Source organism: Streptomyces sp. NPDC044704 (assembly GCF_056433525.1).
In genome coordinates, this window is the sequence record NZ_JBWKGY010000013.1 from 1 (window position 1) to 56,106 (window position 56,106).

The following is a 56,106-nucleotide window of genomic DNA, read 5'->3' on the forward strand; positions in this document are numbered from 1 at the left end:
TCCGCACCGCCGAGCCCCTCGCGCTCGACGCCTACGCCGACTCCCGCCGCACCGGGTCCTTCCTGCTGATCGACCCCGCCGACGGAACCACCCTGGCGGCCGGCATGGCGGGCGAGTCCTTCGCCTCCCAGGCCGAGACCACCGTCCAGGCGGATGAAGAAGGGTGGGACTTCTAACCCGTGAAGACCGACGTCTACTCCACTTTCGCGAAGGAGGGCGGCCGCGTGGGCAGCGGCGCCCTCGGCAGCGGCCAGGGAGGGGTTGCGCGATGTGCGCGATGACGTACGCGCACCGCATGCGCGCCCTCACCCCCCTCCAGCCGTACCCGCCCTTGTTCCACAGACGAAGACGTGCGTCATGAGATGACGCTACGAGAGGAAGTCCTCCCGTGCCTGCCACCGGAACCACCCGTACCACCCTGCGCCGCAGCATCGTGGCCGCTGCCGCCCTGCCCCTCCTGATCGGTGCCCTCGCGTCCTGCGGCTACGGCTCCGAGGCCAAGAAGGACGAGCCCAAGGACACGGCCGCCAACGTCGCCGACGGCGCCAAGAAGCTCTCCGCATCCGAGGTCCGCATCGGCTACTTCCCGAACCTGACGCACGCCACCGCCCTCGTCGGCCTCCAGGAAGGCCTGATCGAGAAGGAACTGAACGGCACCAAGATCAAGCCGCAGTCCTTCAACGCCGGCCCGTCCGAGATCGAAGCCCTCAACGGCGGCTCTCTCGACATCGGCTTCATCGGCCCCTCCCCCTCGATCAACGGCTACGTCAAGTCCAAGGGCTCCAACCTCCGCATCATCTCCGGCTCGGCCTCCGGCGGCGTCAAGCTCGTCGTGAACCCGGACAAGATCAAGACCCTGGACGACCTCAAGGGCAAGAAGATCGCCACCCCCCAGAAGGGGAACACCCAGGACGTCGCGTTCCTCAACTGGATCTCCGAGAAGGGCTGGAAGGTCGACCCCGAGTCCGGCAAGGGCGACGTCTCCGTCGTCCGCACCGACAACAAGGTCACCCCGGACGCCTTCAAGCAGGGCTCCATCGACGGCGCCTGGGTCCCGGAGCCCACGGCCTCCAAGCTCGTCTCCGACGGCGCCTCCGTCCTCCTCGACGAGACCGACCTGTGGCCCGACAAGAAGTTCGTGATCACGAACATCATCGTGTCGCAGAAGTTCCTCAACGAGCACCCGGACGTGGTCGAGGCCGTGCTGAAGGGCACGGTGAAGACCAACGAGTGGATCAACGCCAACCCGGACAAGGCCAAGGCCTCCGCGAACGCCAGGCTGGAAGCCGAGGGCGGCAAGCCGCTCGAAGCCAAGGTCATCGACCCGGCGTGGAAGAGCATCCTCGTCACCGACGACCCGCTGGCCACCACCCTGAAGACCGAGTCCGACTGGGCGGTCAAGGCCAAGCTCATCGAGCAGCCCGACCTCGCCGGCATCTACGACCTGAGGCTCCTGAACAAGGTCCTCAAGGCCGCCGGCAAGCCCGAGGTCTCCGACGCCGGTCTCGGCACCAAGTAACTCCGTAGTTCAGCAACCCCCAGGAGGTGACGACCATGGCCACCACGCTTGCCAAGGCTGCCGAGGGCACCGCAGCGGAGCTGACGCACGCCGCGCGCATCGAGCACGTTTCGAAGTCTTTCTCCGGCCCGGCCGGATCGCAGCTCGTCCTGGACGACATCAGCCTCGATGTCGCTCCCGGCGAGTTCGTCACCATCCTGGGGGCCTCGGGGTGTGGCAAGTCCACGCTCCTGAACCTGGTCGCGGGGCTGGACAAGCCGACCGTGGGGTCCATCGAGACCCCCGGCGGCCGTCCCGCGCTGATGTTCCAGGAGCACGCCCTCTTCCCGTGGCTGACCGCGGGCAAGAACATCGAACTCGCCCTGCGTCTGCGCGGGGTCGCCAAGGCCGACCGCAAGCCCGAGGCAGAGCGGCTGCTGGAACTGGTCCGGCTCGGCGGCTCGTACGGCAAGCGCGTCCACGAACTCTCCGGCGGCATGCGCCAGCGCGTCGCCCTCGCCCGCGCCCTCGCCCAGGACAGCCAACTGCTCCTGATGGACGAGCCGTTCGCCGCCCTCGACGCCATCACCCGCGACGTGCTCCACGGCGAACTCACCCGCATCTGGGCCGAGACGAACCTCTCCGTCCTCTTCGTCACCCACAACGTCCGCGAAGCCGTCCGCCTCGCCCAGCGCGTGGTCCTCCTCTCCTCCCGGCCCGGACGCGTCGCGAAGGAATGGACCGTGGACATCCCGCAGCCGCGCCGCATCGAGGACGCCGACGTCGCGGAACTGTCCCTTGAGATCACCGAACACCTGCGTGGGGAGATCCGCCGCCATGGCCAGCACTGACACCACCCCCGAGGTCTCCACCCGCAAGGGCGACGACCTGGCCGGCCTGGAAGCGGGCCTCGACGCCCTCGACGCGGTCGAGACCCACCGCACCCCGGTCCGCGAGGTCCTCGTCAAGAAGGTCCTGCCCCCGCTGCTGGCCGTCGGCCTCGTGCTGCTGGTGTGGCAGATCCTCGTCGCGGCGAAGGTCACCGACGAGACCAAGCTCCCGGCCCTGTCCGCCGTGTGGGACAGCCTGTCCGACATGTGGGTCAAGGGCACGCTGCTGGAGGTCATCTGGACCAGCGTGTCGCGCGGTCTGCTCGGCTTCCTGCTGGCCCTGGCCATCGGTACGCCGCTCGGCCTGCTCGTGGCCCGGGTGAAGTTCGTCCGCGCCGCGATCGGACCGATCCTCCAGGGCCTGCAGTCCCTGCCGTCGGTGGCCTGGGTGCCGCCGGCCGTGCTCTGGTTCGGCCTGAACGACGCCATGATGTACACGGTGATCCTGCTGGGCGCCGTCCCGTCCATCGCCAACGGCCTCGTCTCCGGCATCGACCAGGTCCCGCCGCTGTTCCTGCGGGCCGGCCGCACCCTGGGCGCCACCGGCCTGCGCGGCGCCCGGCACATCGTGATGCCCGCCGCGCTGCCCGGCTACCTGGCCGGGCTGAAGCAGGGCTGGGCCTTCTCGTGGCGTTCCCTGATGGCCGCCGAGATCATCGCCAGCTCCCCCGACCTGGGCCTCGGCCTCGGCCAGCTGCTGGAGAACGGCCGCAACAACATCGACCTTCCGGGCGTGTTCCTCGCGATCATCCTGATCCTCGTGGTCGGCATCGCCATCGACCTGCTGATCTTCAGCCCGGTCGAGCGGTGGGTGCTCCGCTCGCGCGGCCTGCTGGTCAAGAGCTGAGTCCCGTGTCCCGCGCACTTCTGGTCATCGCCCACGGCAGCCGCGACCCGCGGCACGCGGCGACCGTGCACGCCCTCGTCGGGCGGGCCCGGGAGCTGCGGCCGGGGCTGCGGGTGGAGACGTCCTTCCTGGACTTCAACGGCCCGACCGTCTCGCAGGCCCTGGCCTCGCTGTACCTGTCCGGGGTCCGGGAGGTCGTGGCCCTGCCGCTGCTCCTGACGCGGGCCTTCCACGCGAAGGCCGACATCCCGGCCGTGCTGTCCGAGGCGACCACCCGCCTCCCGGGCCTCGCGGTCCGGGTCGCGGACGTCCTCGGGCCGTCCCCGCTCCTGGTGGCGGCCCTGGAACGCCGCCTCGCCGAGGCCGGTCTCGGCCTCACCCCGGCGGAACGCGCCGGCACCGGTGTGGTGCTCGCGTCCGCCGGATCCTCCGACCCGGAGGCGATCGCAGTGATCGCTGAAATCGCGCGGGAGTGGCGGCACACCGGTTGGTGCGCCGTGCGGCCTGCGTTCGCCTCCGCTGCTCTTCCCCGTACGGAGGACGCCGTACGGGCCCTGCGCGCCGAAGGGGTCCGCCGGATCGCGGTGGCCCCGTACGTCATCGCGCCCGGGCGTCTGCCCGACCGCATCGCGGCGGGCGCGGCCGAGTCCGGCGCGGACGTGGTGGCCGACGTGCTGGGCGCCGCACCGGAACTGGCCCGCCTGCTGCTGCGCCGCTTCGACGCGGCCGGGCCGGCCCGGACCGTGCCGGACGCCCGCGAGGCGCTGACGGCCTGACGTACCGCGGGGGGAGAGCCGGGACCCGTCCGTTGCGGGTCCCGGCTCTGCCGTGCCGGGTCGGTCAGGCGCGGGCCGCGGCCTCGTCGGCCAGGGCGGTCAGGTCTTCGACGGACATGGCGCCGGGCGGCAGGGACTCGCGGGCGAAGATGTTCGCCGCGTGCCGCAGCACGTCGTTGACGGGGGTCGCCACCCCGTGGAGGCGGCCCAGGAGCGAGATCTCCCCGTTGAGGTAGTCGGCCTCCACCGAGCCGGTGCCCCGGGCCAGGCTCTGCCAGGAGGAACCGCCGCGGACGCCGGCCGGCTGGTCGACCTTGCCGTCGCGGGCGGCCGACTGCTCGGCTTCGGTGGCGCAGTCGATGCCCGCCGCCTCGAAGGCCGCCTTCGCCTCGCGGACGGCCCGCAGCATCAGCGCCGCCTTCGCCGGGTCGGGTTCGGGGCCGGTGGTCGCCTGGATGGCGTTGCCCAGGTTCCCGAGGAGTTTCGCGTACTTCCACCGCATCACGTCCTCGACGACCGGCGCCCCGAAGCCCGCGCCGGCGAGGTCGGCGGCGATGTCGCGGATCTTGCGGTCCGTGCCGCCGGCCGCGCGGCCGAGGTGCAGGATCCCGGTGAGCGGGGCGCACAGCGCGGAGACCGTACCGGGCTCCAGGAAGGTCGCGGGCAGCCACACGCAGACGCCGTACACGCGCGCGAAGCGGCGCAGGGCGAGGCGTTCGCTCTCGACGCCGTTCTGCGCGCACAGCAGCGGCAGCCGCTGGGCCGCGGTGCCGCCGCCCTCGACCTCGGCGTCGCCCCACGCGTCGAGCGCGGCGATGGCGTCCTGGGTCTTCACCGTCAGCAGCAGCACGTCGTCCGGGCGCAGCGCCCCCAGTTCCGCGGGCGCGGTGACCACGGGCAGCCGGTGGACGTGCGTCCCGTCGGCGGTGGTGAGCCGCAGTCCGTCGGCGCGCAGCGCCTCGGCGTGCGCCCCGCGCGCGACGAGGACGGTGTCGAGGCCGGCTCCGGCGAGGCGTCCGCCGATGGTCGCGCCGATCGCCCCGGCGCCGATGATGATGTAACGCATGCCCAGAGCCTGGCACACCGGCCGTGCCGCGATACCGTCGGGCCATGGTGGACACGGTGTTCGAGATGGGCGGGGACCTGCCGGTACGGCGTCTGGGGCTCGGTACGGGCGGTCTGGTCGGGGCCGGCTACTGGGGCGCCCGGGGCGGCCGCGCCGAGGCGCACGCGCTGCTGCGCGCGGCCGTGGAGGCGGGGGTCACCCTGATCGACACGGCCGACAACTACGGTCCGGCGCTGGCCGAGGAGCTGATCGCCGAGGCGCTGTACCCGTACGGGGAGCGGCTGGTGATCGCCACGAAGGGCGGGGTGGTCCGCACGGGGCCCGACCGGTGGCACGTGGCGGGGCGTCCGGAGCAGCTGCGGGAGATGTGCGAGGCGAGCCTGCGGCGGTTGCGGGTGGAGCGGATCGACCTGTACCAGCTGCACCGTCTGGACCCGGCGGTGCCGATGGCCGAACAGCTGGGTGCGCTGGCGCAGTTGTGGGCGGAGGGCAAGATCCGGCACATCGGGCTGAACACCGTCTCTCCCGAACAGCTGCGGCTGGCCTTGGAGTTGCTGCCGATCGCGGCGGTGCAGAACCCGTACAACCTGCTGGACCGTTCCTCGGCCGAGGTGCTGGCGTTGTGCGAGGCGCACGGCATCGCCTTCCTGCCGTACTACCCGCTGGGCAGCGGGGCCCTGACCCGGGAGAGCGCGGCGGCGGTCACCGCGGTGGCGGCCGCGCACGGCGCGGGCCCGGGGCAGGTCGCCCTGGCGTGGCTGCTGCACCACTCGCCGGTGCTGTGCCCGACCCCGGGCACGGGCTCTCCCGTCCACCTCGCGGAGAACCTGGCGGCGGGGGCGATCCGGTTCGAGCCGCGGGAGCTGGCGCTGCTGGACGGGCTCACCTCGTAGGGGCCGGTGGTCGGAGCCGGCCGTCGGGGCCCGCCGTCAGGGCCGGGTCAGTTCGACGAGTTTGACGACGGTGTTCCAGTTGCGGGTGGTCACGTCGAGGCCCTTGACGACGGCGGGCCGGGCGAGGGCCTCGGCCAGCTTGGAGCGGCCCAGGCCGTCGGGGGCGTACAGGTACAGGACCCGGTCCCCGAGGCGGTACTCCTCGGGGAGGTACGCCGCCGGGTCCACGGACCGGAAGCGGTCCTCGGCGGGCTGCTCGGAGAAGAAGGTGGCGTGGAGCTGCTTGCCCTCCAGTTCGGCGGCGGGGAAGGGGCAGGCGTCGGCGACGGCCTGGAGGTGGTCGCCGTCGACGACGAGGCAGGCGACCCGGAAGCCGAAGTGGGCTTCGATGGCGTCCTCCAGCTCCCGGGCGAGCGCGTCGGGGTCTTGCCGGGTGCTGCCGAAGACGGCGTTGCCGCTCTGCAGGTAGGTCCGCACGTCGTCGTGGCCGAGCGCCTCGATGAGGGGGCGCAGTTGCGCCATGGGGACCTTCTTCGCCCCGCCGACGTTGATGCCGCGCAGCAGTGCCGCGTACTTCTTGGGGGTGGCCCGGGTGCTCGTCTTGTTCGTCATGGCGGCACCTTAGGCGGTGGCTGGCGCCGTGGCCGAAAGGGTTTGCCGGGTCGCGGCCCGGTGGACCTTTCCGGCCACGGCACTAGGGCCTGTCGTCAAACTCCCGTCGTCGCCCGGAGGGCGGCCCTGCGGCGTCTGGTGCGTGCTCTCGGTGCGCCGGGCGGAAGCCCGCGTACTGGACGTACTTGGCTTTCGCCCGGTGCGGCGAGAGCGCGTGCCAGGCGTCGCGGGGCAGACGGGAGTTTGACGACAGGGCCTAGGGAAGTTCGGCCTCGATGAGGTCGGCGGCCTGGGGGGTGCCGCCTTCGGTGGCCATCCGGGCACGGATCTCTGCGGCGCGGGCGGCGACCTGGGGGTCGGCGGTGAGCTCCAGGACGGCGGTGCGCAGGGCCTCGGCGGTGGCCTCGGCCATGGGGAGGTGGCGGGCGACTCCGAGTCCGACGAGCATGTCGGCGTTGCCGAACTGGTCGACGGCCTGGGGGACGGCGACCATCGGGGTGCCGGTGGCGAGGCCCTCCTGGCAGCCGCCGGTTCCGGCGTGGGTGATGAAGGCGTCGGCCCGGCGCAGGATGTCCAGTTGGGGCACCCAGCGGTGGACCTCGGCGTTGGCGGGGATCTCGCCGAGTTCGCTCTCGTCGGTGAACTTGCCGATCTGGAGGACGAGGTGCCAGTCCGGGAGGGCGGCGAAGGCGTCGAGGCAGGCCCGGTAGAAGGCGGGCTGCTTGGTGAAGGTGGAGCCGAAGGAGACCAGGACGGTCTTCTTGCCCTCGGCGGCCGGCGGGCGCTGCCAGTGGCCCTGGTCGGCGCGGTCGCCCTGGCAGGAGCCGACGAAGGTGTACACGTTCGCGTCGACCCGGTCGGCGTGCGGCTGGAGGGCCTTCGGCATGAGGACGATGCTGCGGCGCGGGCGGCCGACGAACCGGTCGGGGTCGTCGGGGATGCCGTTCTCGTCGAGCCAGGCGCGGAAGCGGGCGTAGTAGGCCCGCCCGCGTTCGGAGGCCTTCAGCGGGGCGGTCATGGGTTCGGCGATCTCCTCCTCGTACCCGTCCCAGGCGACCAGGGTCGGGGAGAGGGAGACGGCGGGGACGCCCCAGCGGCGGGCGAGGACGATCGCCGGGTAGGAGGTGATGTCGTGGATGACGAGGTCGGGTTCGTCCCCTTCGAAGGCGGCGGCGAGCTGCGGGAGGGCTTGGACGGCGTCGTTCAGGAAGGGTTCGATGTTGTCGATGAGCTCGGTGCCCCAGGCGTCGGGGTCGTCGTCGGTGGGGAGGGTGGAGTTCCAGAGAACCGGGGTGGCGCCGGTCACCGCGACCGTGTCCGCGTAGGCGGCGGGGATGGCGTAGCTGACGCGGTGGCCCCGGGCGACGAGTTCGCGGATGACTTCGAGGCTGGGGTTCACATGGCCTGCGGCGGCGATGGAGAACATGGCGATGTGTGCGGGCTTGGCTGCGGTCATGGAACGAGCCTAAACGAGACGAGACGTCTCGTGCAATTGATTTGCCATCCGGACCGCCCGCGTCCACAAGCCGGTCCCCGCCCGCACCGGACCCCACCCCCTGGCCTAGGATTTCGACCTCCGGTCCGATCGTGTCCGGGAGACTGCGGGGAGGTGCCGAAAGGTGCCGGGAGGAACGTTCATGCGCCGGTCGGGCCGGACGGGCAGCGACACCCCGGGCCCCGTCAGCCATCGGGCCGTCCGCAAGGAGGCCCGCCGCGCGGTCCGCTCCATGCCGCTGCCCCGCCCCTTCAGCACGGCCTCGCTCGTCGCCGCCATCGAGGCGGAACGCGGACGCCGCATCGAGCTGGTGTCCGCTCCGGACCGGCTGCTCGGACGGAGCGACGTCTGCGGGCTGTGGATCCACCACGAACGGCTGCTCCTCGACCTGATCTTCATCCCGGAGAGCATCTCCGGGTACCACCGGCAGCGGGTCGTCTTCCACGAGCTCGCCCACCTGTGGTGCGACGACCCGACGACGCAGGGCGGGCAGACGGCGTCCCTCCTGCCCGAGCTCTCACCGGAACTGACGGCCCGCCTGGCCGGCACGGGCCCGTTCATGGCCCGGCACCGCTACGACTCCCACGTGGAGCTGCGCGCCGAGATGATCGCCGACCTGCTGCACGAGGAGGCCTTCGCCTCCGACCGGATCGAGGACGGCACCCTGCGGGGCCTCGACGACACCCTCTCGCGCCCTTTCTCCCGACCGGCCAGGAGCGGCCTTGTCTGACGTCCTGACCTACGCGATCGTGTTCCTCCTCCTCGCCCAGGCGCTCTGGAGGATCCCCTCGGCCCTGCGCGGACGCACCAGCGAACGCTCCCTGTGGGGCGCCTTCGCCGTGCTCGCCTGCGCCTGGCTGATGCGCACCGACCTGGGGCGCCGACTCGTGGACGGCCTCGGCGTGTTCGACCTGTCGACGCTGCTCAAGCACTGCTTCGTGGTCGCGGGCATGTGCGTGCTCCTGCGGTACGTCGCGGCCGTCTACCGCGGCGCCGCCGGCGACGGCTCCTCCTCCCGGCGGGCGCGCGTGACCGTGGCCGTCCAGCGGCACGCCGTGACGGCGGCCGTGCTCGTCGTCGCCGCCATGGCCGCGGTCTTCCTGCTGGTCCTGGACCGGGGACCGGTACCGGAGGACTCGCAGTTCATGGCCCGGCACGCGGGTGAGGCGGGCCTGGCCGTCTACATGCCCCCCTTCTACGGCTACTGCGGCGCCGTCATCGGACTGTGCGGCTACCAGTGGGCGGGCGCCGCCCGCGGGGCCGCCCGCCGGACGCTGCGGACCGGGCTGGCCGTGATGGCCGTCGGCATGGCGGCGGGCGCCCTGTACGCGGCGGTCCGGGCCGCGTACGCCGTCGTCGTGGCCTTCCTCCCGGTCCCGGAGGACGCCGCCAACGCCCAGGAGACCGCCACCGACGTCCTGCTCTACACCTCCTTCCTGTGCTGGACCCTGGGCGTCATCGCACCGGCCAGCCAGGCGGCGGTGAACCGCGTGCGGGCGTACCGGATGCTGGCGCGGCTCCACCCGCTGTGGCGGGACCTGGCACTGACCGCCCCGGACCTGGTGCGCCGGGCGCCGGGCCGGCCGCTGCCCGGACGGTCCCGGGCCGGGCGCCTCGTCACCGCGCGCGACCTGTTCGCGCACGACGCCTCGCCCCAGGTACGGCTGGGCCGCTGGGTCACGGAGATCCGCGACGTCATCCACGCCATGCGCCGACGGGCCCCGGACGACCTCTACCAGGTGTCCCTCGAACTCGCCGAGAGCGAGGGGCACACGGGCCAGGACGCCGAGGCCGTCGCCCAGGCGTACTGGATCCTCTCCGCCCGCCTGAACATGCGCGACCCGGCCCGCGAACCCGGCGTTCCGGCCGAGTTCCCCGATGCGGGCGAGGACTTCTACGCGGACGAGGTGCCGTGGCTGCTGCGCGTCTGCGAGGCGTACGCGCGGGCCGATCCCGCGGTCGCGGAGGAGGTCCTGGAGGACTCCCGGGCCTAGGGACTGCCGTGACCGGAAAAGGTCCACCGGGTCACGGCACTAGCGAGTGCCGTGAAGGTCCCGCCCGGCACGATCCGGAAGGGGCGGCCCGGGGCGCATCCCGTCGACGACGCCGCCGATGAAGTCCAGCAGTTCGGGCGGGAGGCCGTCGTCCCCGCCCCGGGCGGCGATGCCCGCCAGGCCGCCGCGCACCAGCCGCATGCCGCTGATGATCCGGTGCACCTCGGCGTCGTCGCTCCTGAAGAAGAGGGGCGGCACGGCCAGCGCCGCGGCGAGCGCGTCGAGGACCTCCTCGGACGCCGCCTCCACCTCGCCCGTGCGCAGGCCGCGGACGAGGTCCTCGCTGAGCACCCCCGCCCCGGCCTTCGCGTTGCCGCGTTCGGCGATCTGGGCGTCGGTGGGGTGCGGGGCGGTGTAGGTCTCCGCCAGGAGGTGGGCGAGCTTCTCCGCCAGGGTGCCGGGCAGCCCGGCCGGCGGGTCCGCCGGTCCGGCGCCGGACTCGGGCGCGGGGGCGGGCACGGCGGCCCGTACGGGGCCGTCCGCGGCGGCCGGCCCGCCGGGGCTGAAGGAGCGTTCCTCCGCGGCCAGCAGTTCCGCGACGCCCACGCCGTACGCCTGCGCGAGGAGCGGCAGGAACTTCTCCGACAGGCGGCGCCTGCCGCGTTCGGCGTTGGCGACCGGGCCCGCGCTGCGCGTCCCGGTGATGGCGGCCGTCTGGTACTGGGAGTACCCGGCGTCGCAGCGCAGGTCGGCGAGGTCCGGCGGCAGGTGACGGGGGAACAGTTCGTCGAGGTCCGCGCCGAGCGCCTGCGCGAGGGCCGGCAGCTTCTCCCCGTCCGGCACCGACTTGCCGCTCTCCCAGCCGACCACCGCCGGTACGGAGACGCCGAGCCGGTCCGCGATCTCCCCCTGGGTCAGGTCGGCGGCGCGGCGTACTTTGCGAAGCAGGTGTCCGTCGACGTGACGAACCGGCATGGGCTCTCCTGGGCTGGCTCGGCGGGTGCACCAACTCTAACGACAGGACCACTTGATCGGTTTTCCAAATTTAGATAACTTCATTTCAGCGAACGGGGGTCGCTCCTCCGGGCCCCGCGCCGCCTTTGCGGTGCGGAGCCTTGCCGTGGGCCTGACGCGTGGGGGGACGCGTCAGGCCCACGGGGCCGGGGACCGCGCGCGGATGCGAGACTGGGCGGATTCACGACGGTCCGGACCCGGAGAACGAGATGGACGAGGCACAGGCCAGGGACGTGCTGGACGCCGCGGGCCTCGGCGGCGCCGCCGCCACCCTGCTGGCCCTGGGCGAGAACGCGGTCTTCGCCGCCGGGGACCTGGTGGTGAAGGTGGGCCGCGCGGACGCCGCGCTCGCCGAGCGGGCCGCACACGAACTGGCCGTGGCCCACTGGCTGGAGCAGGCCGGGATCCCGGCCGTCACCGCCGCCGAGCCGAAGGCCCGGCTCGTCGCCGGCCACCCCGTGACCCTGTGGAACCGGCTCCCGGACGCGGTCCGTCCGGCCGGGCCGGAGGACCTGGCCGGGCTGCTCCGCCTGTTCCACGCCCTGCCCGCGCCGCCCTTCGCCCTGCCTCCCCGGAACCTCCTGGACGGCGTCGAGCGCTGGCTGCGGCTGGCCGGCGACTCCGTCGACCCGGCGGACGCCGCCTACCTGAGGGCCCGGCGCGACGCCTACGCGGGCGAGGTGGCCGCCCTCACCCCGCACCTGACGCCCGGTCCGATCCACGGCGACGCCCTGACCCGCAACGTCCACGTGGGCCCGGACGGGCCGGTCCTGGTGGACCTGGAGACCGTCTCGGCCGATCTGCGGGAGCACGACCTGGTGGTGATGGCCCTGGCCCGCGACCGGTACGGACTGCCCGCCGACTCCTACGGGGCGTTCGTCTCCGCGTACGGATGGGACGTGCGCGAGTGGGACGGCTGCGCGGTGCTGCGCGGCGCCCGGGAGACGGCCAGCTGTGCCTGGGTCTCCCAGCACGCGCCGGCCAACCCGAAGGCCCTGGCCGAGTTCCGCCGCCGCGTCGCCTCCCTGCGCGAAGGCGACACGGAGCTGCGCTGGCACCCGTTCTGACGCGTCCCCGCCTGGGGCCCGCACGGCTGCCGGCCGGCTTCAGGCCGGGACGAGACCGCGCAGCGGCCAGGCCGTGTCGATCACCGCGTCCGGGGTGCCCTGCTTGCGGAGGTAGGACTGGAAGTCGCGGGCCCAGCGGGCGTGCCAGGTGCCCTGCCGGTCGTGCAGGGCCGCCGGGGTGAGCGACGCCACCTCGGGATGCCGGGCCGCTATCGCCCGGGCCACCTGCACCGCCGCCAGCGCGTCGGCCCCCGCGTCGTGCGCCGCGTCGAGGGTGACCCCGTACACCCCGCACACCGCCTCCAGCGTCCGCTTGCCGCGCCGGTAGCGGTCCACGGCCCGGTCGATGGTCAGCGGGTCCACCACCGGCCCCGTCTCCGCCCCGCCCAGCCGGTCCGCGAGCGACGGCAGTCCGTGCCGGGCCAGCTCGGCGGAGAGCAGCGTCAGGTCGAAGGCCGCGTTGTACGCGACCACCACCGCGCCCCGCAGCCAGTGCCCGGCCAGCGCCTCCGCGACCTCGTCCGCGACCTCCCGGACGGGCCGGCCCTCGGCGACGGCCCGTTCCGTGCTGATGCCGTGGATCGCCGAGGCCTGCTCCGGGATGGGTATCCCCGGATCCGCGAGCCAGCCGCGCCGCGCGTGCACCTCGCCGCCCCGCACCTCGATCACCGCGGCCGTCACGATCCTGGACTCCCCCGGCTCCGTACCGGTCGTCTCCAGGTCGAATCCGACCAGCGCTCCCCCGTGCCACGCCGCCATGACGTGCCCTCCCCCGTGTATCCGGTCAACGGCTTTCAGCCTGACACGGGGCACTGACACCGGGACCGCCGGGGGGCCGCGGCCCCCCGGGATCACGACCGGGCGGGGGCCCCGTCACGACACCGGCCGGGAGTCCTCCCACACCGATTCGAACTCTTCCCGGTAGGTCGCGAAGAGGCCGTGGTCGGCGTCCTTGGGGACGCCCCGTCCGCCGCCGCGCAGCACCAGCACCGGGGCCTCCATGCCCCGGGCCCGGCGCAGGTACGACTGGACGACCGCGATGCCCGAGTTCTCCCCCTCCACCAGGTACGCGGTGAAGCGCGGGGTCTCGTCGAAGACGTGGATGTCGAAGCGCGAGGGGTCCCGCAGCCCCGCCCGGACCCGGCGCACGTGCAGGATGTTCATCTCCACCGCGCGGCTCAGTTCGCCCTTGCGCAGCCCCAGCTCCCGTTCCCGGCGCTTGACCGCGCTGCTGGCCGGGTTCAGGAACAGCAGCCGTACCCGGCAGCCCGCCTCGGTGAGCCGCACGAGTCTTCGGCCGGAGAAGTTCTGGACCAGCAGGTTCAGCCCTATGCCGATGGCGTCGAGGCGCCGCGCGCCGCCGAAGAGGTCCTCCGCCGGGAGCTGCCGCTGGAGCCGGACCCGGTCGGGGTGGACCGAGATGACGTCCGCGTACCGGTCGCCGACGAGGTCCTCGACCGCGTCGATCGGCAGCCGGTCCGCCGCCGGGCTGCCGGCGCCGGCGCCGAGCACCTCCAGCAGCCGCGCCGAGGCCCGTTCGGCCTGCTCCAGCACCGGCCGCGACAGGGCCCGGTTGCGGGAGACCACGTTCCGGGTGACCTCCAGCTCGTCGAGCGCCAGCTCGATCTCGCGCCGGTCGTCGAAGTAGGGCTCGAAGCAGGGCCAGTGCTGGACCATCAGCTCCCGCAGCTGCGGGAGGGTCAGGAAGCTCAGCACGTTGTCGTCGGCGGGGTCGAGGAGGTAGCCCTTGCGGCGGCTGACCTCGCGCACGGCCACGGCCCGCTGCACCCACTCCTGACCGGCCGGTCCGGCGGCCGCGACCACCCAGTCGTCCCCGCCGTGCACCGGTTCGTAGACGGGCCGCAGGACGGCGCCGACGACGGACCGCAGCCGCTGCTCGATCAGGTTCAGCCAGATGTACGCGCGGCCCGCCCGCTGAGCACGCGTACGGACCTCGCTCCACGCGTCGGCTCCCCAGTCCAGCTCGGCGCCCGCCCGTACGCTCCCGGCCGCCGGCGGGGCCAGCGACACCGCCCCGGCCGTCACCCCGGCGGGGGCGCCTCCTGGGGCATCCGCCGGGCCACCCTCGTGACCGCCGTCACCAGGGGGCAGCTCCAGACCTCCCGAGCTCACCCGTGCACCGCCTTCTGCGTCTGGACGCCCGTCTCCAGTGATCACGGAAGGGTACTCCGCGCGCACGGCCCGACGCAGCCCGAAGCGGCCGCCGGGTGACCCCATACACCCTGCTCCGGCCGTCCGTTGACTCATTATGTGATGCGCAGACAGTCCGTTGACCCGACCGTCAGCTCTCCGGGTCACCCGGTAGGAGCATCCCAAGTCCACGCGTGGAGACCCTCTTTCGGGGAAGATCTGGCAGTGACGTGGTCCACGCCGGATCAGCCGGGACATCCTCCGACACCGAGGGAAGAGTCGTTATCTATGCAGGTCTGGCCGGGACAGGCGTATCCGCTCGGCGCCACGTACGACGGCGCCGGCACCAATTTCGCGGTCTACTCCGAGGCCGCCCGCCGCATCGAACTGTGCCTTCTGGCCGACGACGGTTCGGAGACCGCCGTCGAGCTGCGCGAGACGGACGCCTTCGTCCGTCACGCCTACCTGCCCGGGATCATGCCGGGCCAGCGCTACGGCTTCCGGGTCCACGGCCCGTACGAGCCCGAACGCGGGCAGCGCTGCAACGCGGCGAAGCTGCTGCTGGACCCGTACGCGCGCGCCATCAGCGGGACCGTCGACTGGGGCGAGGAGGTGTACGGCTACCACTTCGGCCGGCCCGACTCCCGCAACGACCTGGACTCGGCCCCGCACACGATGAGTTCGGTCGTGGTGAACCCGTACTTCGACTGGGCCAACGACCGGCCGCCGCGCCACGAGTACCACCACACGGTGCTCTACGAGGCGCACGTCAAGGGGCTGACCATGCGCCATCCCGACCTGCCCGAGGAGCTGCGGGGCACGTACGGGGCGCTCGCGCACCCGGCGGTCATCGGGCACCTGACGAAGCTCGGGGTGACGGCGCTGGAGCTGATGCCGGTGCACCAGTACGTCAACGACCACCGGCTCGCGAACGACGGGCTGAGCAACTACTGGGGCTACAACACCATCGGCTTCTTCGCCCCGCACAACGGCTACGCGTCGGGTGACCGCGGCCAGCAGGTGCTGGAGTTCAAGTCGGCGGTGCGGGCGCTGCACGAGGCGGGGATCGAGGTGATCCTGGACGTGGTCTACAACCACACCGCCGAGGGGAACCACCTGGGTCCGACGCTGTCCTTCCGCGGACTGGACAACGCCTCCTACTACCGGCTCGGGGAGGACGCCCGGCACTACACCGACACCACGGGCACCGGGAACTCGCTGCTCATGCGCTCCCCGCACGTGCTCCAGCTGATCATGGACTCGCTGCGGTACTGGGTGACCGAGATGCACGTGGACGGCTTCCGCTTCGACCTGGCGGCCACCTTGGCCCGGCAGTTCCACGAGGTGGACCGGCTGTCGTCGTTCTTCGACCTGGTGCAGCAGGATCCGGTGGTGAGCCAGGTCAAGCTGATCGCCGAGCCCTGGGACCTGGGCGAGGGGGGCTACCAGGTGGGGAACTTCCCGCCGCTGTGGACCGAGTGGAACGGCAAGTACCGGGACACGGTACGGGATTTGTGGCGGGGGCAGCCGCGCACGCTCGCGGAGTTCGCGGGCAGGCTCACCGGTTCCTCGGACCTCTACCAGGACGACGGGCGGCGGCCGCTGGCGTCCATCAACTTCACGACCTGCCACGACGGTTTCACCCTGCACGACCTGGTCTCGTACGACGAGAAGCACAACGAGGGGAACCGGGAGGGCAACCGGGACGGGGAGACCCACAACCGGTCGTGGAACTGCGGGGTGGAGGGGCCGACCGAGGACCCGGAGGTCCTGGAGCTGCGCGAGCGCCAGATGCGGAACTTCACGGCGACCCTGATGCTGTCCCAGGGGGTGCCGATGCTCAGCCACGGCGACGAGTTCGCCCGGACGCAGGGCGGCAACAACAACGCCTACTGCCAGGACAACGAGCTGTCGTGGGTGGCCTGGCCGGAGCCGGGCAAGGAGCCGCCCGCCCTGCTGGAGTTCACCCGGCGGATGGTGTGGCTGCGCCGGGACCACCCGGTGTTCCGGCGGCGCCGGTTCTTCCACGGCCGGCCGGTGGAGGGCACGCACGACGAGCTCTCCGACATCGCGTGGTTCACCCCGCACGGGGAGGAGATGCGGGCCCGGGACTGGCAGGCGCAGCACGCGCGGGCGCTGGCCGTGTTCCTCAACGGGGAGGCGATCTCCGAGCCCGGCACGCGCGGTGAGCGGATCACCGACGACTCGTTCCTGCTCATGTTCAACGCGGGTGCGGAATCGCAGGACTTCACGATCCCGGCCGGGCACGGCGCGCGCTGGCACCTGGTGGTGAACACCGCGCGGGCGGACGTCCTGCCACCCGGCACCGGGCCGCAGTACGCGGCCGGGGACCGGGTGGCGCTGACGGGGCGGTCCCTGGTGGTGCTTCAGCGTCCGGCGTAGGTGGCGCTGCCCTCCCCGACGGCCGGGGAGCCGGTCCGCTGGGCGGGGACGAAGGACTGGCCGGGGGTACGGGCGGACGGGACGCGGGTGACGAGCGCGAGGGTCAGGCAGAGGGCGGCCGCTCCCACGGCCACCGCGAAGGCCCCGGCGGGCCCGTACCCCTCGGCCAGCCGCCCGGAGACGGCGAGGGCGACGGCCTGCCCCGCGACCAGCGAGCTAGCGGCGAAGGCCATGGCCTCGGCGAGCCGGGCGGGTTCCACGACCCGCTCGGTGAGCGCGAACGCGGTGATCAGGTGGGGGGCGTAGGCGGCGCCGAGGACGGTGACCACCGCGTACAGCGGCCAGAGGGCGTCGGTGAACAGCAGGGGCACCGACAGGACCAGCGCGGCCGCGGTGGCCACCCGCCAGCGCAGCCGCAGTCCGAAGCGGGCGGGCAGCGCGCCGAGCGCGAGTCCGACGGCGGCGCTGACGACGCCCATGGCTGCGTACACGATCCCGGCCTGGCCGGGGACGCCCAACCGGTCGGTCAGCGAGGCGATTCCGGCCTGGCAGGCGCCGAACATGGCGCCCTGGAGGGCGAGGGAGCCGCGGACGGCGTGGACCACGCGGGGGTGACGCGCCCGGCCCGGCTCCTCCTTCGCCCGCGCGGGCGACCCGGCCGTGACGGCGGCGGTCGGGTGCAGGGCGTAGGCGGTGCCGAAGACGGCCACGAGTCCGGCCGCGCCGCCGAGGGCGACGGCGGGGTGCGCGACGAGGGCGGCGAGACCGACGAGGGCCGGACCGAAGACGAAGGAGACCTCGTCGAGCGTGCCTTCGAGGGAGTGGACGGCGCCGACGACGCCCTCGTCGGCCCCGGCCCGGTGGGCGAGGGCGACGGAGCGGGTCCGGGCGAGCGGGCCGATCAGCGGTACGGAGGCGCCGGTGACGGCGCCGATCGCGGCGAGCGGGACGGTCGCGAGGCCGCTGAGGGCTCCCGTGACGAGGGCGGCGGTGGCGACGGCGTTGACGGCCGCCGCGGTCAGGACGACGGGCCGCTGCCCGTGGCGGTCGGCGAGCCGGCCGAGGACGGGTCCGAAGACCACCTGGCCGGCGGAGAGGGTGCCGCCGACGATGCCGGCGGTGGCGAGGGAGCCGCTGGTCTGGGCGACCAGCAGGACGCTCCCGAACTGGGACATCGCGACGGGCAGTCGGGCGAAGAAGGAGACGAGGGGGAGTAGGGGCCCGGTCAGGGCGATGACTTTTCGATAGGTGTTGACGGTTCCAACCACTTGATCAACGCTAACCCGGTGGAGTCACCCGGATGCATTGGGTAATGGCACGGAATCCGGCAGGCTGGGTACGTACGTTCTCATGAGCCTGCCGCAGCCCAGCCCCCATACGGAATCTGGTCTTCCGAATCCTGTCACCCCGGCGTCGACCTACCGCCTCCAGCTGTGCCCGGAGTTCCCGTTCGCGGCGGCCGGGGCGGCCGTACCGTACCTCGCGTCCCTCGGCGTGTCGCACCTGCACCTCTCCCCCGTCCTGGAGGCGGTGCCCGGCTCCTCGCACGGGTACGACGTCACCGACCACTCCCGGGTGCGGGAGGAGCTCGGCGGCGAGGACGGCCTGCGGGCCCTGGCGGCGACGGCCCGCGCGCACGGGCTCGGCCTGGTCCTGGACATCGTCCCGAACCACATGGCGGTGCCGTCGCCCCTGCACCTCAACCGGCCGCTGTGGGAAGTGCTGCGGGAGGGGCCGCACTCCCCGTACGCGCGCTGGTTCGACATCGACTGGGAGGCGGGCGGCGGACAGCTGCTGCTGCCCGTGCTCGGCGAACCGGCCGCCTCGTACGCCGTGGAGGCGCGCGGGGACGTACTGCGGTACGGGGAACAGGAGTTCCCGCTGCGGGCCGGCACGGCCGGCCTGCCGCTGCCGGAGCTGCTGGCGGCCCAGTGGTACCGGCCGGCGTACTGGCGCGAGGCCCGCACGGGGCTCAACTACCGGCGCTTCTTCACCATTTCGGACCTCATCGGGGTCCGCGTGGAGGATCCCGGCGTCTTCGCCGCCACCCACGCGAAGGTACTGGAGCTGGTCCGGGACGGGGTGGTGGCCGGTCTGCGGATCGACCACGTGGACGGACTCGCGGACCCCGGCGGGTACCTGCGACGGCTGCGGGCAGCGGTCGGCGAGGGCTGCTGGGTGGTGGTCGAGAAGATCCTGGCCCGCGACGAACGGCTGCTGCCCGCCTGGCCGGTGGCGGGCACCACCGGGTACGACGCGCTGCACCGGATCGACGGGCTGTTCACCGACCCGGCGGGCGCGGCGTCGCTGGCCCGCGCCTACGGGCGCGCCGCCGGTCTGCCCTCCTGGGAGGAGACCGCCGCGGCCTCGGCGCGGGAGGTGCTGACCGTGGACCTGGCCGCCGAACTGGCCACCCTGGAACGCCGCGCCGGACCCGAACTGGCGCCCGCCGTGCGGGAACTGCTCATCGCCTACCCGGTCTACCGGCCCTACCCGGACGGCCCCGGCCCCGCCCCGGACGCCCTGGAGGAGGCGGCCCTGCGGGCCGGGAAGGCCGCAGCGGACGGCGTACGGGACCTCCTGGCCCGGGATCCGGCCTTCGCGGCGCGGTTCGCCCAGACCTCGGCGGCGCTGCGCGCCAAGTCCCTGGAAGACCGGGCCTTCTACCGCTGGGCCCCGCTGCTGTCGGCCACCGAGGTCGGCGGTGAGCCGGGCGCGCCGGCGGTGGAGGTCGCGGAGTTCCACGCGTACTGCGCCGCCCTGGAGCGGGACTGGCCCGCCTCGGGGACCGTGCTGTCCACGCACGACACGAAGCGCAGCGCGGACGTCCGGGCCCGCATCGCGGTCCTGTCCCAGGCCCCGGAGCTCATGGACGCCCCGGCGCCGGAGGCGGCGGATCCGCAGCTGGCCTGGGTCGCCCGGCAGAGCGCGCTGGGGCTCGGCGAGGCCCCCGAGCGGGCGGAGCGGCTGGCGGCGGCCCTGCTGAAGGCCGCACGGGAGGCGGGGCTGCGGACCTCGTGGACCGACCCCGACGGGGCGTACGAGGAGGGCGTCCCGGGGCTGGTCCCGGACGCGGCGGTGGGCCTCCCGCCGGAGCTGGACCGGGCGGCCCGGGCGGGGGTGCTCGGCATGACCCTGCTGCACCTGGCGATGCCCGGGGTCCCCGAGGTGTACCAGGGCGCGGAGGGCGAGTACCGGGCCCTGGTCGACCCGGACAACCGCCGCCCGGCCCGCTTCGCCCGGCGGGAGCTGGCCGAACTGGACGCGGGGGCGGAGCCGGAGGGCGTCGCGCGGGAGAAGCTCGCCCTGACCGCGGCCCTGCTGCGGCTGCGCCGCGACCGGCCCGCCCTGTTCACCGGGTACGTCCCGCTGACCGCCCGGGGCCCGGCGGCGGAGCACTGCGTCGCCTTCGCCCGCCCCGGCGGAATCGTCGCGGTGGCCACCCGCCTCTCGCACCGGCTGGCGGAGGCCGGCGGCTGGCGCGGCACCACGCTGGCCCTTCCCCCGGGCCGCTGGACCCCCCTCCCCGGCTCCGGCCCGCGGCCCCCGGCCGTCCCGTACGAGGGCCACGCCGACCTGGCCGCCCTCCTGACCCCCCACCCGGCCCTGGCCCTGATCCGGACCGACTGACCGCGGCCGGGCCGGGGACGGGGGCGCCGCCGGGGGGTGGGGGTGGGGCCGGGGCCCGGGCAGGCCCCGGGGAGGGCACGGAGCAGGGCCCGGGGCAGGCACCGGCTCAGGGCCGCCCGCAGGCTCCCGGGCCCGGGGCAGGGCCAGGCGCGGGGCCCGGCGCGGGGCCAGCCGCTGGGCCCGGCGCGGGGCCCGGCGCGGGGCCAGGCGTGGGGCCCAGCGTGGGGCCAGGCGCTGGGCCCGGGGCAGGCACCGGAGGCAGGGCCGCCCGCAGGCCCAGGGCCCGGGCCCGGGCGGGGCGCCGCCCGGGTGCGGGGGCGGGATCGGGCCCCGGCGGGTCCGGCCCGGCCCCCGGTCGGGGCGGGTCCGGAGGCGGGGCACGGGCCCCCGCGATGGCTCGCCGCAAGGCGTTGGCCAGGGGTTTTCCTCGGACATTCGGCGAAGTGCGGGGCGCGGGGAGCAGTAGGGGGCGTGCGCGGCGGGCATGGCATCACATGTGACCCTCCTCCGTGACATGCGCTACCCCACGCCCCGTGAACTCGCCCTGGCCGCCCGCGCGCTGGCGGACGAGCACCCCGCCCGGGTCGGGCTCCGCCAGGCCGGAACCTCCCGGGCGGGAGCGCCGCTCTGGCTGCTCTCCGTCGGCGCCGGCGGCGGCCCCCGCGACGTGCCCGTCGTCTCCGGCGCCGGCCCCCGTGACGTGCTCGTCGTCGCCGGCGCCCACGCCAACGAGCCCGTCGGCGGCGCCACCGCCCTCTCGCTCGCCCGGCGGATCATCCGGGACCCCGCCGTCGGGGCCGGGGCCGGCTGGCACTTCCTGCTCTGCGCCGACCCGGACGGCGCGGACCTGCACCGCACGCCCCGCCCGTACTCCCTCCTCGACTACCACCGGAACTTCTTCCGGCCGCCCGGGCCCGAACAGCCCGAGTGGGCGCCCTCTTTACTCACCCCGGACCGGCTGCCGCCCGAAACCCTCGCGCTGAACTCCCTCATCGACGAACTGCGGCCCGTCCTCCAGGTCTCCCTCCACGGCACGGACCTCGGCGGTTCCTGGGTCCAGCTCACCCGGGACATACCGGGGCTGGCCGAACCGTTCGGGAAGTCGGCGGCCGAACTGCGGATCCCGGTGGAGACCGGCGCGTCCGACGCGGCCGGGTGGCCCTCCCCCGGGCCGGGGATCTTCGTGATGCCGGATCCGGGCAGCGGCCCCGCCGGGGCCTTCCATCCCGAGGACACCCGGCTCAGCACCTGGTACCGCGTCCACCGCCACCACGGGACCACGGCGATCGTCGAGGTCCCGATGTGGGCGTCGGACCTGGTGGACGACCCGGCCCCGCACCCGGACCCCCGGCACGCCCTGCGCGTCCTCGCGGGCAGGCTCACCGAGGACGCCGGGCGCGTGGCCGGCCTGCGGGACACCACCCGGGGCGCCGACCCGGCCGCCGCCGCACTGCTGCGCGCCGTGGACTGGACCCTGGCGCTGATCCCCCGGATCGCCGCCGAGTGGACGGGGCCCGGCGCTCCCGTCGAGGCCACGGCGGCCGCCATCGGCAGCATCGACGCCTTCGGGCGGCGGCTGTCGCTGCGGGCCGCCGCGATGCTCCTGCGCGTCCTGCGGGCCCAGGCCCATCCGGCGGCCCCGGGCCTGGACCGGCTGGTGACGGGCTGGTGCGAGGAGTTCTCGGCCCGCTTCCAGGGCCGCTGGGTCCCGGTGGCCACCCAGGTGGAACACCAGTGCCGGACGGTCCTGGCCGCCTACGAACGCCTCACGGCCCCCGGCCACTAGGACCCCTGGACCGGCCAGGCGTAGCGGCGCTTGGGGCGGCCGGTCGCGCCGAGGCGGTCGTAGAAGCGGATCGCGCCCTCGTTCCAGTCGGGGGTCTGCCATTCGACGTGGTCCAGGCCCAGGTCGCGGGCGAGGGCGGCGACGGCCTCCATGAGGGCCCGGCCGAGGCCGTGGCCCCGGGCGCCCTCGGACAGGTACAGGCAGTCCATGTGGAGGTGGTGGCGGGCGTCCCAGAAGGCGAACTCGGCCGAGCAGGCGGCGTATCCGGCCACGGCGCCCTCCGGGGTCTCGGCCAGCAGCACCCACAGCCGGGGCTCGTCGGCGAAGAGCTGCGGGCCGAGCCGGGCGGCGAGGCCGGGCGGGCGCGGCGCGGAGCGCTCGTAGGCGATGTGCTCGTGGATCAGTTCGACGAGGCGCGGCAGGTCTTCGGGGCGCGCCGGGCGCACCGCGGGCGTGGGTTCTTCCATGCCGTCATCCTGCGCCCGGCCGGGGTCCGCCGCCCGGCCGGGGCCGGTCCGAGGAGCCGTCAGTTCGCGGAGAGCCGGAACGTCATCTGTCCGAAGCCGATCTGGTCGCCGTCGCGGACCACGGCGGAGCCGGAGACGCGGGTGCCGTTGACGGTGGTGCCGTTGGTCGAACCGAGGTCCTTGATCACCCACAGACCGTCGCGCATGCTCAGTTCGGCGTGCGCCCGCGAGACGGTGTCGTGGCTGAGCCGCAGGCCGTTGCCCGGATCGCGGCCGATCCGCAGCGGTCCGGCGCCCGGGTGCGGGAGCAGGAGGCGGGGCAGCCGCTCGGCCTGCCAGGCCCGCCGCACGCCGACCGACACGGCCGAGGCGCGGCCCACCCAGCCGAACAGCCGACGGCTCCACGGGGTTTCGGCGGCCTCGCGGGTCTGGAGGTCCGCGGTGAGGACGGCGAGGTCCTCGGCGCGGCGGGCGGCGAGCGCGAGTTCCATCCGCCGGAGGAAGGTGTCGTGCGAAAGCCTGCCGAGGGCCGCACCCTCCCTGAGCTGGCCCAGCGCCCGGTCGCGCTCGGCGTCGGAGAGCCGCGGAGCGGGGTAGGCGGGGAACTCGAAACTCGACGTCACAGGGTGATTGTCGGCCCGTCGGGTGCGGAGTGTCCAGAACTCCTCCGGCGGGCCCGGAATGATGGGCACGATACGCATGCTGGACACCGCCGGAGACGAGGGGACCGTCCGTGCAGTTCGAGGTATGGGCACCGCTGACAGGTCGGGTCGCCATGCGACTGAACGACACCGCCTACGAGATGACGCCCGACCGGGATCCCGGCCGCGCCGGCTGGTGGGTCCTGGACGCCCCGGCCGCCGACGGCGACCGGTACGGGTTCCTGCTGGGGGACGACCCGGTGGTCCGCCCGGACCCGCGCGGGCGGCGGCTGCCGGACGGGCCCGACGGGCTCTCCGCGGTCGTGGACTTCGAGCCGCTCACCCCGCGCGGCCCGGCGCCGCGGACCCCGCTCCAGGACGCGGTCCTGTACGAGCTGCACGTCGGGACGTTCACCCCCGAGGGCACCTTCGACGCGGCCGCGGCGCGGCTGGTGCACCTCACCGCGCTGGGGGTGACGCACGTCGAGCTGATGCCGGTCTGCTCCTTCCCGGGCCGGCACGGCTGGGGGTACGACGGGGTGGCGCCCTGGGCGGTGCACGAGCCGTACGGCGGCCCGGCGGGGCTGGCCCGCTTCGTGGAGGCCGCGCACGCCGCGGGGCTGGGGGTGGTGCTGGACGTGGTCCACAACCACCTGGGCCCCTCCGGCAACCACCTCCCCGCCTTCGGGCCGTACTTCACCGACACCCACCACACGCCGTGGGGCGCGGCGGTGAACCTGGACGCGGCGGGCTCCGACGAGGTGCGGGCGTACTTCCTGGACAGTGCGCTGGCCTGGCTGCGGGACTACCGGATCGACGGGCTGCGGCTGGACGCGGTGCACGCGCTCGCGGACGACCGGGCGCTGACGTTCCTGGAGGAACTGGCGGCGGCCGTGGACGCGCTGGCGGCCGAGACCGCCCGGCCGCTGTTCCTGATCGCCGAGTCCGACCGGTGCGACCCGCGCACCACGACCCCCCGCGCCACGGGCGGACTGGGCCTGCACGCGCAGTGGAACGACGACTTCCACCACGCCCTGCACTGCGCGCTGACCGGGGAGTCCCAGGGCTACTACGCGGATTTCGCCGCGGCCCCGCTCGGCGCCCTCACCAAGACCCTGACCCGGGCCTTCTTCCACGACGGGACCTGGTCCTCCTTCCGGGGCCGTACGCACGGCCGCCCGGTGGACCGGCGCCGCACCCCCGCGCACCGGTTCCTCGGCTACACGCAGACCCACGACCAGATCGGCAACCGGGCGCTCGGTGACCGGCTGTCGGCCTCCCTCTCCCCCGGGCTGCTGGCCTGCGCGGCGACGGTGGCGCTGACCGGGCCCTTCGTGCCGATGCTGTTCATGGGCGAGGAGTGGGGGGCGGGCACCCCCTGGCAGTACTTCACCGACCATCCCGACCCGGAGCTCGCGGAGGCGGTGCGCGCCGGGCGGCGGCGGGAGTTCACGGCGCACGGCTGGAAGGCGGAGGAGGTCCCGGACCCGCAGGACGCGGCGACCCGCGACCGCTCCTGCCTGGACTGGGCGGAGCCCGAACGGGCCGCGCACGCCCGGCTGCTGGACTGGTACCGGACCCTGGTCTCGCTGCGCCGCACCCAGCCGGACCTGCGCGACCCGGACCTCGCGGCGGTGCGGGTCGCGCACGACGAGGAGCGCCGCTGGCTGACCTTCCGGCGGGGCGACGTCCGGGTGGCGGTGAACCTGGCTCCGGAGCCGGTGACGATCGCGCTGGGCCGCAACGGGGTGCGGGTGCTGGCCTCGTGGGAGCCGGCGGAGCATCCGGGGCCGGACGGGCGGATCCACGTACCGGGCGAGTCGGCGGTGATCCTCGGGCACTGACCGGCGGGGGCGGTGGCCCGCGGGGGCCTGCCGTCCCGCCCGGGGTGCCGTCCCGCCCGGGCTACTCGACGACGGCCATCTCGCGCGGGGCGTTGTTCAGGCGGCGGCAGCCGTCCGCGGTCACGGTGACGATGTCCTCGATGCGGACGCCGAAGCGGCCCGGCAGGTAGATGCCGGGCTCGACGGAGAAGCACATGCCGGGGACGAGGGGCTGTTCCTCGCCCTCGACCATGTACGGCGGTTCGTGGGTGGTGACGCCGATGCCGTGGCCGGTGCGGTGGACGAACCGGTCTCCGTAGCCGAACTCGGTGATCACCGCACGGGCGGCCCGGTCGACCTCCTGGCAGGCGACGCCGGGGCGGACGGCCGCCACGCCGGCCTGCTGGGCCTCGCGGACCACGTCGTGGACGCGCTGTTCCTCGGGGGTCGGCTCACCGACGTGCACGGTGCGGGAGATGTCGGATCCGTAGCCGTGCTTGAGGCCGCCGAAGTCGAGGACGACCATGTCGCCGCGGGCGATGACGCGTTCGCCGGCCTCGTGGTGCGGGTTGGCGCCGTTGGGGCCGGAGCCGACGACGGTGAAGTCGACCTGGGAGTGGCCGTGCACGCGCAGCAGTCCGGCCAGGTCCTCGGCCACCTCGCTCTCGCGGCGGCCCTCGAAGGGGACGTGCAGGATCTGCGCGTAGGCGGCGTCGGCGGCGGCCCCGGCGGCTTCGAGCCGCGCCAGTTCCCGTTCGTCCTTGACGGCGCGGAGCATGGGCAGGGCGTCGGTGAGGGGGGCGTAGGAGGTGGCGGGCAACTCCCTTTGCAGGCCCAGCAGGTGCAGCGCCCAGGTGTTGTCGCTGACCCCGAAGCGGCCGCCGCTGTCGAGGAGCGGCGCGGTGGTGCCGTACGGGTTCCCGCCGTCGGTCCAGTCGCGCAGGGTCAGCGCGCCCGCGCCGGGCGCCTTCTCGGCGTCGGGTGCCTCCAGGGCGGGGACGACCAGGACCGGGTCGCGGTCGGCGGCGAGGACGAGCAGGGTGAGCCGTTCGGTCTCGGCGGTCGGGCGGTAGCCGGTGAGGTGGACCAGGTCGGGCCCGGGGGCGATCAGCAGGCCGGCCAGTCCCGCGTCGGCGGCGGTCCGCGCGGCGGCCGCCATCCGGGCCGCGTAGTCGGCGGTCGTGAAGGGGGCGGGGGCGGTGGGTTCAGAGGTCATACGGGGATCCTGCCGCGAGCCGTGCGGCGAGGGCCGCGGCCGCGCCGGTCACGCTCCCGGGCGTGAGCAGTTCCGTACGGTGCACCAGGCGCGGCGCGGACAGCGGTACGCACACACCGGCGCCGGCGGCCCCGGCGACGCGCGGCGGCAGCAGGACGAGGCCGTGCCCGGCGGCGGCGAGGGCGCACAGGGCGTACAGGTCGGTGCCTTCGTAGCGGACGGAGCCGCGGGCGGCGGTGAGCGGGCGGCCCACGCCGGGGGCGTCCAGCCAGCGCGCGTCGGCGAGGTCGTCGAGGCGGACGGCGGCCCGTCCGGCGAGGGGGTGTCCGGCGGGCAGCAGCAGGGCCAGCGCCTCCTCGCCGACGCCGGTGACGGTGAGGGGGGCCACGTCGGGCAGCCGCAGCGGGTCGCTGGGCGCGGCCAGGCCGTCGACGAGCCCGAGGTCGCAGCCGCCGGTGGCGACGGCGGCGGGCACCTCGTCCGGGGGCAGGACGCGCAGGGTGACCCCGGTGGCGGGCAGCGCGGCGAGCAGGGCCGGCCCGACGGCCAGCGGGGAGGCGGCGAGGGTGACCCGGCCGGGCGGCGCGGCGGCCAGGCGCAGGACGTCGGCGCGGGCCGCGTCGAGGCGCAGCAGCAGCGGCCCGGCGTGCTCCAGCAGCCGCTCCCCGGCCGCGGTGGGCGCGACGGGCCTGCGGGTGAGCAGCTCGGTGCGCAGGTCCGCCTCCAGCGCGGCGATGTGCTGGGAGACGGCCGACTGGGTGTAGCCGAGCTCGCGGGCGGCCGCCGAGAAGGAGGCGAGGCGGGTCACGGTGACGAAGGTGCGGAGCAGGTGCGGGTCCATCCCTCCAGCATGTCATCAGCGCTGCTTATCGAAGGTGCAGGAACAATCGTTGGCGCTGAACGGCGTGGGGGTCGCAGGATGATCGTCATGAAGACCGCTCCGATCGCCCGGATCGCCCTCGTCGGCGACCGCTCCCCGCACGTGACCTCCCACACCCGCGTCCCGGTCCTGCTGGACTCCCTGGCCTCCCGCGACGGGCTCGTCCTCGACGCGTACTGGATCCCCACGGCCGGCGCGGAGGCCGAGGCGGCCGCGGGCACCCTGGCCCGCTTCGACGCGGTGTGGGTGCTGCCCGGCAGCCCGTATGCCAGCGAGGCCGGGGCGGTCGCCGCGATCCGGGTGGCCCGCGAGGAGGGCGTCCCGTTCCTCGGCACCTGCGGCGGCTTCCAGCACGCGCTGCTGGAGTACGCCCGCAACGTGTGCGGGCTGACGGGCGCGGCGCACGCCGAGAACGACCCCGGGGCGGGCGACCCGCTGATCGCGCCGCTCGCCTGTTCGCTCGTCGGGCACGAGGGCCTCGTACGGGCCGAGCCGGGCTCGCTCGCCGAGTCCGCGCTGGGCGCCGAGCGGTCGATGGAGCGCTACCACTGCGACTACGGACCGGCGCCCCGGCACCTGCCCGCGCTCACCGCGCACGGGCTGCGGCTTTCGGGGCACGACGAGGACGGGCAGGTGCGCGTGGCCGAGCTGCCGGGGCACCCCTTCTTCCTCGCGACGCTCTTCCAGCCGGAGCTGTCCGGCGACGGCACCCGGCCGCACCCGATCGTGCGGGCCCTCGCCGCGGCGGCCGTGGAGCGGGCCGCGCGCCGCGAGGAGGGCTTCGCCGGGCGGCTCGCGGCCACCCTGTCCGGGAGCCGGTCCGCCGGATAAGGCGTCGCGGGACCACCCTTCTGATCGGCTATGCTGTGCTTGCACGTCGAACGGGTGGTCCGCCGCCCTTCGTGGTGGGTGTAGCTCAGTTGGTAGAGCACCTGGTTGTGGTCCAGGTGGCCGCGGGTTCAAGTCCCGTCACTCACCCTTTTGATCCCCGTGGGGTACGAGGTCCGCCTCGTACCCCACGGGTTTTTTCGTGTCCCGGCTAGCCGCGGAGGAAGGCCTCCACCTCGGTGGCGAAGGCGACCGGGGTCTCGTGCGGCGGGTAGTGGCCGGAGCCCGGGAGCGTGACGACGCGGCAGTTCGGATACCAGGCCTGCCACGTGGCGCGCATCACGTCGGCCGTCAGCGCGAGGTCGTACTCCCCCACCAGGACCAGCACCGGCACCGTGCTGCCCTTGACGGCCGACGACAGGTCCAGCGGCTGCCAGCTCGCGAGGTAGCCGGTGACGGCCTCGGGGCGGGAGACCGCGACCGAGTGGGCGACCATCCCCTCCAGCCAGTGGCGGCTCACCCGGTGGCCGGTCACCAGGTCGATGATGGCGCGGCGCTTGTCCGGGTCGGCGGCGGCGCCGTGGAAGAGGGCGTGGGTCTGGTCGTCCATCGCGTAGGGCGCGGCCGGGACCGGCGCCAGCCCGATCAGCTTCTCGATCCGCTCGGGGGCCCGTACGAGGACCTGCTGGACGGCCTTGCCGCCCATGGAGTGCCCGAGCAGGGAGAAGGTGTCCCAGCCCAGCTGGTCGGCGAGTTCGAGGACGTCGTCGGCGATCTCGGGAAGGCTGTAGCGGCCGGGGACGTCCCGCCGCTCGCCGTAGCCCCGGTAGTCGAGGAACGCGTACGAGAACTCCCGCGGGTCCAGATGGTCCAGTACGGAGCCCCAGTTGGCGGAGGTCCCGAACCAGTCGTGCAGCACGATGACGCGGACGGGTCCGGTGCCGATCCTGCGATGGGCGATGGCCATGCGGTCTCCTTCGGTGACGGAGATGACAGCGACGCCGTACCTCTGCCCACCCGGCCCGCGGTCACACCACGCTCCGGCCGCCGGGCGGGCCCCGGTCCGGTCGGGTGGTCCGACCGGACCGGGGTTCCCTGGTCAGACGGTCTTGATCGCCGGGTCGGAGACGCCCGGGGCGCCCGTCTCCACGTGACCGGCGAACCGGCGCAGGAACGTCGCGTCGGCGTCCGAGACCACCTTCACGTCGTACCAGCGGTCCGTGGCGCGCAGGTCCACCGTGTGGGAGACGCTCGCGCCGGCGTTGACCTTGAAGGTCTGGGCGGCGCCGCCGTAGGCGTTGCTCACCGTGAGGTTCACCGCGGCCGTGCCCCCGTTGGTCAGGGTCAGGGCCAGGTTGCCGCTCGCGTCGACGTGGCGGGCCGTGACCTCGGGGCCGGCCTTCTTCGCCGGGCCCTTCCAGGCGCGCAGGAACCCGTTGGGACCCCACACGGTGAGGTTGATCTGGTTGCCGGTGGACGCGCTGGTGCTCCAGGTGTCGGACAGGGTCTTGCCCGCCTCCACCGTGTAGGGCCACGGGCCGTCGGTGCGGTTGCCGGACGTGCTGTGGAAGTGGGCGCCCAGCGACGGGCCGGAGGCGAAGGTCAGCGTGAACTTGCCGGTGGAGACGGTGGCCTTGCCGTCCACGTACGGGCTGTAGCGCAGGGCGCGGGTCGGCTTGCCGCCCGCCTCCTGCTTCGGCAGGGTCCCCGTGGCCGGCGGGGTCGGGTGGTAGGACGGGTGACGGTCCTTGTCCGGCGGCACGTACCCGGCCGTGGAGGGCAGCGCGGCCGGCGCCGCGTCCGCGCGGGTGAAGTCGAACGCCGAGGTCAGGTCGCCGCACACCGCGCGGCGCCACGGCGAGATGTTCGGCTCCTGCACGCCGAAGCGCTTCTCCATGAAGCGGATCACCGAGGTGTGGTCGAAGGTCTCGGAGCAGACGTAGCCGCCCTTGCTCCACGGGGAGACCACGATCATCGGCACGCGCGGGCCGAGCCCGTACGGCCCGGCCGCGTAGCCGCCGCCCCCGGCGTACAGGTCGCGGGTGACGTCGGCGGTGGACAGGCCCCACGCCGAGGAGGTGGGCGGGTACGGCGGGACCACGTGGTCGAAGAAGCCGTCGTTCTCGTCGTACGTGATGAACAGGGCGGTCTTCGCCCAGACGGCCGGGTTCGCGGTCAGCGCGTCCAGGACCTGCGAGATGTACCAGGCGCCGAAGTTCGTCGGCCAGTTGGAGTGCTCGCTGAACGCCTCGGGGGCGGCGATGTAGGAGACCTGCGGCAGGGTGCCGCCCACCACGTCGGCGCGCAGCCGGTCGAAGTACCCTTCGCCCGCCTTGACGTTGGTGCCCGTACGGGCCTTCTCGTACAGGGCGCTGCCCGGCTGGGCGTTGCGGTAGGTGTTGAAGTACAGCAGCGAGTTGTCGCCGTAGTTGCCGCGGAAGGCGTCGTTGATCCAGCCCCAGGAACCCGCCGCGTTCAGGCCGTCGCCGATGTCCTGGTACACCTTCCAGGAGACCCCGGCCGACTCCAGGCGCTCGGGGTAGGTCTTCCAGCCGTAGCCCAGCTCCTGGTTGCCGAGGACGGGGCCGCCGCCGGTGCCGTCGTTGCCCGTGTGACCCGTCCACAGGTAGTAGCGGTTGGGGTCGGTGGCTCCGATGAACGAGCAGTGGTAGGCGTCGCACACGGTGAAGGCGTCGGCCAGGGCGTAGTGGAACGGGATGTCGTTCCGGGTCATGTACGACATGGTCGTGGCCGTCTTCGCCGGGATCCACTTGTCGTACTTGCCGTTGTTGTAGGCCTGGTGGCCGCCGGCCCAGTCGTGGTTCAGGCCCTCCAGGAACTGCATCCCGAGGTCCTCCACGTCCGGGTGGAAGGGGAGGACGTCCTTCGTCCCGTTGGACTGGTGGAAGACCGACTTGCCGTTGTCCTGGAGCACGGGGCGGGGGTCCCCGAAACCGCGGACGCCCTTCATGGCTCCGAAGTAGTGGTCGAAGGAACGGTTCTCCTGCATGAGGACGACGACGTGCTCGATGTCCTGGATGGTCCCGGTGCCGCCCTGTGCGGCGGGGATCGCCGCGGCGCGCGCGATGCTCTCGTTCAGCATCGTGAGCGCGGCGGTCCCGCCGGCGATCTGAAGGAACCTGCGTCGGTTGAGTTCAGCCATGGGTGACGACCTCTGGAGGTGAGGGGGGAGTCGAGGGGCGCCCCAAGGACAGCCGCCCCGGGGTACCGGACGGAGATCCCCGTCTGACGTCGGGCCGTACAGCGGGCGAACGGAAAGCCCCGGGGAAAGGCCTCCCGCACGGACCCCGGATCTGCTGGAATGACCTTCCACACACTGCACGGGGGGCGCAGACGCATGGCGGCGACCGAGTTCGGGCCGGTGGCTCCGCCGGTGGAACGGTACGGGGAACTCCGCGCGGCGCAACAGCCCCTGGAGGCACACCACTTCACCGCGCGCCCGGCGCGGGGGCGGCGCGTCCGGGATCCGATACCCGCCGGGGCGGGCCGTCGGCGGCCGCCGGGCGCCGGCCGGCCGGAGGGCGCGTCCGGGGAAGACGCCTTGGCCGCGGGGGCCTCGCGGCCGGGAAGAGCCGCCGGGCCCGAGGGGAACGCCCGGCCGCAGCCGGCCGCCCGGCCGGGAAGGGCCGCCGGGCCGGAGGGGGACGCGTGAGCCTCGCCCAGGTCCACTACGCGGGGGCCCCTGACGGGCCGCCCGGCCTGCGGGGTACCGGATCCCGGTTCACCGCGGTCACCCCCGGCGTCCCCGCCGCGCTGCTGCGCGAGGCGGAGCGGCTGATCGGGTACGAGCCGCCCGAGGACGCCCCGCCGCGCCCGACGGAGGAGCAACTGGCGTCGTTCCCGGTGGCGCTGAGCCTGAGCACGCTCTCCGACGGGAGCCGGCTGCTGGCCCGTACGGTGTGCACCGGCGCCGACCCGGACGACCCCGCCGGCCGCCCCGGCGGCTTCCACGCGCACGCCGTGCACCTGCCCGGACCGGACGGTTCCGGGGCGGTCCAGGGGGCCCTGCCGATCACGGCCTGGGGCTCACCGCAGTGGGCCTCGCGGACCCCGCCCGGCGGCCCGCCCCCGCCGCTCGCGAAGGTGCCCGCACCGGGACGGCACGACGCGGCCGCGCTGGCGGCGTTCGTCGCGGCGCGGGGACCGTGGCTGGAGGGGTTCTTCGCGGACGTGCGGCGGCTCGGGACGGATCCCGGGGCCCCGCGGATCGTGCTGGTGGAGCCGGACAGCGGGGACGTGGCCCGCTGGGTGATGCTGGCGTGCAGCGTGCTGCCGCACCGGCGGGGGCAGTGGCTCACGTTCACCACCTACACGCGGCGTCCGGAACGCGCCCCGCAGCAGCTGATCGGCGTACGGCCCGGCGGGGACGGGCGCGTTGCCGGGGCGGAGCAGCGGTACCGGATCCACGCCCCCGCGCGCGAGCCCGCACCGGCCGGCTCCGCGCCGTCCGCGCACCCGTGGGCGCGGACCGCCGCCCGGGTCTGGCTCGCGGGGCGCCCGCAGCTGTTCGCGGAGGTGCGCCGGCTGCCCGGCGACCCCTACGACGCGGGCCCGCTGGCCGCGCTCGCCCTGGCCGCCGGGATCCCCCTGGACGCACCGGCCCGCGCGAAGGCCGCCGACTGGGCCGCCGAACACGGGGACGCGCTGGACGACACCCGCCTCGACGCCCTCCACCGGGCACTGAACCGGCCCGCCCGCCCCGAACAGCCGCCCGCCCCCCCGGCCGACCGACCCGCCGGACCCGGCCACACGACCGCACCCGACCACGCCGAACCCACCGGACCGGCCACCGGACAACAGGACGCGCCCGACGACACCCGCCCCGAGCGGGCGCTGCCCGCGCCCGGCGGCGGGGCGCACGTCAGCGGTGGCCGGCCGGGCGCGGTGAGCCCGGCCGGACGCCGGAGCGCGGCGCACGACGTGTGGCTCGACGCGCTGGAACCGCCGTCCGGGCCGGGCCCGTCGGCGCCGGGTGCGGACGGCGGCCCGCCGCAGCGGGCGGCGGGCCCGCTGGAAGCCGCCGGGCACCGGGATGCCGTGGGCGGCGTACGGCGCGAGGCGGCGGGCCCGGCCGGCGCGCCCGGCCCGGCCTTGCCCGCGGCGGTTCCGGTCGCGGGCGACGGCCCGGAAGGGGCGGGTGGCCGGCTCGCACGGGTGGCCGACGCCCTCGGGGCGGACCCGGCCGCGCCGCTGCCGGAGGTGGCCCGCAAGCTGGCGTTCGCGCTGCTGGGCGATCCGCGGCGGGCGTACGGGGAGGACGTACGGGCCGGGCTGACGGAGCTGCCGGCGCTCCGGGTCCTCGTACTCGACCGGCTGGACGCCCTCGCCGCGGGCGATCCGCCCGCCGGGGTCCGGCTGTTCGCCCGTACCGGGCTGCGGCTGGGGGCCGCGGAGGCGGTACCGCATCTGCACCTGTGCGAGCGGGCCGCCGAGGTGACGCGGGACGAGCCGGACCGGGTCGTCGCCCTCGACACCCTGCTCCGGGCCTGCGGGGTCTCCCTGTACGCCGAACCGCTGGTGCTGCGCACGGGGATGCGGCTCGTGTGGGACGGGGACCCGCCCGGGGCGGACGAGGCCCTGCTGGTACTGGCGACGACGGGCGCGCCGGTCCACCGGGACGCGGGCACCTGGGAGCTGCTCGCGCAGGCCGCGACCCGGGCCCCGGCGGGGGATCCGACGGCGGCGGACCTCGCGCGGGAGGTCCTGGACCGGTTCGGGGCGGAACTCCCCGACCGGCTGCGGCAGGCCCTGCGGGCGACGGCGGAGGCAGCGGCCGGGACCGGAACCCCTGCCCGGACCGGAACGCCGGCGGCGGCCGGGGCGGCGCCCGCCCCCGTACGGCAGGCCGCTCCCCCGCCGCGGGAACCCGGACCCGGGACCCGGGAGCACGCCCTCGCGCTCGCCGCGGCCCGGCTGCTGGCGCCGGACCCGCCCGACCCGGCCGCGGTGCGGGCGCTGATCGACAGCGAGGACGCCGCGCTGCTGGCCGCGTACCGGCAGGCGGCGCGGGACCCCCGGGTCGGGGAGCTGCTGCGCCGTTCGCCGCGCTACCTCGCGGGCTGCTTCGCCGTGTGGTCCTCGCATCCGCAGGCGGGCCCGCGCTGGCAGGAGACCCGGGAGGACCTGCTGTCCGGCGTGCTCCGGCCCGCCGTACGGGACCTGCCGCCCGCGGCGCTCGCCGAAGCCGAGGAGGAACTGGCGGGGCTCGGCGGGCGCCGGGCGGAGGAGTTCCGTGCCTGGTGCCGCCCGAAGCCCTTCGCCCGGCTGCGCGCCGGGCTGCGCGCCCGGCTGTCCGGGACCGGGCGCCGCCGGCTCCCGCCCGACCCCGCACCGGAGCGCGAAAGCGCGGCCGCCGCCCCCGACGGCCCGGCCGGCGCGGACTGGGCCGGGATCACCCCCCGCCGCCGGAACCCCGAGCGGGACGGGCCCGCCGCGTAACGCCCCCGGCGGCGGGCCCGGGCCCGACCGCCCCGCCCGGTGTCCTCCCGTCCCGGTGGGACCGGGCGGGCGGAGCCCGGGGCTCCTACTCAGCGGCCCCGCAAGGGATCTGAGCATCCGTACTCAGGCCCCGGCGCGGCCGCCTTGTCATCGTGAGGGCATGCTCATTCAGCCCTGTGATCCGCCTCCGCGCGCCGGGATAACCGCCGTCGGCAGCCTGTTGCCGGAGGACGTCCTGACCTCCGACGACCTCCAGCGGGAAGTGGCCCGCCCCGGCGGTCTCGCGCTGCCGCCGGGGATCCTGACCAAGGCCACCGGAATCGTCTCCCGCCGCGTCGCGGCCGAGGGGGTGTACGCGTCCACGCTGGCCGCGGGCGCGGCCCGCCGGGCCCTGGACTCCGCCGGTCTGACCCCGCACGACGTGGACCTGCTGGTGTTCGCCTCGGCGTCCCGGGACATGGTCGAGCCGGCCACCGCGCACATCGTGCAGGCCGAACTCGGCTCCCGGGCCCACGCCCTGGACGTGACGAACGCCTGCAACAGCTTCGTCAACGGCATCGACCTCGCCCAGACGATGGTCCTCGCCGGACGGGCGCGCCGGGCCCTGGTGGTCACCGGGGAGACCCCGAGCCGGGCCGTGCGGAAGGCTCCGGCGGACTTCGCGGAGTTCCGCGACGGGTTCGCGGGCTACACCTTCGGCGATGCCGGGGCGGCCGTGGTCGTGGAGGCCGTGGAGCGGGGCGGGATCCTCGACGTGGACACCGAGACGCATTCGGAGCACTGGGAGGTCGGTGGCATCCCGGGCGGCGGTTCGCGGCACCCGCGGGGGGACTCGTACACGTACTTCCAGGGCGACGGCCACGAGTTGCGCGGGGTGTTCGAGAAGGTGGGCACCGCGGTCGTCGACCGGACGCTGCACCGGGCGGGCACGGACTGGGACGGCTTCGCGAAGGTGCTCGTGCACCAGGTGACGGTGCCCTACCTGGAGCGGTTCGCGGAGCTGACGGGGGTGCCCGCCGAGAAGCTGGTGGTCACGGTCCCGGAGCTCGGGAACGTGGCGAGCGCGAGCATCGGGGTGCAGCTGGACCGGGTGTTCACCGCACTGGCCCCGGGCGAACGGGTGCTGTTCGTCGGTCTCGGCGGCGGGATCAGCATCATGACGATGGTCTGGGAGAAGTCGTGAACGCCCGCATGTGGGTGGTGGTGCCCGCGCACGAGGAGGAGCTCCGGCTCGCCGGGACGCTGCGGGCGCTGGCCGCGCAGCGGGACCGGGACTTCACCCTGCTGGTCGTGGACAACGCCTCGGCGGACGGCACCGGGGACATCGCGCGGGCGTTCGCGGCGGACGCGCCGTTCCCGGTGGAGGTCATCGAGGAGCCGGACAAGGGGGTCGGCTCGGCCGTGGACACCGGTTTCCGGTACGCGATCGCGCGCGGTGCGAGCCTGCTGGCCCGGACGGACGCCGACTGTCTGCCCCGGCCCGGCTGGACGGGCGCGGCGCGGGCCGCGCTGCGGGAGCGGCCGGGGCTGGTGTGCGGGCGGATCGTCGCGCGGGGCGACGAGCACGGCCCGCTCGGCCGGGCCGTGTTCGCGGGCCTGGTCTCGGTGGCCGCGCTGTTCGGGCGGCTGCGGCCCGGGCACGCCCGCCGCAACGGCTACCGGGCCCCGTACCGGATGCACGCGGGGAACAACATGGCGATCACCGCCGAGCTGTACCTGGCCGTCGGCGGGATGCCCCGGCGCCCCTCCCCCACGGACCGGCTCTTCCTCAACGCCGTGCGCCGCCACACCGACCGCATCAGCCGCTGCCGGTCGATGGTCGTGGAGAACTCCACGCGCCGGATCAGGGCGTACGGGATCGCCGGCACGGCCCGCTGGTACCTCGACCAGGGCAGCGGCGCGCACGGAACGGACCCGCGCTGATGCTGGACCGGCTCGGACACGCGCTGCGTTCCCGGCCCGAGCGGCCGGCGGTCCTGGCCCCGAGCCGTACGGGCGCCACCCGGGTGCGTGCCACCCGGGGCGAACTCGCCGACCTGGCCGACGCGTACGCCGCCGCGCTGCACGCGCGCGGCCTGCGGGCCGGGGACACCGTCGGGGTGGCGGTACGGCCCGGGCCGCGCGCCCTTGCGGTGCTGCTGGCCCTGTGGCGGCTCGGGCTGCGCGGCGCGGTCCTCGACCCGGGGGCCGGGGCGGAGGTGCTGCGGGCCCGGCTCGCGCTGGCCCGGCCCGGCCTGGTGCTCGCCGACGCGGCCGCGCAGGCGGTAGCGGGGTGGGCCCGGCCGCTGGCCCGCCGGTCGGGGCTGGAGCTGCCGGAGCTGTCCGGTCTGGGGCCGGTGGCCACCGTCGGCCGCCGGCTGCCGGGGTGTGCGCCCGCGCTGGAGTCGGGGGCGCCCCGGACCGGGGTGCCGGCCGCCCGGGACGCGGACGGCGACGCGGTGATCGTGTTCACCTCGGGCACCACGTCCCGGCCGCGTGCGGTGGTGCACAGCCGGGCGGGGCTGGGCGCGGGCATGGAGACGGTGTCCGCCCTCTTCGCGCCCGGCTCCGGCGGCGGTGACGCGCCGGTGCTGGGCGGGACGTTCTTCGTGCTCGTGCCCGCCCTGACCCGCGGGGCGCCGGTCGCCCTGCCGGCCCGCTCGCCGCGGGTGCTGGCCCGGCAGCTGGCGCGGCTGCGGCCCGAGGACACCTATCTGACGCCGCCGCAGCTGCGGGACGCCCTGGACGCGGGGGCCCGGTTCACGGGCCGGGTGTGGACGGGTTCGGCTCCGGCGAGCGCCGGGCTGCTGCACCGGGTCCGGCAGGCGGGCGCGGACGAGGCCTGGGGGGTGTACGCGCTGACCGAACTGTTCCCGGCGGCCGCGGTGGAGTCCCGGGAGAAGACCGCCTTCGAGGGGGCCGGTGACCTGGTGGGCGCCCCGCTGCCCGGGGTGCGGGCCGTCCGGGACGACGCCGGTCAGCTGCTGCTGACCGGGCCCGCGGCCCGGCACCGCTACCTGGGGGAGGAACCCGATCCGTGGGTGCGTACGGGAGACCGGGCGCGGCTGGACCCGGCCGGGCGGATCGTCCTGGAGGGCCGCTGCAAGGACATGGTGCTGCGGCGGGCGGAGAACATCTACCCGGGCCTGTACGAGCCCGCGCTGCACGTGCCCGGGGTGGAGCTGGGCGTGCTCGTCGGGATTCCGGCGGGCGACGGGGACGAACGGCTCGTCGCGGTGGTCCAGCCGCGGCGCGGAGTCGCCGAACCGGCCCTGCGCGCCGCCCTGTCGGGCCCGCTGCGGCGGATGGGCTCGGCCCGGCCGGACGCGCTGCTGTTCGCGCGGATCCCGCTGTCGGGGCGCTCCCGCAAACCGGACCGGGCGGCGGCCTCGGCCCTGGCGGCGGCCCGGCTGGGCGTGCGGGGTACGGCCGGCGCGCCGGGTCAGGGCCAGGGCCAGGGCCAGGGCCGGGGCCAGGGCCGGGGCCGGGGCCGGGGCCGCGGATGAGGGCGCCGCACCGGGGCCCGCGGGAGGCGGACACCGGGCCGGACCTGTGGGTGGTCGTGCCCGCGTACAACGAGGAGCGGGCGATCGGGGCCACGCTGGCCGCGCTCGCCGCCCAGGACGACACCGGCTTCTCGCTGGTGGTCGTCGACAACGCCTCCACCGACGGGACCGCCCGGATCGTACGGGAGTTCGCCCGGTCGGCGCCCTTCCCGGTGGTGCTGGTCTCCGAGTCCGAGCCCGGCGCGGGGACGGCCGCCGACACCGGTTTCCGGTACGCGGTGCGCGGCGGGGCGCGACTGCTGCTGCGTACGGACGCGGACTGTCTGCCCGCCCGGGACTGGACGGCCGTCGCCCGGGCGGAGTTCGGGCGCGGCGGCGAGATGCTGTGCGGGCGCAGCGTGCCGCGCCGCGACGAGCGGCCCGGCTTCGCCGAGGCCCGGCTGCTGCCCGCGCTGGTCCGGCTGACGTCCCTGTACGGGCGCTTCCGGGCCGCGCACCGGGATCCGTGCTACCGGGCCCCGTACGTGCTGTGCCACGGCCACAACCTGGGGATCACCGCCGGTCTGTACCTGCGCTGCGGCGGTGCTCCGAGGGAGCCGCTGGAGGAGGGTTCGGAGGACGTGGAGCTCCTCAACCGGGCCCGGCAGCACAGCGCGCGGATCGTACGGGTCGAACGGCTCGTCGTGGAGAACAGTCTGCGGCGGCTGCGGTCCTGGGGTGCCCGGCGCACCCTCCTGTGGTACTGGGACCGGCGCTACCGGCCCGCCGACACGAAAGAGGTCCACGTCCGATGAGCACCACCCGTGCGGAGGCCACCGGCCACGCGAAGGCCCGGCGCCGGGACCGCCTCGTCTACCTGCGCAGCCATCCGCTGCTGTTCGGGCTGCTGGCGGCGACCCGGGGGCGGGGCGTGCGCCGGCTGGGCGGGACGCTGCTGGTGCACGACGCGGACGCGTACCGCGAGGCGCTGACCCGGCTGCCGCTGGACCGTGCGGCCGCGGGTACCACGGGCGGGGCGGCGCGGGCCGCGCTGCGCGGGGCCGGGGACGTGCTGTTCGACCAGGAGGGCGCGGGGCACCGGGCGGACCGGCGGTCGCTGGCGCGGCGGCTGGGCGCGGAGGGGATCGCGGAACTCCGGCCGGTGTGGCGGCCGTTGCTGGAGCGCGGGTGCGCCCCGCTGGCCGGGGGCGGGGAGGTGGACGTGGTGGCGCTCGCGCGGGAGGCGGCCGGGACGGTGGCCGGCGCCCTGCTGGGGTCGGAGGCGGAGCCGGTGGCGCTGGCTCAGGCCGCGGCGCGGGCCGCGGCGGCTTCGGTGCGCGGCCACCTGCCGGGCCCGCCCCGCCCCGGGGCGGCGGCCGCGGCGGTCCGGGAGGCGGAGCGGCTGCGGACGCTGCTCGGGGGCGGGGACGCGCTGTCCTCGATGGTGGCGGTGGCCGCGGTGAACACCACGGTGGCGGCGGTGCCCCGGGCGGTCGCCTGGTGTGCGGACGCGGGCCTGTGGGGGCAGGCGGCGGACGCGGAGCTGCGGCCGCGGCTGGCGGAGGAGCTGTTGCGGGTGACGGCGGCCTCGCCGGTGCTGCCGCGGGTGGCGGCGGCGGCCGGGTCGGTGGGCGGCTGTCCGGTGCGCGGCGGTGACCGGCTGGTGCTGGTGGCCCGGCACGCGGCGGGGGCGCACCGGCGGGACCCGGACGCGCGGGATCCGGCGGGGCCGGGGGCGGCGCGGCTGGTGTTCGGGGCGGGGCCGCACGCGTGTCCCGGGGCGCGGCTGGCGGCCGTCCTGCTGGGCGACGTACTGGAGGAGCTGGCTCCGTACCGTCCGGTGGTGACGCGGGCGCGGGTGGACCGGCGGGCGGCGCTGCCCGGCTGGCGGTCGCTGACGGTGCGGGCGGGGGCGTGAGGATGCGGATCGCGGTGACGGGGGCGAGCGGGTTCTGCGGCGGGCAGGTGGCCCGGTCGGCGGCCGCGGCGGGGGCTTCGGTGGTGTGCGTGGGCCGTCGGCCGGGGCCGGTGGGGGAACACCGGTTCTGGGACGCGGCCCGGGAGGTGCCGGACCTGGCGGGTGCGGACTTCGTGGTGCACTGCGCGGCGGCCGTGGGCGATCCGGCGCCGGGCTCGCGGGCGGAGGCGGCGATGCGCGCGGTGAACGAGGGCGGTACGGCGCGGCTGCTGCGGGCGGCGGCGGGGCGGCCGGTGGTGTGGGTGAGCAGCGCCAGCGTGTACGACCCGCGGCGGTCGCGGGAGCGGGTCACGGAGGACCATCCGCGGGCGGGGCACCTGAACGCGTACGGCCGTACGAAGGCGGCGGGCGAGGCGCTGGCGCTGGCCGGGGGCGCCGTGGTGCTGCGTCCGAGGGCGGTCTACGGGCCGGGCGACACGCAGCTGCTGCCCCGGCTGCTGTCCAAGGTCCGGGCGGGGACGCTGTGGCTGCCGGGCCCGGACGTGCGGCTGAGCCTGACGGCGGTGGAGAACCTGGCGGACGCCTGTCTGGTGGCGGCCGGCTGGGCACCGGGCGCGTACAACGTGGCGGACGCGGAGCCGTACGGGCGGGACGCGGCGGTGGGGGCGGTGCTGCGGGCGCACGGGGTGCGGGCCCGGATCCGGCACCTGCCGCTGCCGGTGGCGTTCGCGGTGGCCCGGGCGGCGGAGTCGGCGGCGCGGCTCGGCGGCTCGGAGCCGTTCCTGAGCCGGTACGCGGTGGACCAGCTGGCCCGCCCGGTGGTGCTGGACGTGGGCAGGGCCCGGTCGCGGGGGTGGACCCCGCGCCGGACCCTGGAGGACCACCTCAGCTCGCTGCGGGCTCCTCGGGCGTGAGGCGCAGCGAGATGCTGTTGATGCAGTACCGCTGGTCGGTGGGGGTCGGGTAACCCTCACCTTCGAACACGTGGCCGAGGTGGGAGCCGCAGGTGGCGCAGCGGACCTCGGTGCGGACCATCCCGTGGGAGGTGTCCGCGATCAGCTCGACGGCCTCGGTGTCCTTGGGGTCGAAGAAGGACGGCCAGCCGCAGTGCGATTCGAACTTCTCCGTGGAGCGGAACAGCTCGGCGCCGCAGCCGCGGCAGGAGTAGACGCCCTCCGTCTTGGTGTCGGTGTACTCGCCGCGGAAGGCCGGCTCGGTGCCCGCCAGGCGCAGCACCTGGTACTCGGACGGGGTCAGCTCGGCCTGCCACTGCTCGTCCGTCTTCTGGACCTCGTACGCCATGACGTTCCCGCTCCCTCAGTTCGACAGGCGGGCGAGGATCTGCGGTCCCAGATCCGTGACGTCGCCCGCGCCCATCGTGAGAACGAGATCACCGGGCTTGGCCATTCCCGCGATGACGTCGGCGACGGCCTCCTTGGAGTGCTCGGCGGTGACGTCGGCGCCCGCGTTCCGGGCCGCGGTGATGATGATCTCGCTGGTGATCCCGGGGATCGGGTCCTCGCGGGCCGGGTAGATGTCGAGGACCACGGAGGCGTCGGCGAGGGCCAGGGCCTGGCCCATCTCCTTGCCGAGCTCCTGGGTGCGGGAGAAGAGGTGGGGCTGGAAGACGACCAGGATGCGGGAGTCCCCGGCGGCGCCGCGGATGGCTTCGAGGTCGGCGGTCATCTCGGTCGGGTGGTGCGCGTACGAGTCGATGACCTGCACGCCGGCCGACTCGCCCTTGAGCTGGAGGCGGCGCTTGACGCCGGTGTACTTGCCGAGGGCGGAGGCCAGGTTGTGCGCCGGGATGCCGAGGGCGACGCCGGCGGCGAGCGCGGCGACGGCGTTGTGCGCGTAGTGCCGGCCGGGGACGGAGACGGTGAAGGTCAGCATCCGGTCCTGGAGGACGACGGTGACCTCGCTGGTCAGACCGCGCGGGGTGATCTTGGTGATGCGGACGTCGGCGGTGTCCTCCTCGCCGTACGTGACGATCTGGAGGCCGGGGTTGCCCGCGACCCGGGCGGCGATCTCGGCGGCGCCGGCCTGGCCGTGGGCGACGACGAGGGTGCCGCCGGGCACGATCTTGGAGACGAAGGTCTCGAAGGACTCGTAGATCTCCTCCATCGACGCGTAGTTCGCGTGGTGGTCGAGCTCCGCGTTGAGGATGATCGCGACCTGCGGGGCGTACTTGTGGAAGCTGCGGTCGCTCTCGTCCGCCTCGGCCACGAAGATGTCGCCGTCGCCGTGGTGGGCGTTGGAACCGGGGGCGTCCAGGTCGCCGCCGATGGCGTACGAGGGCTCCAGGCCGAGCGCCGAGAGGGAGACCGCCAGCATCGACGTGGTGGTGGTCTTGCCGTGGGTACCGGCGACGGCGATGGGCCGCAGGCCCTCCATCACGCCGGCGAGGGCGTCCGAGCGGTGCACGACGGGGATGCCGAGCTCGGCGGCCCGGGCGAGCTCGGGGTTGTCGGCGCGGATGGCGCTGGAGACGACCACGCAGGTGGAGTCGTCGGCGAGGTGGCCGGCGGCGTGCCCGACGTGGACCGTGGCCCCGTGGGCGCGCAGCGCCTGGGCGGTCTCGGAGTCACGGGAGTCGCTGCCGGCCACCCGCGCGCCGCGCTGCGCGAGGATCTTCGCGATGCCGGACATGCCGGCGCCGCCGATGCCGATGAAGTGGGGCCGTTCCATCGCGGTCGGCAGGCCGGGCTTCATTCAGGTCGCTCCAGGATCGTGTGCGGGGTGCGTCGTGTGCGGGGCTGTGCGGTGTGACCGCCCCAGCCTATTCGTTGTGGGCGAAGAGCTTGAGCACCGGAACCCCGACCTTGTGCCGGGCCCGGGAGGCCCAGTCCCGGTGGAAGAACTCCTCGACGAAGTGCGGGGCGGTCAGGACGATCACCTCGTCGGCGTTCGTCTCGTCCACGACGGCCTTCAGCTTGTCGAGGGGATGGTCCTCGACGATCTGGCCGGCGGCCGTGGCCCCCTTCGCGCGCAGGGCGGTCAGGGAGTGTTCGAGGGCCACGGCCGCGGGTCCCCTGGCCTGGTCCCCCTCGGGTTCGTCACCCTCATGGATGGCCTCGGGAAGCTCACCGAGCGCTACGTCGTCGATGGCACGGAGCAGTCGGTCCTGGTCGCCCCGGGGTTGCATGAGGACGACGAAGGAGACCTGGTCGTCTCCGTGCAGGGTGGTGACGAAGTCCACGTCCACCGTGGTCAGCGGCTGCTCGATCATCAATACGCTCGTGAACACGGACGCCCTCTCCTTCATGGGCCGGGGCCGGTCGGCCGGCCCCTGCGGAAACCATCCTGCCCCGCTGTCCCGCGGAGCCTTGCGCAGATATGTGTGCCCAGGTATGTGCCCGGCGGAAGCAAAGCGGAACGACAAATTCCGCCTCTTTGTCAGATCCGACGGTAGCTCGTGAACAGGAACCCGGCCTCTTCCAGTACGCGGGCCGGCACGAGCCGGTGCGGAACCGTGACGGAGGGGCCGCCGGCGATCCGCTGGGCGTCACCCGCCGTGAGCATCGGGGAGATCGTGAGGCACAGCTCGTCCAGCACGTCGGCGGCCACGAACTGGCCCAGCAGCCTCGGCCCGCCCTCGGTGAGCTGACGCCGCAGCCCGCGCCCGGCCAGCTCCCGCACCGCCCGGCCGGGGTCCACGACGGCCCCCTCGCCCGCGACGACCACCTCGGCCCCGGCCTTGCGGGCCGCCTCCACCCGGTCCGCGGGCGCGGCGGCCCCCGTGAGCACCAGGGTCGGCTCCAGCGGGGACGTGAACAGCGGCAGGCCGAAGTCCAGGTCCATGCTCGCGGTGATCACCGCGATGGCGGGGGCGGGCCCCTGCCCGGCCGCCTCGCGGCGGGCCGCGAAGGCCTCCCGCGCCCGGGCCGGACGGTACCCCTCCTGACGAACCGTTTCCGCTCCGACGACCACCACATCGGCCAGCGCCCGCAGGGTGCCGAAGATCCGCATGTCGGTCTCACCGGAGATGGGCTGCGAGCGCCCGTCGTGCTGGGCGGCCCCGTCCAGGGTGGAGACCATGTTCGCCCGCAGCCAGTGCGCGCCGGGGGCGAGCTCGGGGTAGGCGTAGGCGTCCGCGATCTCGTCCAGCGACCACTCGTGGCCGGCCGGGTCCTGGGACGGGGCTGATGTCTGATCGGTCACAGGGAACAGGCGTCGCATCGGTGCAGTGTGCCACGCCCCGTAGAGTTAAGAGCTGTGTCAACATCACTCTCCACCTCCGGTTCTGCCTCCGGGCACCCGATAGCCGACGCGGGCCCGCTGGCCCTGTGCGCCCGCGAACCGCGCGTGCCCGCCGAACGGCTGGTGGCGGAGATGGTGCCGCCGCCGCGCTTCGACTCGGTGCGCTTCGACACCTACGACCCGGACCCGGCCCAGCCGAGCCAGGCCGAGGCCGTCACGGTCCTGAGCGGCTTCGCCGCCGGCCTGGGCGGCGCGCACGCGAGCGGCTCCGGCAAGCGCCGCTGGTTCTCCAAGGCCCCCAAGGCGGCCCCCGCCGGACCGCGCGGGGTGTACCTCGACGGCGGCTACGGCGTCGGCAAGACCCACCTCCTCGCCTCCCTGTGGCACGCGACCCCCGCGGAACCCGCGCTCAAGGCCTTCGGCACCTTCGTGGAGCTGACCAACCTCGTCGGCGCGCTCGGCTTCCAGCAGACCGTGCAGACCCTGGGCGGGCACCGGCTGCTGTGCATCGACGAATTCGAACTCGACGACCCGGGCGACACCGTCCTGGTGTCCTCGCTGCTCAGCCGTCTGGTCGAACAGGGCGTGGCGCTCGCCGCCACCTCCAACACGCTGCCCGGCAAGCTCGGCGAGGGCCGTTTCGCGGCCGCCGACTTCCTGCGCGAGATCCAGGGGCTGTCCGCGCACTTCCGGCCGCTGCGGATCGACGGCCAGGACTACCGCCACCGCGGCCTGCCCGAGGCCCCCGCCCCGTTCACGGACGAGCAGGTCGCCAAGGCCGCGTACGCGACCCCGGGCGCGAGCCTCGACGACTTCCCGGGCCTGCTGGACCACCTGGCGAAGGTGCACCCGAGCCGCTACGGCGCGCTCACGGACGGCATAGCGGCGGTCTGCCTGACCGACGTGGGCCCGGTCCCCGACCAGTCGACCGCGCTGCGCCTGGTGGTGCTGGCGGACCGGCTGTACGACCGCGAGGTCCCGGTCCTCGCCTCCGGAGTCCCCTTCGACCGGCTGTTCAGTGAAGAAATGCTCAACGGCGGTTATCGGAAGAAGTACTTCCGAGCCATATCGCGGCTCACCGCGCTCGCCCGTGACGCGAAACCCCTGGTGGCCCAGTAGGTTTGGCACGGCCGGGCGCTTCTGGGGCCCGGCCGTTTCCACGTCTTCGAAGGGATCCACCATGGCCACCACGCGCACGTCCCACACGGTCTGGGAAGGCAACCTCCTCAAGGGCTCCGGCGTCGTCACCCTCGACTCCTCGGGCCAGGGTTCGTTCGACGTCTCCTGGCCCTCGCGCGCCGAGGCCGCGAACGGCAAGACCAGCCCGGAAGAGCTGATCGCCGCCGCGCACTCCAGCTGCTACTCGATGGCGCTCTCGCACGGCCTCGACGGCGCGGGCACCCCTCCCACCCGGGTCGAGACCAAGGCCGACGTCACCTTCCAGCCCGGTGAGGGCATCACCGGCATCCACCTGACCGTGCGCGCCGAGGTCCCCGGCCTCGACGCGGAGGGCTTCGCCGCGGCCGCCGAGGACGCGAAGAAGAACTGCCCGGTCAGCCAGGCCCTGACGGGTACGACGATCACCCTGAGCGCCGAACTCGTCTGAGCGGCCCCGCCGCTCCACCCGCCGGGCCCGTGCGCGCACCGCACCGGGCCCGGTGGGGTGACGGGCGCGGGCCGGCGCACGCGCCGCCGCCCCCGGGCGGGCACGGCGTGGTACCACGGGCCGGTCACATCTCCAGCGGATCAGCGGGGAGTTGCCGATGTCCGTCACCCGACGCAGCCTGCTGGCGGCAGGCGCGGTCTCCTTCAGCGGGGCCCTGGGCGCGCTCTTCGCGACCGGTACCCCCGCCCGCGCCGACCGCGGTTACGGTCCGCTGCTGCCCGATCCGCGCGGGCTGCTCGACCTGCCCGCCGGGTTCTCGTACCGCGTGCTCTCGCGCGCCGGGCAGCCACTGCGCTCCGGCGAGGGCACCGTACCGGGCAACTGTGACGGCATGGCCGCCTTCGGCGCGGGCGGGGGCCGGGTCCGGCTGGTCCGCAACCACGAGAACCGCACCACCGCCGCGCTGCGCGTCCCGGCCGTCGACGGCCTCACCTACGATCCCGCGGCGCTGGGCGGCTGTACGGTCCTGGAACTGGACCCGGCGGGCGGGCCCGTCTCCGAGCGCGTCGCCCTCGCCGGTACCGCCGTCAACTGCGCGGGCGGCCGGACCCCCTGGAACACCTGGCTGAGCTGCGAGGAGACCGAGGACCGGGCCGGCACCGCCGGATACGCCCGGGACCACGGGTACGTCTTCGAGGTCGACCCCGCCGACCCGCACCGCCTGGGCGCGGTGCCGCTGACCGCGCTGGGGCGCTTCGCCCACGAGGCCGTCGCCGTCGACCCGTACCGGGGCGTCGTCTACGAGACCGAGGACGCCTTCGTCGAGCCGTTCGGCCTGTTCTACCGGTTCCTGCCGGCCCGGCCCCTCGGCGGGCGCGGCTCCCTGCGGGCGGGCGGGGCGCTGGAGGCCCTGCGCGTGCCCGGGCTCGCGGACCTGGCCGCGGTGGACCGGCCCGGGGCCGAGTTCCCGGTGGAGTGGGTCCCCGTACCCGACCCCTCGGCCGGTACGACGCCGGTCCGGCTCCAGGACTTCGGGCCGCGCGGGATCACCCACGCGCAGAAGCTGGAGGGCTGCTACTGGGGCGGCAACGGCGTGTACTTCGTGTCCAGTTACGCCCGCAGCCGCGAGGGCGCGGCCGCCGACCACCAGGGGCAGGTCTGGTTCTACGATCCGTCGCGGCGCCGGCTCCGGCTGGACGTGCTGTTCGGCCCGGCGGCCGGGACCGCGCTGCCCGGGGACTCCCCCGACAACATCTGCCTGGCCCCCGACGGCGGGCTGATGGTGTGCGAGGACGGTGGCGGGGACCAGTACGTGTTCGGCGTGACGCCGGCCGGGGACGTCTACCCGGTGGCCCGGAACGCGGACGACGTGGGGACGCCCGGGGACCCCCAGTGGGGGGAGTTCGCGGGGGTCACCTTCTCCCCCGACGGCCGGACCATGTTCGTGAACGCCTACACGCCCGGCACCACCTTCGCGGTGACCGGCCCCTGGCGGTGAACCGGAACCCGCCGGCCGGGGCCCGTCAGACCTCGAACTCCCCCAGCCAGGAACGCCGGAGCAGGTGCTCGGGCAGGTACGGGGACTCGACCCCGACCGGGATCCCGCCGTCGTACGCGAGGCAGGCGACGGCGAGGACGGCGACCGGCACCCGGCCCTCGATGTCCTCCGCCCGCTCGGGCGTGGCCGTCCAGTACCGCTTGTGGAGTTCCAGCGCTTCGACGAGCGCGGTCCGGAAGCCCTCCTCGTCCTTGCGCAGGAACTTGTAGAACAGGTTGATCGGCGGGTACTCCACGTGCTGGATGTACTCCCGGCCCGCGATCACCGCCACGTCCGGATGCGACCGGTCGAACGTGGCCGTCAGCTCCTCCACCAGCTCCGGCCGCTTCAGCCAGTACGCCTGGAGCGCCGCCACCCAGTGGTACTGGTAGTCGTCGTGCTCCGCGCCCGAAGCCCGCAGCACGTCGAGGGGCAGCTCGCACAGCTCCGTCATCCGCGGCTGGTCGCGCGTGATGACCGCGTACCAGAACGCGCGCAGCCACGTCGACGGGCGCGCGTCGTGGCCGGGACCCGTCGCGGGCAGGGTCCGCAGCGCGTGGTGGATGCGGCACCGCGTCGTGCCCTCGGTCATCCCCGCCGTACGGAAGAGCGCCGAACCCAGCTGCGCGGCGTCGACCACCGTCTCCCACGTGGTCAGTTCGGCCGCGGTCGGATCGACGAGGGTGCGCGACTGCACGTGCAGGTCGGCCTGGTTCCAGACCCGGCCGAGCTGGCCCGGGAGCGCGTCGAGCTCCTCGATGTTCGCGACCAGCCGCTCGTCCTGGCTCCTGACCCAGTCCGCGCTCTCGGGCTCGGGGCCGGCGTGGCTCTCCACGATGACCGTCATCTCTTCCCCTGTCACTTGCTGATGTCGAACCGCTGGATGGTATGCCCGGTGTACGTGCCCGTGTTGTCGGCGCCCTTGACCACCACGTAGTCGATCTTGTTCGCCTTCAGGGCCGCGTCGAGCTTGTCGAAGAGCGCCTGCTCCCGCGGGTCCTTCCTGGCGCGCTTCTCCATCTGCTTGAGGATGTCCTCGAAGTACGCGCGGGTGCCCTGCGACACCCGGTCGGCGCCGATGCGCCGCTCACCGAGCTCGGTGCCGACGTTGCCCTTGGCCTCGACCACCACGTACCGGTCTCCGTGCCGGTAGACCTGGTCGAACTGGTCGTTGCCGTTCGCCGGGCCGTAGACCGTCTCCTCCTTGGCGCCCGGGAACTCCTTCGGTATCGCGTGCTCGCGGGCGATGGCCTCGCCGAACTCCTCGCTCCTCTTCGAGACCGCCTCGTGGAAGGGCTTGTGGCGGGCCCTGGCCTCTTCCATCGCGGCCAGGGTCTCGTCGGTGGGCGCCGCCTTGTGCGCCGCCTTGGCGTCCGTGTATTCCGTGTGCGGCTTGCGGTCCGCCTGCATGGCGTCGTGGCGCTCCTTCGCCGCCGCGTCGAGCTTGTCGGTCATCTCCTTGGTGACCGTGGGGTGCTCGTGCCCGACCGTCTTGGCGTCGGTCAGGTAGTTCGGCGGGACCGGCGGCGGCAGTTCCGACTTCGGGACCCACTTGCCCGGTGAGACCTCGACCAGCTGCGGCGGGACGAGTCCGGTGTGGTCCGGCACGATCCGGATCCGGTGTCCGAGCTTGTTGTAGTACTGCTGGCGGTACCCGTCAGTCGGGTCGTTCGCCCGGTGGACCTGGTACTCCATGATCTGCTTGCGCTCGGCGGTCGTGTAGTCGTGCGCGTTGTCCCGGTGCGGCGGGAGCGCGGGGGGCTCGCCGTGGCCGGGAGCCGCCGGACCCGCCCCGTCGGTGCCGTGGCCCGCGCCGCCGCCGGGCTCGTGGCCGAGGTTGTCCGGGACTCCGCCGCCCTGGTGGGGGATGCCCCCGCCGCCGCCCGGGCCGTGCCCGAGGCCGTCCGGGACGCCGGCGCCGCCCTGGTGCGGAACCCCGTCGCCGCGGCCGCCCGTCGAGGGGGTGTCGGTGTGGTGCGCGCCGCCGCCCGTGGGGGTCGTGTCCCGGCCGCCGCCGTGCGTGCCGCCGCCACCGCCGGGTTCGGTGTGGCTGTTGCGCGGCGTGTTGTCGGCGAGGCCGCCGGGGGTGTTGTCCGCCACTCCGCCGGGGGTGTGGGTGGCCGCGCCGCCGGGGGTGTGGGCGGCGTTGTCGGCCGTGCCGGCCACCGAGTGGGCCGGGGCGCCGACCGGGACCGGCTCGCGAACCGGGGTCTCGGCCAGGGGGTGGTCCGGTCCCTTCGGGACCGAGGTGAGGTCCTGCTTGGGGGCGCCCGTGTGGTCCAGCAGCTGGTTGGTGGTCTTGTCGTAGTACTGCGGCCGGCCCAGCGAGTCGTCCAGCAGCCGGACCGTGTCGTCCGGGTGCGGGAAGGTGACGCCCTCGGGAGCCTGCGCCTTCGGGATGTCCCGCCACACCACGTCGTCGACGCTCGGGAAGGCCCCGTCGGCCTTGCCGAAGTTCGCGAACAGGTCGCCGATCTTCAGCTTCGCCAGGGAGCCCGCCTTGCCGATGTACGTGATCGGGTCGATCAGCCTGCCGGCCTTGCCCGCCACGCCGATGACCTTCGCCACCGCACCCGTCTTGGCCACCGCGCCCGCGCCGCCCGTGAAGACCGTCGTCAGGACGTTGAAGGTGACCGCTCCGGCCGCCCGGGCCGGGTTCTTGCCCCACTCGTCCCACGCGACCAGCGCCTTGCCGGTCTCCTTCATGGCGGTACGCGAATCCCGCAGCCAGCCCGGCAGGTCCTTCTCGTCGGCCGTCCAGAACGCCGTGCCCACGCCCGGCATCGAGGTGATCGCCAGACCGGTCGCCAGCTTCGCCAGGCCCGTCCAGGCCTGTCCCGCCGCGTCCCAGCCGTCGACGCCGACCAGCGTGCCCAGGCCCCGGACCGTGCCCCAGATGCCGTCGACGATCAGGCCGTCCCATACGAAGGACTTGACCCAGTACCCGACCTCCCACGCCCGGTGGGTCTCCTCCAGCTGCGAACCCCACGGCAGGTCCTGCGCCTTGTTCAGGTCCTCGCCCTTGTAGCCGTACATGTTCGCGCCGTGCGAACCGTCGTCGGCCGTCAGGGGCGGCGCGCAGTACAGGGCCCGGATCTTGTTGGCGCAGGTCCGCTCGGCGGCCCAGAAGGCGGACACCGCGGCGTTGACGTCGTGGATCAGATCGTTGTTCTCGTCGATCTTGTCCCCGTCGTCCTTCCAGTGCTCGTCCCCGCTGATCTTGCTCGTGAAGGCCGTCGCCTTCGCCTGGAGCTCCTTCAGCCGCGCCACGATCGGCCGCGCCTCGGTGACGTACTCGCCCAGCGCCTTCGCCGCCGACTCCAGCTGGTCCGCGAAGAAGTCACTGTCCGTCTTGACCGGCTTCGTCGTCGCGAACAGCTTCGCCGCCTCCGGCGCCGAGTAGAACGCCGACAGCCCCTGGAACTCGGAATCCACGTTCGACCCGGCATCGCGGAACGTGCCCGCCGCCGTCGTCAGCTTCGCCTTGTCCAGCTCCAGCGACGCCAAGTCGCCGGTGAACTGCGGGATCGTGCACGGATTGATCGGTACGTGGTCCGTCACTTCTGATCCGCCCCCGGAAGATCGATCTTCAGTCGTCGCCTCTTCGCACTCGCATCGTGCAATCGTCCACCTGTCTACCCAATCGGAGTCACGAATTCAAACCCTCTTTCCCACAACGGCGTTGCGGCCGGGCATCGCCCGCGGCCCCGTCCCGCCGTGTCGCGGACCCGTTCGCCCTGCCGGAGGATCGGACGCAACCGACGGGATTGGGGTAGGTGACGGTGAGCAAGAAGGACAAGGGAACGGGGTCGGACGGGAAGAGCGGCGGGCACCCGGCCGTCCGGCACGGGGGCTCCGGCCAGGCCCTCGGCCCGCTGCTGCGCGTGCCGCCCGGCGGACGGGTGGACCTGGCGGCCCTCGGTACGGCGGCGGGACCCGCCGGACCCTCCGACAAGGCGACGGGAGTGGCCGCGACGGCCCGGATGGCCGAACGGCTCGCCTCCCTCCAGGAACGGCTGTACGCGGCGAGCACGGCGGGCGACCGGCGCAGGCTGCTGCTCGTCCTCCAGGGCATGGACACCAGCGGCAAGGGCGGCACGGTCAAGCACGTGATCGGCCTGTTCAACCCGTCCGGCTGCCGCATCAAGGCCTTCAAGGCGCCCACGCCCGAGGAGCTGGACCACCCCTTCCTGTGGCGCGTCGCGAAGGCCCTCCCCCTGCCGGGCGAGATCGGCATCTTCGACCGTTCGCACTACGAGGACGTCCTCGTGGCCCGGGTGCGCGAGCTGGTGCCGCCCGGTCAGCTGGAGGGCCGCTACGCCGAGATCAACCGGTTCGAGCAGGACCTCACCGACGACGGGGTGACCGTCGTCAAGGTCTTCCTGCACCTCGGCTACGAGGAGCAGCGCGAGCGGCTCCTGGCGCGGCTCGACGATCCGGACAAGCACTGGAAGTTCAGTCCGGACGACATCGAGGCGCGCAGCGCCTGGCCCGCGTACCAGCAGGCGTACGAGCTGGCACTGGGGCGCTGCTCGACGCGGGAGGCGCCCTGGTACGTCGTCCCCGCGGACCGCAAGTGGTACCGGAACTGGGCCGTCAGCACGCTCCTGCTGGAGCACCTGGAGGAGATGGCTCCGGCGTACCCGCCGGGTGACTTCGACGTGGAGGAGTGCCGTACCCGTCTGATTGCCACATAGTCATATATTTTGCCTACGTGACCACTTCTGTGCGCAACGCGGCCGTCGTGGCCGTACTCGGTGCCGCCCTCGCGGGATGCGCGGGCGGCGCCGCCCCGTCCCCGGGCGGCGGCCAGGCCCGTATGGGCAGCCCCGCGGCCACCGCCCCCTCGTCCTCCGCCGGCGCCTCTCCCGGCGTCTCCCCCGGCGTCTCTCCCGGTGTCTCCCCGCAGCCCGGCCCGCCCGGCAGGGCCCCGACCATGGCCCCCGGCCCGAACGGCCTGACCCCCGTCTTCGAGCGGGCGCGGCAGCGCAGCGACAAGACCGTCGCCCTGACCTTCGACGCCGACATGACCTCCGACCAGGGGCCGCGCGCCGCCTCGGGGGAACGATTCGACAACCCCGAGCTGATCTCCACCCTGCGCCGGCTCCAGGTGCCCTCGACGGTCTTCATGACCGGCCGCTGGGCGGAGGAGTACCCCGACCAGGCCCAGGCCATCGGCACCGATCCGAACTTCGAGATCGCGAACCACTCGTACAGCCACCACGCCTTCAAGTCGCCCTGCTACGGACTCCCCGCGCTCGACGACGAGGCCGCCCGGGCCGACGTCGACCGGGCCTTCGCGGCGTTCCGCACGGCCGGCGCGGTGAACACGGTGCCGTACTTCCGTTTCCCCGGCGGCTGCTACGACGACCGGGCGCTGCGCTCCCTGAGCGCGGCCAAGGTCACCGCCGTCCAGTGGGACGTGGTCAGCGGGGACGCCTTCGCGCGGGACCCCGACGCGGTGGCCGAGCAGGTCCTCGCCGGGGTCAAGCCCGGCTCGGTGGTGGTCATGCACTGCACGCGCAGCGCCGCCCCCGTCACCGAGCAGGCCGTCCAGAAGATCGTCCCGGAGCTCCGCAAGCGCGGGTACCGCTTCGTGAAGGTCTCGGACCTGATCGGGAAGTAGCCGCGGCGCGCCGCCCGGTCAGCCGGAGCAGGCGGTGCGCTGCGCGTCCTGCCACTCGCACACCGGGCACAGCACCACGCCCGGGGTCGCGACCCCGTACTCGGTGGGCTCGCCGCACTCCACGCAGTCGGCGTACGGCGGCCCGGGCACCCGCCCGGCGGGCGCGGCCGGGGCGGGACAGTACGACGCGTTCTCCTGCGGCTGCTCCATGCGTACGAGCCTACTCACCCCGCCGCCCCCCACCGAGGCAGGCCAGCGCGCCCACCGCCCCGGCCAGCAGCAGCGCCCCCGCCAGGGCGCCCAGCGGGAGTTCCGCCCGGCCCGAACGCGCGCCCGTGACCAGCGCGGAGACCGCGGTCCGGGCCGGGGAGGGCGCGAGCACCAGGGCCAGCAGGGATCCGGTGCCCGCGGCGAGGACCCCGAGCCCGCGCCCGCGCACCAGCGGCCTGGCACACAGCGCGCCGACGGCCGCCCCCGTCAGCGCGCACACCGATACCGCGACCACCCCTGCCACGGCCGTCCGGGCGGGGGCCGCGCCCGCGAGGTCGCCGAGCAGGAGAACGGCGGCCACGGCCGCAGCACCGGCTGCGAGCGCTCCGGCGAGAGCGGTCAGCAGGGCGGCGGCGTGCACGCGCGGCGCACCGGCAGCGGCGGCGGCACAGGCCCGTGCGGCCGGGGGCTCGGCGGCCACGCAGATCCGCACGGTCCAGGCCGTCAGCGGGACCAGGCCGGCGGCCGCGTAGCCGAGCGAGTCCAGCGCCGGGTCGCCGGGCCGGATCCCGACGGCGACGAAGGCGGCGTAGACGGCCAGCGGGGCGATCCAGCGCTGGGAGCGCAGCAGGAGCGCGCCCTGATAGCGGATCAGGGCGGTCACGGCAGTTCCTCCACGGTACGGACGTGCCAGGGCGGGGTCGCGGTGAGCAGTTCGCGCAGCACGCGGTCGGAGCGGGCGGCGTCCACCGTAAGTAGGACCCCGCCGCCGGGGGCCGCGGCCGCGGCCAGGCCCGGGGGCGGGGCGCTGCCCGGGGGTCCCACCGCGTGGATCCGTACGCGTGGCCCGGTCCCCGCCGCCGTCACCGGCACCACGGCCCCGGCGCCGACCCGGTACCGGACGGCGGGCAGGGCCGCGAGACGTGCGGGATCGTGGTCGACGAACACCACCGTGCCCGCGGCGGCGGTGCGTTCGGCGACGGCCCGGTCCAGCTCGGCGCGGGCGGGCACGTCCAGCCCGGTCCAGGCCTCGTCCAGGACGAGGAGCTCCGGCCCCGCGAGGAGCGCCTGGGCCACGGCGACCTTCTGGCTGGTCCCCTTGGACAGCTCGGCCATCGGGGTGCGGGCGTGGCCGGAGGCGCCGAAGCGCTCCAGGCCGGCGGCCGCGCGGCGGGCCGCCTCGGCGCCCTGGAGGCCCTGGATCCGGCCCATGTGGGTCAGGTAGGCCGAGGCCGTCAGCGGCAGGGCCACCGGGAAGCGTTCGGGAACGTAGGCGGTGCGGCGGGGGCGGCCGGTGACGCGTCCCTCGGTCGGGGCGTCGATGCCCGCGAGGAGGCGCAGCAGGGTGGACTTGCCGCCGCCGTTGCCGCCTTCGACGCGGACGAGGGCGCCGGGGGGCAGTTCCAGCGTGACCCCGCGCAGGATCCAGGGCCGCCGCCTGCCGTGACGGCGGCCCACTCCGGTCAGGCGCAGCGGGGTCAGTGGGACGTCGTCGATTCGGTGAGTTCGCTGGGGCGGACGATGACGAAGCCCTCGCCGCTCAGCTTCAGCTGGACGGCTTCGCCGGAGCCGCCGCGGATCATGGAGCCGACCGACTGGGAGCGGTGCAGGCCGGTCTCCAGCGCGGCGCTCCAGCCGACGACGGCGTCCGTGTCGACGAACACCGGTGCCTGCGGGGTGACCGGGATGACGATCGGGCTGCCGTCGCAGACGACGGCGAGCTTCCCGGTGCCGGTGAAGAGGCTGTTGAAGAGGCCTCCGCCGGTCATGCCGGCGCCCTTCACCATCTTGATCTCGTAGGAGAGCGTCGGGTCGAAGCACAGGACGTTGCGGCCGTTGACGGTCAGCGCGTCGCCGGGTTCGAAGTCGACTATGAAGCAGTTGCCGCCCTGGTGCGCGAACCAGGCCTCGCCCTGGCCGCGTACGGACATCAGCGCGAGCCCCTCGCCGGTGACGGCCCGCTTGAGCATGCCGCCTATGCCCTGGCCCTTGCGCTCGAACTGGAGGTTCCCCCGGAAGGCGATCATCGCGCCCTGACGGGCGAGCACCTCTCCGTTCACGGTGTACTTGACGGACTTGGCGTTCTGCAGGGTCATGCCCGGCGCGGCGGACTGCTGGGCCAGGTTCTCGGACGCGAAAAGGTCGCTCTTCATGGAGAAGATCCTCGCCCGTCGGACGGACCCGGAACATCCTCCTCAAGTCGGAGGCTGGCATCCTTGGCAGGATGAGCAGCCCGCACACGAACGAGACCGCAGACGTATCCCCGGACGTGCCCGGTGAGGTACCCGCGGTCGGGGCGGACAGCCCCTTCCGTCAGCAGCACGTACGACGCGACGAGGCCCCGCAGTTCGTCCTGCCGCTGGTGGTGCGGATCGAGAAGGCCGAGCCGCCGGCCCGGACGGACGCGCTGGAGACGGCGGCCCGCGCGGTGCTGGTCCTGCTGTCGGACGAGCGGTCGCACGGCGAGGGCGAGTGGGCCGGGGCGGTGCGCGACTGGCAGGACGCCCGGATCCGCAAGGTGGTCCGGCGGGCGCGCGGGGCGGAGTGGCGCAAGGCGGAGGCCCTGCCGGGCGTCACCGTGCACGGCGGCTCCTCGCAGGTGCGGGTGTTCCCGCCGGTGCCGCTGGACGGCTGGCCCAAGGAGCTGGCGAAGCTCCAGGTGTCCGGCACCGACCTGGACGACCCGGGGCCGGTCCCCCCGGCGGGTTCCGGGCTCCCGGTGCTGTGGCTCAACCCGGACCTCGGCATGTCGGCCGGCAAGGCGATGGCCCAGGCCGGGCACGGGGCGCAGCTGGCCTGGTGGGAGCTGACCCCGGCCGAACGGACGGCCTGGCGGGACTCCGGTTTCGCACTGGCCGTACGGACGGCACCGCGCGAGCGGTGGGCCGAGCTCGGCGGGAGCGGGCTGCCGGTGGTGCGGGACGCCGGGTTCACGGAGATCGCGCCGGGCTCCTGCACGGTGGTCGCCGACCATCCGGCGCTGCGGGCACGGCTCGACGGCACCGCGTAGACACCGCCCGAGACGGCCGGGGGAACCTCAAATGTAGCTCTGAACGTCCCCTCCGGCGGGTTGGCCGGGCTCCGTCCGGGCCATGACACCGACACACGG

50 protein-coding genes and 1 tRNA gene are annotated in these 56,106 nt (G+C 74.6%); 28 read left to right on the forward strand and 23 right to left on the reverse strand.

All coding sequences use genetic code 11. The features are described 5' to 3' along the window. The 5 genes from AC07B0_RS27455 to AC07B0_RS27475 form a co-directional block, all read left to right on the forward strand. Positions 1-176, forward strand: a 176-nt coding sequence (locus AC07B0_RS27455) for an elongation factor 1-alpha C-terminal domain-related protein (protein ID WP_478899174.1), incomplete at its 5' end; no start/stop codon positions are given. Between the two features lie 212 nt (positions 177-388). Then, positions 389-1,519 carry an ABC transporter substrate-binding protein gene (locus AC07B0_RS27460; protein WP_478899115.1) on the forward strand — a complete coding sequence of 377 codons (1,131 nt, stop codon included), beginning with the start codon at positions 389-391 and terminating at the stop codon, positions 1,517-1,519. A gap of 35 nt (positions 1,520-1,554) precedes the next feature. Then, on the forward strand, positions 1,555-2,349 hold the full coding sequence (locus tag AC07B0_RS27465; protein ID WP_356884237.1) for an ABC transporter ATP-binding protein: 795 nt from the start codon (positions 1,555-1,557) through the stop codon (positions 2,347-2,349). Beyond that, positions 2,336-3,235, forward strand: a complete 900-nt coding sequence (locus AC07B0_RS27470) for an ABC transporter permease (RefSeq protein ID WP_356884239.1) — start codon at positions 2,336-2,338, stop codon at positions 3,233-3,235. The genes AC07B0_RS27465 and AC07B0_RS27470 overlap by 14 nt, the downstream gene beginning before the upstream one ends. Further along, on the forward strand, positions 3,232-4,011 hold the full coding sequence (locus AC07B0_RS27475; protein ID WP_478866432.1) for a sirohydrochlorin chelatase: 780 nt from the start codon (positions 3,232-3,234) through the stop codon (positions 4,009-4,011). Before AC07B0_RS27470 ends, AC07B0_RS27475 begins: the two co-directional genes overlap by 4 nt. A 64-nt stretch (positions 4,012-4,075) precedes the next feature. On the opposite strand, the gene AC07B0_RS27480 is transcribed toward AC07B0_RS27475, so the two are convergent. Further along, positions 4,076-5,077, reverse strand: a complete 1,002-nt coding sequence (locus AC07B0_RS27480; protein ID WP_356884242.1) for a ketopantoate reductase family protein — start codon at positions 5,075-5,077, stop codon at positions 4,076-4,078. Between the two features lie 44 nt (positions 5,078-5,121). On the opposite strand from AC07B0_RS27480, the gene AC07B0_RS27485 reads away from it, so the two are divergent. Then, the gene (locus AC07B0_RS27485; protein WP_478899116.1) at positions 5,122-5,970 is read left to right on the forward strand and encodes an aldo/keto reductase; all 849 of its coding nucleotides are present in this window, start codon (positions 5,122-5,124) and stop codon (positions 5,968-5,970) included. 36 nt (positions 5,971-6,006) lie between these two features. Here the strand turns inward: AC07B0_RS27485 and AC07B0_RS27490 are convergent, their stop codons facing one another. Together AC07B0_RS27490 and mgt are read right to left on the reverse strand one after the other, a co-directional pair. Beyond that, positions 6,007-6,582 (reverse strand): DUF1697 domain-containing protein, encoded by a 576-nt coding sequence (locus AC07B0_RS27490; protein WP_356884246.1) that lies wholly within the window; start codon positions 6,580-6,582, stop codon positions 6,007-6,009. A 256-nt stretch (positions 6,583-6,838) separates the two neighbouring features. Beyond that, positions 6,839-8,038 carry a macrolide-inactivating glycosyltransferase gene (gene mgt, locus AC07B0_RS27495; protein ID WP_478899117.1) on the reverse strand — a complete coding sequence of 400 codons (1,200 nt, stop codon included), beginning with the start codon at positions 8,036-8,038 and terminating at the stop codon, positions 6,839-6,841. A 181-nt stretch (positions 8,039-8,219) separates the two neighbouring features. Here mgt and AC07B0_RS27500 point away from each other — a divergent pair, with 181 nt between their 5' ends. Together AC07B0_RS27500 and AC07B0_RS27505 are read left to right on the forward strand one after the other, a co-directional pair. Then, positions 8,220-8,807 (forward strand): hypothetical protein, encoded by a 588-nt coding sequence (locus tag AC07B0_RS27500; RefSeq protein ID WP_356884280.1) that lies wholly within the window; start codon positions 8,220-8,222, stop codon positions 8,805-8,807. Further along, positions 8,800-10,071, forward strand: coding sequence for an MAB_1171c family putative transporter (locus tag AC07B0_RS27505; RefSeq protein WP_478899118.1), 1,272 nt, complete (start codon positions 8,800-8,802; stop codon positions 10,069-10,071). The genes AC07B0_RS27500 and AC07B0_RS27505 overlap by 8 nt, the downstream gene beginning before the upstream one ends. A gap of 39 nt (positions 10,072-10,110) precedes the next feature. Here the strand turns inward: AC07B0_RS27505 and AC07B0_RS27510 are convergent, their stop codons facing one another. Then, complete coding sequence (locus AC07B0_RS27510; protein ID WP_478866389.1) at positions 10,111-11,046, reverse strand: helix-turn-helix domain-containing protein; 936 nt, start codon at positions 11,044-11,046, stop codon at positions 10,111-10,113. Positions 11,047-11,294: 248 nt separating this feature from the next. On the opposite strand from AC07B0_RS27510, the gene AC07B0_RS27515 reads away from it, so the two are divergent. Further along, positions 11,295-12,152 (forward strand): phosphotransferase, encoded by an 858-nt coding sequence (locus AC07B0_RS27515; protein WP_478899119.1) that lies wholly within the window; start codon positions 11,295-11,297, stop codon positions 12,150-12,152. A gap of 39 nt (positions 12,153-12,191) precedes the next feature. Here AC07B0_RS27515 and AC07B0_RS27520 read toward each other — a convergent pair whose 3' ends face one another. Together AC07B0_RS27520 and AC07B0_RS27525 are read right to left on the reverse strand one after the other, a co-directional pair. Then, positions 12,192-12,911 (reverse strand): 3'-5' exonuclease, encoded by a 720-nt coding sequence (locus tag AC07B0_RS27520; protein ID WP_356883483.1) that lies wholly within the window; start codon positions 12,909-12,911, stop codon positions 12,192-12,194. Between the two features lie 114 nt (positions 12,912-13,025). Beyond that, positions 13,026-14,285: an SAV2148 family HEPN domain-containing protein gene (locus AC07B0_RS27525; RefSeq protein WP_478899120.1), complete on the reverse strand. Its 1,260-nt coding sequence runs from the start codon at positions 14,283-14,285 to the stop codon at positions 13,026-13,028. A 306-nt stretch (positions 14,286-14,591) separates the two neighbouring features. Here AC07B0_RS27525 and glgX point away from each other — a divergent pair, with 306 nt between their 5' ends. Next, entirely contained in the window at positions 14,592-16,706 is a 2,115-nt protein-coding gene (glgX, locus tag AC07B0_RS27530; protein WP_356883487.1) for a glycogen debranching protein GlgX, read from the forward strand. On the opposite strand, the gene AC07B0_RS27535 is transcribed toward glgX, so the two are convergent. After that, a complete protein-coding gene (locus AC07B0_RS27535; protein WP_478899121.1) occupies positions 16,691-17,974 on the reverse strand; it encodes an MFS transporter in 1,284 nt (427 codons plus the stop codon). The genes glgX and AC07B0_RS27535 overlap by 16 nt on opposite strands. Positions 17,975-18,056: 82 nt before the next feature. Here AC07B0_RS27535 and treY point away from each other — a divergent pair, with 82 nt between their 5' ends. Both treY and AC07B0_RS27545 read left to right on the forward strand, forming a co-directional pair. Continuing rightward, positions 18,057-20,336, forward strand: a complete 2,280-nt coding sequence (gene treY / locus AC07B0_RS27540) for a malto-oligosyltrehalose synthase (protein WP_478899122.1) — start codon at positions 18,057-18,059, stop codon at positions 20,334-20,336. Between the two features lie 496 nt (positions 20,337-20,832). Next, positions 20,833-22,122, forward strand: coding sequence for a M14 family zinc carboxypeptidase (locus tag AC07B0_RS27545; protein WP_478899175.1), 1,290 nt, complete (start codon positions 20,833-20,835; stop codon positions 22,120-22,122). Here the strand turns inward: AC07B0_RS27545 and AC07B0_RS27550 are convergent. Both AC07B0_RS27550 and AC07B0_RS27555 read right to left on the reverse strand, forming a co-directional pair. Beyond that, positions 22,119-22,589, reverse strand: a complete 471-nt coding sequence (locus AC07B0_RS27550; protein WP_469379106.1) for a GNAT family N-acetyltransferase — start codon at positions 22,587-22,589, stop codon at positions 22,119-22,121. The two genes, AC07B0_RS27545 and AC07B0_RS27550, sit on opposite strands and share 4 nt — an antisense overlap. Before the next feature lie 59 nt (positions 22,590-22,648). Continuing rightward, entirely contained in the window at positions 22,649-23,212 is a 564-nt protein-coding gene (locus tag AC07B0_RS27555; protein ID WP_467296901.1) for an FHA domain-containing protein, read from the reverse strand. Positions 23,213-23,322: 110 nt separating this feature from the next. Between AC07B0_RS27555 and treZ the strand changes: the two genes are divergently transcribed. Further along, positions 23,323-25,074, forward strand: a complete 1,752-nt coding sequence (gene treZ, locus AC07B0_RS27560; protein ID WP_478899123.1) for a malto-oligosyltrehalose trehalohydrolase — start codon at positions 23,323-23,325, stop codon at positions 25,072-25,074. 61 nt (positions 25,075-25,135) lie between these two features. Here treZ and AC07B0_RS27565 read toward each other — a convergent pair whose 3' ends face one another. After that, complete coding sequence (locus AC07B0_RS27565; protein WP_469379111.1) at positions 25,136-26,269, reverse strand: M24 family metallopeptidase; 1,134 nt, start codon at positions 26,267-26,269, stop codon at positions 25,136-25,138. Next, positions 26,259-27,110: a LysR family transcriptional regulator gene (locus AC07B0_RS27570; protein WP_478899124.1), complete on the reverse strand. Its 852-nt coding sequence runs from the start codon at positions 27,108-27,110 to the stop codon at positions 26,259-26,261. The genes AC07B0_RS27565 and AC07B0_RS27570 overlap by 11 nt, the downstream gene beginning before the upstream one ends. An 87-nt stretch (positions 27,111-27,197) precedes the next feature. On the opposite strand from AC07B0_RS27570, the gene AC07B0_RS27575 reads away from it, so the two are divergent. Further along, on the forward strand, positions 27,198-27,980 hold the full coding sequence (locus AC07B0_RS27575) for a CTP synthase C-terminal region-related (seleno)protein (RefSeq protein WP_467296909.1): 783 nt from the start codon (positions 27,198-27,200) through the stop codon (positions 27,978-27,980). A gap of 74 nt (positions 27,981-28,054) precedes the next feature. Further along, positions 28,055-28,127: transfer RNA gene (locus AC07B0_RS27580), tRNA-His, on the forward strand. Between the two features lie 61 nt (positions 28,128-28,188). Here AC07B0_RS27580 and AC07B0_RS27585 read toward each other — a convergent pair. Next, complete coding sequence (locus AC07B0_RS27585) at positions 28,189-28,944, reverse strand: alpha/beta fold hydrolase (protein WP_478899125.1); 756 nt, start codon at positions 28,942-28,944, stop codon at positions 28,189-28,191. Between the two features lie 132 nt (positions 28,945-29,076). Beyond that, positions 29,077-31,140 (reverse strand): phosphocholine-specific phospholipase C, encoded by a 2,064-nt coding sequence (locus AC07B0_RS27590; protein WP_356883506.1) that lies wholly within the window; start codon positions 31,138-31,140, stop codon positions 29,077-29,079. 506 nt (positions 31,141-31,646) lie between these two features. Here AC07B0_RS27590 and AC07B0_RS27595 point away from each other — a divergent pair. The 7 genes from AC07B0_RS27595 to AC07B0_RS27625 all read left to right on the forward strand — a co-directional run bounded on the left by AC07B0_RS27595 (position 31,647) and on the right by AC07B0_RS27625 (position 40,732). After that, complete coding sequence (locus AC07B0_RS27595; RefSeq protein WP_478899126.1) at positions 31,647-34,436, forward strand: GTPase-associated protein 1-related protein; 2,790 nt, start codon at positions 31,647-31,649, stop codon at positions 34,434-34,436. Between the two features lie 160 nt (positions 34,437-34,596). Continuing rightward, positions 34,597-35,619: a 3-oxoacyl-ACP synthase III family protein gene (locus AC07B0_RS27600; protein WP_478899127.1), complete on the forward strand. Its 1,023-nt coding sequence runs from the start codon at positions 34,597-34,599 to the stop codon at positions 35,617-35,619. After that, the gene (locus AC07B0_RS27605) at positions 35,616-36,359 is read left to right on the forward strand and encodes a glycosyltransferase family 2 protein (RefSeq protein ID WP_478899128.1); all 744 of its coding nucleotides are present in this window, start codon (positions 35,616-35,618) and stop codon (positions 36,357-36,359) included. The genes AC07B0_RS27600 and AC07B0_RS27605 overlap by 4 nt, the downstream gene beginning before the upstream one ends. Then, the gene (locus AC07B0_RS27610; protein ID WP_478899129.1) at positions 36,359-37,921 is read left to right on the forward strand and encodes an AMP-binding protein; all 1,563 of its coding nucleotides are present in this window, start codon (positions 36,359-36,361) and stop codon (positions 37,919-37,921) included. The genes AC07B0_RS27605 and AC07B0_RS27610 overlap by 1 nt, the downstream gene beginning before the upstream one ends. Beyond that, a complete protein-coding gene (locus tag AC07B0_RS27615; RefSeq protein WP_478899130.1) occupies positions 37,918-38,715 on the forward strand; it encodes a glycosyltransferase family 2 protein in 798 nt (265 codons plus the stop codon). Before AC07B0_RS27610 ends, AC07B0_RS27615 begins: the two co-directional genes overlap by 4 nt. After that, entirely contained in the window at positions 38,712-39,818 is a 1,107-nt protein-coding gene (locus tag AC07B0_RS27620; RefSeq protein ID WP_469379127.1) for a cytochrome P450, read from the forward strand. Before AC07B0_RS27615 ends, AC07B0_RS27620 begins: the two co-directional genes overlap by 4 nt. 2 nt (positions 39,819-39,820) lie before the next feature. Further along, complete coding sequence (locus AC07B0_RS27625) at positions 39,821-40,732, forward strand: NAD-dependent epimerase/dehydratase family protein (protein WP_478899176.1); 912 nt, start codon at positions 39,821-39,823, stop codon at positions 40,730-40,732. Here AC07B0_RS27625 and msrB read toward each other — a convergent pair. The 4 genes from msrB to AC07B0_RS27645 form a co-directional block, all read right to left on the reverse strand. Further along, the gene (gene msrB, locus AC07B0_RS27630) at positions 40,704-41,120 is read right to left on the reverse strand and encodes a peptide-methionine (R)-S-oxide reductase MsrB (RefSeq protein ID WP_356878021.1); all 417 of its coding nucleotides are present in this window, start codon (positions 41,118-41,120) and stop codon (positions 40,704-40,706) included. The genes AC07B0_RS27625 and msrB overlap by 29 nt on opposite strands. 15 nt (positions 41,121-41,135) lie before the next feature. Then, positions 41,136-42,530: a UDP-N-acetylmuramate--L-alanine ligase gene (gene murC, locus AC07B0_RS27635; RefSeq protein WP_356878022.1), complete on the reverse strand. Its 1,395-nt coding sequence runs from the start codon at positions 42,528-42,530 to the stop codon at positions 41,136-41,138. A gap of 67 nt (positions 42,531-42,597) precedes the next feature. Further along, complete coding sequence (locus tag AC07B0_RS27640) at positions 42,598-43,065, reverse strand: indole-3-glycerol phosphate synthase (protein WP_469379130.1); 468 nt, start codon at positions 43,063-43,065, stop codon at positions 42,598-42,600. Positions 43,066-43,214: 149 nt separating this feature from the next. Further along, the gene (locus tag AC07B0_RS27645) at positions 43,215-43,997 is read right to left on the reverse strand and encodes a pyrimidine reductase family protein (RefSeq protein ID WP_467296929.1); all 783 of its coding nucleotides are present in this window, start codon (positions 43,995-43,997) and stop codon (positions 43,215-43,217) included. A 36-nt stretch (positions 43,998-44,033) separates the two neighbouring features. Between AC07B0_RS27645 and zapE the strand changes: the two genes are divergently transcribed. The 3 genes from zapE (at position 44,034) to AC07B0_RS27660 (ending at position 47,122) form a co-directional block, all read left to right on the forward strand. Next, entirely contained in the window at positions 44,034-45,137 is a 1,104-nt protein-coding gene (zapE, locus tag AC07B0_RS27650) for a cell division protein ZapE (protein WP_356878025.1), read from the forward strand. Positions 45,138-45,198: 61 nt separating this feature from the next. Continuing rightward, positions 45,199-45,624, forward strand: a complete 426-nt coding sequence (locus tag AC07B0_RS27655) for an OsmC family protein (RefSeq protein WP_356878026.1) — start codon at positions 45,199-45,201, stop codon at positions 45,622-45,624. Positions 45,625-45,781: 157 nt separating this feature from the next. Continuing rightward, complete coding sequence (locus AC07B0_RS27660; protein ID WP_469379133.1) at positions 45,782-47,122, forward strand: alkaline phosphatase PhoX; 1,341 nt, start codon at positions 45,782-45,784, stop codon at positions 47,120-47,122. 25 nt (positions 47,123-47,147) lie between these two features. On the opposite strand, the gene AC07B0_RS27665 is transcribed toward AC07B0_RS27660, so the two are convergent. Further along, positions 47,148-48,008, reverse strand: a complete 861-nt coding sequence (locus AC07B0_RS27665) for an immunity 49 family protein (RefSeq protein WP_478899131.1) — start codon at positions 48,006-48,008, stop codon at positions 47,148-47,150. 11 nt (positions 48,009-48,019) lie between these two features. Further along, a complete protein-coding gene (locus AC07B0_RS27670) occupies positions 48,020-50,722 on the reverse strand; it encodes a hypothetical protein (protein WP_478899132.1) in 2,703 nt (900 codons plus the stop codon). A 314-nt stretch (positions 50,723-51,036) separates the two neighbouring features. Between AC07B0_RS27670 and AC07B0_RS27675 the strand changes: the two genes are divergently transcribed. Then, entirely contained in the window at positions 51,037-51,858 is an 822-nt protein-coding gene (locus AC07B0_RS27675; RefSeq protein WP_356878089.1) for a polyphosphate kinase 2 family protein, read from the forward strand. A 17-nt stretch (positions 51,859-51,875) separates the two neighbouring features. Continuing rightward, a complete protein-coding gene (locus AC07B0_RS27680; RefSeq protein WP_478899133.1) occupies positions 51,876-52,787 on the forward strand; it encodes a polysaccharide deacetylase family protein in 912 nt (303 codons plus the stop codon). An 18-nt stretch (positions 52,788-52,805) separates the two neighbouring features. Here the strand turns inward: AC07B0_RS27680 and AC07B0_RS27685 are convergent, their stop codons facing one another. From AC07B0_RS27685 to AC07B0_RS27700, 4 genes are read right to left on the reverse strand one after another with little or no spacing between them, the layout of a single operon-like run. Beyond that, complete coding sequence (locus AC07B0_RS27685) at positions 52,806-52,997, reverse strand: hypothetical protein (RefSeq protein ID WP_356878031.1); 192 nt, start codon at positions 52,995-52,997, stop codon at positions 52,806-52,808. 10 nt (positions 52,998-53,007) lie between these two features. Further along, on the reverse strand, positions 53,008-53,661 hold the full coding sequence (locus AC07B0_RS27690; RefSeq protein WP_469379140.1) for an ABC transporter: 654 nt from the start codon (positions 53,659-53,661) through the stop codon (positions 53,008-53,010). After that, the gene (locus tag AC07B0_RS27695) at positions 53,658-54,470 is read right to left on the reverse strand and encodes an ABC transporter ATP-binding protein (protein WP_469379435.1); all 813 of its coding nucleotides are present in this window, start codon (positions 54,468-54,470) and stop codon (positions 53,658-53,660) included. The genes AC07B0_RS27690 and AC07B0_RS27695 overlap by 4 nt, the downstream gene beginning before the upstream one ends. Before the next feature lie 5 nt (positions 54,471-54,475). Further along, complete coding sequence (locus tag AC07B0_RS27700) at positions 54,476-55,150, reverse strand: AIM24 family protein (protein WP_356878032.1); 675 nt, start codon at positions 55,148-55,150, stop codon at positions 54,476-54,478. A 71-nt stretch (positions 55,151-55,221) separates the two neighbouring features. On the opposite strand from AC07B0_RS27700, the gene AC07B0_RS27705 reads away from it, so the two are divergent. Next, entirely contained in the window at positions 55,222-56,007 is a 786-nt protein-coding gene (locus AC07B0_RS27705) for an aminoacyl-tRNA hydrolase (RefSeq protein ID WP_356878033.1), read from the forward strand. Positions 56,008-56,106 lie beyond the last annotated feature (99 nt).

What these genes read in the sequence shown, in the direction of transcription:
- AC07B0_RS27465 (WP_356884237.1), top strand. Translation starts at nt 1,555, where the DNA reads ATGGCCACCACGCTTGCCAAGGCTGCCGAGGGCACCGCAGCGGAGCTG.
- AC07B0_RS27470 (WP_356884239.1), top strand. Translation starts at nt 2,336, where the DNA reads ATGGCCAGCACTGACACCACCCCCGAGGTCTCCACCCGCAAGGGCGAC.
- AC07B0_RS27480 (WP_356884242.1), bottom strand. Translation starts at nt 5,077, where the DNA reads ATGCGTTACATCATCATCGGCGCCGGGGCGATCGGCGCGACCATCGGC.
- AC07B0_RS27485 (WP_478899116.1), top strand. Translation starts at nt 5,122, where the DNA reads ATGGTGGACACGGTGTTCGAGATGGGCGGGGACCTGCCGGTACGGCGT.
- AC07B0_RS27490 (WP_356884246.1), bottom strand. Translation starts at nt 6,582, where the DNA reads ATGACGAACAAGACGAGCACCCGGGCCACCCCCAAGAAGTACGCGGCA.
- mgt (WP_478899117.1), bottom strand. Translation starts at nt 8,038, where the DNA reads ATGACCGCAGCCAAGCCCGCACACATCGCCATGTTCTCCATCGCCGCC.
- AC07B0_RS27500 (WP_356884280.1), top strand. Translation starts at nt 8,220, where the DNA reads ATGCGCCGGTCGGGCCGGACGGGCAGCGACACCCCGGGCCCCGTCAGC.
- AC07B0_RS27510 (WP_478866389.1), bottom strand. Translation starts at nt 11,046, where the DNA reads ATGCCGGTTCGTCACGTCGACGGACACCTGCTTCGCAAAGTACGCCGC.
- AC07B0_RS27515 (WP_478899119.1), top strand. Translation starts at nt 11,295, where the DNA reads ATGGACGAGGCACAGGCCAGGGACGTGCTGGACGCCGCGGGCCTCGGC.
- AC07B0_RS27520 (WP_356883483.1), bottom strand. Translation starts at nt 12,911, where the DNA reads ATGGCGGCGTGGCACGGGGGAGCGCTGGTCGGATTCGACCTGGAGACG.
- glgX (WP_356883487.1), top strand. Translation starts at nt 14,592, where the DNA reads ATGCAGGTCTGGCCGGGACAGGCGTATCCGCTCGGCGCCACGTACGAC.
- treY (WP_478899122.1), top strand. Translation starts at nt 18,057, where the DNA reads ATGAGCCTGCCGCAGCCCAGCCCCCATACGGAATCTGGTCTTCCGAAT.
- AC07B0_RS27550 (WP_469379106.1), bottom strand. Translation starts at nt 22,589, where the DNA reads ATGGAAGAACCCACGCCCGCGGTGCGCCCGGCGCGCCCCGAAGACCTG.
- AC07B0_RS27565 (WP_469379111.1), bottom strand. Translation starts at nt 26,269, where the DNA reads ATGACCTCTGAACCCACCGCCCCCGCCCCCTTCACGACCGCCGACTAC.
- AC07B0_RS27570 (WP_478899124.1), bottom strand. Translation starts at nt 27,110, where the DNA reads ATGGACCCGCACCTGCTCCGCACCTTCGTCACCGTGACCCGCCTCGCC.
- AC07B0_RS27575 (WP_467296909.1), top strand. Translation starts at nt 27,198, where the DNA reads ATGAAGACCGCTCCGATCGCCCGGATCGCCCTCGTCGGCGACCGCTCC.
- AC07B0_RS27585 (WP_478899125.1), bottom strand. Translation starts at nt 28,944, where the DNA reads ATGGCCATCGCCCATCGCAGGATCGGCACCGGACCCGTCCGCGTCATC.
- AC07B0_RS27590 (WP_356883506.1), bottom strand. Translation starts at nt 31,140, where the DNA reads ATGGCTGAACTCAACCGACGCAGGTTCCTTCAGATCGCCGGCGGGACC.
- AC07B0_RS27600 (WP_478899127.1), top strand. Translation starts at nt 34,597, where the DNA reads ATGCTCATTCAGCCCTGTGATCCGCCTCCGCGCGCCGGGATAACCGCC.
- AC07B0_RS27610 (WP_478899129.1), top strand. Translation starts at nt 36,359, where the DNA reads ATGCTGGACCGGCTCGGACACGCGCTGCGTTCCCGGCCCGAGCGGCCG.
- AC07B0_RS27615 (WP_478899130.1), top strand. Translation starts at nt 37,918, where the DNA reads ATGAGGGCGCCGCACCGGGGCCCGCGGGAGGCGGACACCGGGCCGGAC.
- AC07B0_RS27620 (WP_469379127.1), top strand. Translation starts at nt 38,712, where the DNA reads ATGAGCACCACCCGTGCGGAGGCCACCGGCCACGCGAAGGCCCGGCGC.
- AC07B0_RS27625 (WP_478899176.1), top strand. Translation starts at nt 39,821, where the DNA reads ATGCGGATCGCGGTGACGGGGGCGAGCGGGTTCTGCGGCGGGCAGGTG.
- msrB (WP_356878021.1), bottom strand. Translation starts at nt 41,120, where the DNA reads ATGGCGTACGAGGTCCAGAAGACGGACGAGCAGTGGCAGGCCGAGCTG.
- murC (WP_356878022.1), bottom strand. Translation starts at nt 42,530, where the DNA reads ATGAAGCCCGGCCTGCCGACCGCGATGGAACGGCCCCACTTCATCGGC.
- AC07B0_RS27645 (WP_467296929.1), bottom strand. Translation starts at nt 43,997, where the DNA reads ATGCGACGCCTGTTCCCTGTGACCGATCAGACATCAGCCCCGTCCCAG.
- AC07B0_RS27655 (WP_356878026.1), top strand. Translation starts at nt 45,199, where the DNA reads ATGGCCACCACGCGCACGTCCCACACGGTCTGGGAAGGCAACCTCCTC.
- AC07B0_RS27660 (WP_469379133.1), top strand. Translation starts at nt 45,782, where the DNA reads ATGTCCGTCACCCGACGCAGCCTGCTGGCGGCAGGCGCGGTCTCCTTC.
- AC07B0_RS27665 (WP_478899131.1), bottom strand. Translation starts at nt 48,008, where the DNA reads ATGACGGTCATCGTGGAGAGCCACGCCGGCCCCGAGCCCGAGAGCGCG.
- AC07B0_RS27685 (WP_356878031.1), bottom strand. Translation starts at nt 52,997, where the DNA reads ATGGAGCAGCCGCAGGAGAACGCGTCGTACTGTCCCGCCCCGGCCGCG.
- AC07B0_RS27700 (WP_356878032.1), bottom strand. Translation starts at nt 55,150, where the DNA reads ATGAAGAGCGACCTTTTCGCGTCCGAGAACCTGGCCCAGCAGTCCGCC.
- AC07B0_RS27705 (WP_356878033.1), top strand. Translation starts at nt 55,222, where the DNA reads ATGAGCAGCCCGCACACGAACGAGACCGCAGACGTATCCCCGGACGTG.